A 57,671-nucleotide genomic window follows, 5' to 3' on the forward strand; every position below is an offset into this window, starting at 1 on the left:
ACCACTTCCACGGCTCCCTCGCCCTGGACCGTCACGCGGCCGTCATCGCCTCCCTGCGCTCCTTCGCCGCGGAACACCCCCTGCGCGAACGAACCCAGGCCCTCCTGATGCTGGCCCTCCACAGAGCAGGCCGCCAAGCAGACGCGTTCGCGGTGTACGAAGCCACCCGCCGGACCTTGGACACCGAACTGGGCGTCCCTCCGGGCCCCGAACTGACGGCCCTGCACAAGCGGTTGCTGACCCGCCCGGCGCAGGAACCTTCGGTTCAGGAGACCCCCTCCCACCACGCTGTGGGCAGTCGTCCGGCAGGGCGATCGGGGTCTCCCCTGGCCGAGCGGAGCCGAGACCTCGGGGAAGGGTGGGCACAGCGAACCCCCGCCGCCGGAACCCCCGTCACCGCCCCCACCCCGCCGCAGCCGGCCCCCGCACCCGACCCCGCGCAACGGGTCACCGCGCCCGCGCCCACCCCCGAGCGCCGAGCCACCCGCCTCTCTCAACTCACGCCCCCCATAAGCGACTTCACGGGCCGAGAGGCCTCCCTCAACGAACTGACCACCCTCCTGAAGGAGGCCGGAGACGCCCAGGCCATGGGCCTTGCAGTCCTCACCGGCCTGGGCGGCGCGGGCAAAACCGCCCTGGCCACAACCGCCGCCCACCGCACCCGCGCATCCTTCCCCGACGGCCAGCTCTACGCAGACCTCCGCGGCAACGACCCGGACCCCGCGGACAGCGCGGACGTCCTGACCCACCTCCTGCGAGCGCTGGGCGTACCCGAGGGTGCGATCCCCGACGACGCCGGCCACCGGGGAGCCCTCTACCGCTCCCAGCTCGCGGGCAAGCGCGTCCTCGTGCTCCTGGACAACGCCCACGACACCGCCCAGATCCGCCCCCTCCTCCCCGGCACCCCGGGGAGCGCGGTCCTCGTCACCAGCCGCACCCGCATCGTCGGCCTCCCCGGAGCCCGCCTCCTCGACGTGGAGGCGATGACCGAGCAGGACGCGCTGGCCATGCTGGAGACGATCGTGGGCGGCGAGCGCGTACGGGAGGAACCCGAAGCCGCCCGCCAACTCGTCGCGGCCTGCGGCCGGTTGCCGCTCGCCGTGCGCATCGCCGCCGCCCGCCTCACCGCCCGCTCCGACTGGGCCCTGGCCGACCTGACGGCCCGGCTGCGCGACGAGCGGCACCGCCTGGACGAGCTGGAGGCCGACGGCCTCGGCGTGGACGCCGCCTTCCGGCTCAGCTACGAAGGCCTCGCCGCGGACGCGGCCCGCGCCTTCCGTCTGGCGTCCGCCGCCGCTGTGCCCGTCTTCGGCCGGGCGACCGCGGCCGCCCTGCTCGGCGTCGACGAGTACACCGCCGAGGACGCCCTGGAGACGCTGGTCGACGCCGGTCTCATCGAGGCCTGCGGCGTGGACCGCTACCGCTTCCACGACCTCGTACGGATCTTCGCCCGCCGGGTCCTCGACGACTCGCCGGACGCGGCCGAGCGGCCCGCCGCCCAGCGCAGGCTGCTCTACCACGTCCTGGCCACCGTCCGCAACGCCATCCGCCGCCTTCGCCCGCTCAGCGGCGTACCCGATCTGCTGCACGCGCCGCAGGCGCCCGGGTACCGCCCGGCCGACGCCGAGGCGGCCCGCGCCTGGCTCCAGGAGTCGCACCAGCTGATCCGCGCCACCGCCGAGCAGGCGCTCGGCCAGGGACCCTGGGAGGACCTGGGCGCGGAGGCCGTGCGCCCCGCCGTCGACCTCCTCACCGGCTGGGCGCACCTGATCCTCGGCACCGCCCGGCGCCGCGAACTCCAGGGCCCGGCCGGCCTCGCCCTCGCCGTGGCGCACTGCCACGGCGACTCCCGCTCGGCGGGCCGCGCGCTGCGCCTGATCGCCGCCGTACCGCAGCAGGGCACCGACACCTACCCGCGCATCGAACGCACCCTGCGCCAGGCCCTGCGGTTCGCGGCGCGGACGGGCGACCCGCTCACCGAGTCGGAGGCGGCGCACGAACTCGCCATGATCCTGGCCGCGATGGGCCGGCCCGCCGAGGCGTTGCCCCTGTTCGAGCAGGCGTACGCGCGCTTCGTCGAGCTGGACAGCAGGGGCGACGCGGTGCGCGTCCTCGCCCATGTCGTACGCGCCCACATACTGCTCGGCCACAAGGAGCGCGCCGAGGCCGCGGCCGATGAAGTCCTGCGTGCGGCAAGGGAGTTGGGCGACCGGGGTACGCTCGGGCATGTGCTGTACCAGATCGGCTGCGCCCTGCTCGCGGGCGGCCGTCCGGTACGGGCAGCCGCCCATCTGCGGGAGTCGCGCCAGCACCACCAGTGGGTGGGCGACCTGCGCTGGGAGGCGCTGGCCTGGGCGCGGCTCGCGCACTGCGCGCTGGCCCGGGAGCGGCCCGGGGAGGCCGCGGCCTGTGCGACGCAGGCCCTGTCCATCGAGGGCGACCTCGGCGACCCGTTCTGCCGCGGCCTGGCGCTCGCGGCACGCGGCCGGGCGCTGCTCACGCTCGGCGAGACCCCGGCGCTGTCCGCGCTGGCCTCACTGCGCACCGCGCACCGGCTGCTCAGCGCGCGCGGCGCCGCGGAGGCCGACGAGCTGACCTCGCTGCCGCGGACGGTGCCCACGGTGCCGAGCCAGCCGACCGGCCCGCCGGGCAGTCCGGCGGGCGGGGCTCCGAGTGCAGCGAGCGCTGCCCTCTGCCAGGGTCTTTCGGGCAGGGGCTAGCCCGGCGCGCCCCCTAGCCTTCGATCATGACCATGTGGACGTCTCTGGACCCGGCCGCCGTAGCCGTCGATCCCGGCGGGCGGGCCACCGCACGGCTGCGGGTACGCAACACCGGGGACACGGTCGAGGAATACCGCCTCTCGGTGGTCGGCACCCCAGCGGGCTGGGCCCGCGTCGAACCCGACACCCTGCGCCTCTACCCCGGCAGCGAGGGCACCGCGGAGATCTCCTTCGCGCCGCCCCGCTCGCCGGACGCCCCGGCGGGCCCGGCCCCGTACGGCATCCGTGTGGAGCCCCGCGAGCACCCCGGCCTGCGGGACGTGCTCGAAGGGCAGGTCACGGTCGCGCCCTTCACGGAGGTACGCGCCGAACTGCTTCCGCCGAGCCTGGTGGGCCGGTTCCGCGGGCGGGCCTCGGTGGCTGTCGACAACCTCGGCAACACCCCGCTCACGGCGTCGCTGACCCTGCGCGACGAGACCAACCGGCTCACCTACGACATGGCGCCGAACTCGGTGCAGATCGCGCCGGGCCGGGCCGCGTTCGCCAAGCTCAACATCCGCCCGCAGCACGTCCGTTGGACCGGCAGGGCGGAGCAGCACCGCATCACGGTCGCGGTACGCCGCTCCGGCGACGACACCGGTCTCGAACTCATCGGCATCTTCGACCAGCGTCCGGTGCTGCCGCGCTGGCTGCTGGTCGCGGGCAGCGCGATGGTGACGGCGGCCGTCGCGTTCGTGGTGCTGTGGCTGGCCTTCCAGCCGAAGGTGACGACCGCGTCGGGCGAGCTGCAGGCCGGGTCCAGCGCACAGCCGGTGCCGCAGGGCGCCGAGTCCCCGCTGCCCTCGGCGCCTCCGTCAGCCCCGCCGCCGCCCCCGGCGAACGCGCCGAACCCGGCCGGTGACGGCTCGGGTGGTGGCACGGGAGGCGGTGGCGGTGGCGGAGGCGACAATCAGGCGCCCGACGGCGGCCCGCCGGTCGTCCCCCCGCCGCCCAACGCGCCGCCCGCGCCGAAGGCGAACGCCAAGTCCGGCCCGCCCTGGCAGATGGGCTACAAGCCGGACGACATCGTCACGTTCGCGCAGTACCGCCTGGCCACCCTCGGCAACAGCAACCCCTGCCAGCTGAAGCCCGGCTGGACCGCCGGGGTCATCGACAAACTCACCGACACCTCGCTGCGCTGCTATCAGGAGCACGTCATGCGGGACCAGAAGAGCAGCCGCGAGCTGATCAAGACGGACCCGTACGGCACCCTGGGCCGGGCCACGCTCGCCTCGCTGTGGGCGCAGGGCATCCGGCCGGACGATGTGAAGAGCGGTGCGAAGAACTACCAGGTGACGCAGCTCAACGCGGCGTTCTGGTGGGCCTCGCAGGCCGCCATCTCCAACGACGACCTCACGCGCGACCGCGGCTTCGCCGAGACCGGGATCGCCTACTTCAAGAGCGGTCAGAAGAGCAGCCAGCCGATGGTGTCGGACGGCGCGCTCAAGGACAAGATCGCCCAGTACCAGGGTCAGGTCGGCCTCCCGAAGACCGGCGTCGCCGACTCGGCGACGATCGGAAAACTGGTCGGCGGCTCGGTCAACCAACCCGGCAAGCCGGGCCGTTAGCGCGGGCGTTAGCGGACGTTAGGTGCTGCTGATCGGGGCCTGAGAGGCTGCTCGCATCCACAGACTCCCGGGCGGTTGTTCCCCCGCAACCGCCCGGGTTCCATTCCTCGGGCCGCCCCCCTGCCGGGGCCGCCCGACTAGGGAAGATGGCCGCTCGGGCAGCAGGTCCTGCCCCCGGAACTGCCCCTTCCGTCCCTGTACTTCGCCCCCCACCGGAATTAACTCGGGGGGTGAGTATGTGGACTGCCCTGGAGCCCCCCGCCACCACCGTTGCCCCCGGTGACAGCGCCGTCGTACGACTGCGGGTGCGCAATACGGGCGACACCGTCGAGGAGTACCGGTTCACGCCGGTCGGGGACGCCGCCGGCTGGGCGCACGTCGAGCCGGCCGCACTGCGCCTCTACCCGGGGGCGGAAGGGATCACCGAGATCACCTTCGCGCCGCCGCGCACCTCGGACGCCGTGGCGGGCCAGAGCGCCTTCGGCATCCGGGTCGAGCCGCGCGAGCACCCGGGCGAGGCCGATGTCGTCGAGGGACGGCTCACCATCACCCCGTTCGCCGAGATGCGCGCCGAGCTGGTCCCGCGCACCGTCAAGGGCCGGCGCAGGGCCAAGGGCCGGGTGGCCGTCGACAACCTGGGCAACCAGCCGCTGACCGCCTCCTTCTCCACCCGGGACAACGGCGACTCCGTCACCGTCGAGGCCAACCCCACCGCGGTCCAGGTCGACCCGGGCCGGGCCGGATTCGCCGAGCTGCAGCTCACCTCGGCGAACGTGAGCTGGTTCGGCGGGATCCGCCAGCACCAGTTCACCGTCTCGGTGCTGAGGTCGGGCGATCCCGCCCCGCAGGAGCTGCGCGGCACCTATGTACAGCCGTCGGTGTTCCCGCGCTGGGTGCTCGCGGTCGGGTCGGTCCTGGTGGCGGCGGCCGTCGCGTTCGCGCTGATCTGGTTCCAGCACGACGTGGGCGTCAAGAGCCAGGCCTCCGAGAAGGCGCCCTCGAAGGAGGAGCCGCTTCCGCAGGGCTCCAACACGCCGCTGCCCTCCGCCCCGCCGGCGCCCTCCAAGCAGCCGCCGCCGCCCTCCGTGCCGGCCCCGCCCCCGCCCGCCGGCGACCAGCCGAAGCCGAAGGACCCCGGTGGCGGCGGCAGCGGAGGCGGCGGTGGCGGCGGGGACCACGCTCCCAAGCCGCCCAAGTACGACCCGAACAAGCTGGTGCGGATCCAGTCCGGGCTCGGATACCTTCTCGTCTCGCCGACCGACCAGAAGCCGGAGGGCCGGTACGTCTACACGGCGCCGACGAGCTTGAACAAGCCCCCGTGGGACCAGTTCTGGCACGTACACCCGCTGCCCAACGACGAGTTCGCCTTCACCTCGTCGTCCGAGCCGTGGGCTGTCGCGGACAACACCCGGGAGGGGAACCAGATCCAGATGTGGGGCGCGTCGGGCGGCGAGGCGAGCCTGTCCAACGGGTCGATGACTGCCAACCAGAAGTGGTCGATCCAGCCGATCAGCGGCGGTGACGGTTTTGTGCGGCTTGTGAGCCGGGACGACAATTGGTGCCTGTCGGATCTGACGCCCAACGATCGGCAGCACCTCCAGGTGGCCGAGGTCCGCCCCTGCGGAGCCCTCCCGGCCGACCAGCAGCGCTGGAAGATCCTCCAGTAGCCCCGCCCGGACCAACACCGAGGCTCCGCCCCCAGACCCCATATCGCGCCTTAAGGGCGCTCGTCCTCAAACTCCCCCAAGGCCTTAAGGGCCAGGGGGGACCCCCATGACAGGCTGGAGATGCCTGTACCCGGTGCTGCCAGGGGCGCGGGGAACTGCGCGAGCAACCACCCACGGTCCGCAGGCTGACGGGCGTCGGCGGGGCTTCGGGGCGCAGCCCCAGGGGGTCGGCGTCAACCCTGCCAGGGGCGCGGGGAACTGCGCGAACAGCCCCCCGCCCCAGGGGACTACGGGGCCCAGGGCATGCCCGTACCCGGCACAAGGCGCCCAGACTTCACGTACTCCCGCCGCGCCCCCGCACGGACATCCTCCGCGGTCACCGGAGAACCCCGCCCCGCCGCGAGATACCCGGCCGTCACCGCAGCCGACCGAATCGAACCCCCGGCCAGCTCGAATTCCTTCGCGCATGCGTCTAGTTCGGCCCCCAGCCCCTCCTCCTGCGGAACCCCCGCCAGGGAACTCCGCCACAGCGCCGCGCGCAGTGCGACATCGGGGAAGGGGAAGTCGACCACCAGGTCGAGCCGTCGCGTGAACGCCTCGTCGATGTTCGCCCGCAGGTTGGTCGTGAGGACCGCGATCCCGTCGAACGCCTCAAGGCGCTGCAACAGGTACGCACTCTCCAGGTTCGCGTACCGGTCGTGCGAGCTCTTCACCTCCGACCGCTTTCCGAACACCGCGTCCGCCTCGTCGAAGAGCAGCACCGAGTCGGTCCGGTCCGCCTCGACGAAGATCTTCTCCAGGTTCTTCTCGGTCTCGCCCACGTACTTGTCGACCACCGAGGAGAGGTCCACCACGTACATGTCCAGGCCCAGCTCACCCGCCACGACCTCCGCGGCCAGTGTCTTGCCCGTGCCGGAGTCCCCCGCGAACAGCGCGACCACGCCCCGTCCGCGTCCGCCGCCCGTACGCAGCCGCCACTCGCCGAGTACCCGGTCCCGGTGCCTGGCCCGTCCCGCGAGCTCGTGCAGCATTCCGAGCGGCTCCTCGGGCAGGACGAGGTCCGCGAACCCGACGGCGGGCCGCACCCGGCGCGCATGCCGGTCGAGCAGCGGTGCCGAGAGCTGCCGGGCGCTCTTCTGTACGTGTCCGAGCCCCACCGGCACCCCTTCGAACCCGGCCAGGGCAAGCGCCCCCCGCGCGGCCCGCCGCACCTGCCCGGCGCCCAGCCGGTAGGGTCCGACGGCCTCCGCCAAGTCGCCCTGGTACGAAGGGAGTTCTTCGGCCCAGGCGGTCAGCGGGTCGGTCTCGGCGGACGTGTCCTCCAGGGCGAGGAGCGCCGCGCCGGGCGCCCAGGTGGGGTCGTAGGGGTCGGTCCCGGCGAACACCACGGTCACGTCCGGTACCGCCAACTCCCGCACCAGAGGGCCTGGTTCCGAGTCCGGCAGTTCTACGACGACGGCCGTGCCCGAGCCGCGCAGCCTCGCCTCACGCAGCAGTGCGCGGGCCGCCGCCCGGTCGGTCTGCTCGGGGCGGTGGCGCAGCACGGCCCGCCCGGCGCCGCGCAGGGCCGCCGTCACCGCGTCCGCCCCGCTGCCCGCCCTGCGCTCGCGCAGATGGACGGCGACCGGGCCCGGCGCGAGGGCGATCCGCGCCACGAGCCCCTCGTCCGGGGTACTCCCGCCCGGCTGGAGCAACTCGACACGCGCGCCCAGGAGTTGACCGTCCAGGGTGTCATCCCCGAGGAGGTGCGCCACCACCCGCTCCGGGACCCGCAGGGCACGCCCCGGCAGCGGCCGGTCCTCGTCCTCCAGGACCACCAGGCCGCCCGTGACCAGCGGCGCCGCCGGGTGGAGCCGGCCGCGCGCGTCGGGGTCGTACGGTCCGGTCCCGGCGAGTTCCAGGGCGAGCGCGACCGAGGCCCGGCGGCGGCCCACGTCGTCGTTGAGGTAGCCGTACAGCGGCTCGAAGCGCCGGTCCACGTCGGGAGCGAGCGCCGCGACGAGGAGCAGTTCGTCGACCGGACCCAGCCCGAAGTCGTGCGCCAGCGCGGTGAGCCGGTCGCCGGGCTCCGGTACGAACTCCCCGTCAACGGGAGGGAGTTCAGGTGCCACAGCCCCAGCCGCACTGGCCAGCCGAGCCGCCGTCTCCGCCGAGACGTACAGGCCGCGCAGCGGGTCCTGGGCCGTCGGATCGTCGGCGGAGCGGGCCGCGACCAGCGCCGCGACCGCGGTCCGCAGATGGTCGAGCCGGAGCAGCAGGGCGCGAGCGGCCACGTTCACCGAGCGCCGCCGTCCTGCGAGGCGCCCTCGCGCGCGCCGCCGTCCGACGCGCCGCCGTCCCGCGAGCCGGCATCCAGCACTCCCCCGCTCCGCGAGCCCCGCATGATGCGCGGCTTCGCGTCGTCCGGCACGCCGTCCCGGCCGCGTACCGTGATCACGCCCTCCGTGACCGGCGGCGCCACGTCGTACACCGGCGTGACCGGGAACGGCGTCGTGATCACCACGTCGAGCGAGGGCTTCAGCTCCCCGCCGAGCGCCGACCAGATGTCGGCCAGCGAGCGCGACTCGGCCGGCGGCACCCCGACCGTCAGCGGCAGGGACACGTTGTACGCGTCGAGCGCCTGCGGAACGTATTCCTCCGGCAGCATCTCGTGCGGCAGCAGGCACGCCAACGCGCCGGACAGCAGACGGTGTTCGTCCTCGGGGCGGCTGGTCCACGCCGTCAGGAGGTAGGAGAGGCGGTACCAGCGGGGCGGCTGGCGGCGGCGCAGGACGATGCCGTTGGCGTCCCGTTCCGCGTACGAGCCGCGCTCGCGGCGGGCCACGTCCTCGCGGATGTCGTACAGGTAGGCGTTGAGGGTGGGAGTGTTGCGCCGGGCCGCCCAGTCGCGGGTGGGCGCCTCGAAGACGACGTCCCCCGTTCCCTCGGGCAGCGCCCCGCCGCGCAGAATGCGCCGCAGCGCCTCGTCGATTTCGTGGATCATTGAGCCAATTTCCCGAGGTGTCGGATGCGGCCGGAGAGCAGGTGGCCTCCGGCGCCCATGGAGCGGTGAAGTCCAGTAGGGGCAGGTCGGTTGAGTGCCGTAGCAGCGGCTTGTCTGGCCTGTGGAATGCCGCTCGGTATCGACCCTGTCAGAGGCGCGGGCTGTGACATGGTGCGGCTCCGCCGCGATGGGGGTGCCCCCTGTTCGAGCGGAGCCGAGAACTTGGGGGAGCGACCAGCCGCAGACGGCCCGCAGTCGAAATACCGGCATTTCCCTTGCCCGCACCCCCCGCGGAGCCTAGATGTAACCCTCCCGCAGCGCATACGCCACCGCATGTGCGCGGTTGGTGAGCTGGAGGCGGGTCATCAGGGCGTGCAGGATGTTCTTGACGGTGCGTTCCGAGTACGCGAGCTTCTCGGAGATCTGCCGGGTGTCGAGGCCCTCGGCGACCAGGCGGAGGACGTCCACCTCGCGCGGCGCCATGCCGAAGAGCGGCGCGGTCGAGGAGGACCCGGCCGACGCGGACGTGGTCTCCGAGCGGCGCAGCCGGCCGACCTGCACGAGGAGTCTGCTGATCAGGTCCGGCGGCAGCTCGCCCTCGCCGCGCGCCGCGCTGTGCACGGCCTTCAACAGGCGCTGCTCGGTGGCCTGGTGGCGCCACAGGATGGCGCGCACCCCGTACTCGACCACGGTCAGCAGATCGGGCTCGCGCAGTTCACGGGCTATGAGCACGACGCGCTGCTCGCCGCCGCGCACGACGCGGCGCAGCTCCGCGGAGGCCGAGTCGTCGACCTGGTCGACGAGCATGACGGCGACCGCGGGGTCGGCCGGGCGGCCGTCCGTCTCGCGGGCCTCCCGGGTGTCGCGCAGGACTTCGACGGTGGGCTGGTGCTGCAGGTGGCTGATGACCCCGGCCCGGCTCAGCGGATCGGAGGCGTGAACGGTCACCGTGACACGATTCGCGAGCAATGGCATTTCCCTGTCCTTTCCCTCTCCCCGTGCGTACCGACCGGCTTACTCTGGGCGGGCCCGATCAACAGCGAATCAACAACCGTTGAATGGGCCACCAATCCGGCCGCGAAGGATCGAAGTCGTCAGGAAAAGAGGTGCGGGGCCCGGGATCAACGACCCCGGGCCCCGCACCTCGTACCGCGAAACCCCTTACGCGGGCTTCTCCTCCAGGCGCGGGAAGAGCACCGCACCCTTGGTGACCTTCGACCCGGCGGGCAGCAGGCCCCACGTGCCGGCATCCTGGACGCGCTGTTCGGCGAGCGAGCCGAGCGGGGCCTGGGCGCCGAGCGAGTCCCACAGCTTCTGCGAGGTGTCCGGCATCACGGAGTTGAGCAGGACGGCGACGCCGCGCAGGGATTCGGCGGCGGTGTACAGGATCGTCGCGAGGCGGGCCCTGCCCTCGGCAGAATCGTCCTTGGCGACCTTCCACGGCTCCTGCTCCGTGAGGTAGCCGTTGACCTGCTTGACGAAGTCGAAGACGGCCAGGATGCCGCCCTGGAAGTCGAGCTCGTCGCCGATGCGCCGGTCGGCCTCGGCGACGGCCTTCGCCAGACCGTCCTGGACGGCCTTCTCGGCGTCGCCGTCGGCGATGGCCGCGGGCAGCTCGCCGCCGAAGTACTTGCCGACCATTGCGGCCACCCGGGACGCCAGGTTGCCGTAGTCGTTGGCGAGTTCGGAGGTGTAGCGGGCGGTGAAGTCCTCCCAGGAGAACGAGCCGTCCTGGCCGAAGGCGATGGCCCGCAGGAAGTACCAGCGGTAGGCGTCGACGCCGAAGTGCGAGGTCAGGTCCTGCGGCTTGATGCCGGTCAGGTTGGACTTCGACATCTTCTCGCCGCCGACCATCAGCCAGCCGTTGGCCGCGACCTTCCCCGGTACCGGAAGCCCGTTGGCCATCAGCATCGCGGGCCAGATGATCGCGTGGAAGCGCAGGATGTCCTTGCCGACGAGGTGCACGTCGGCCGGGAAGATCTCCTCGAACCGGGCCTGGTCGGCGCCGTACCCGACGGCCGTCGCGTAGTTGAGCAGCGCGTCCACCCACACGTAGATCACGTGCTCGGTGTCCCACGGCACCGGCACGCCCCAGTCGAACGTCGACCGCGAGATCGACAGGTCCTGGAGGCCCTTCCGCACGAAGTTGAGCACCTCGTTGCGGGCCGACTCGGGCTGGATGAAGCCCGGGTTCGCCTCGTAGAACTCAAGGAGCTTCGGGCCGTACTCGCTCAGCTTGAAGAAGTAGTTCTCCTCCTTGAGGAGTTCCACCGGCTTCTTGTGGATGGCGCACAGCTCGGTGCCGTCCTCGGCCTTGATCAGGTCGCTGGGGAGCTTGTACTCCTCGCAGCCCACGCAGTACGGGCCCTCGTAGCCGCCCTTGTAGATCTCGCCCTTGTCGTACAGGTCCTGGACGAACTCCTGCACCCGGTCGGTGTGCCGCTTCTGGGTGGTGCGGATGAAGTCGTCGTTGGCGATGCCCAGGTGCTCCCACAGCGGCTGCCACGCCTCGTCGACGAGCTTGTCGCACCACTCCTGAGGCGTGACGCCGTTCGCCTCGGCCGTGCGCATGATCTTCTGGCCGTGCTCGTCCGTGCCCGTCAGGTACCAGACCTTCTCGCCGCGCTGGCGGTGCCAGCGGGTGAGCACGTCACCGGCGACGGTGGTGTAGGCGTGGCCCAGGTGCGGGGCATCGTTGACGTAGTAGATGGGCGTCGAAACGTAGTACGTCGGCGAAGGCATGCGCGGAATCCTATCGGCCGCCGTGGCCGCGCCCGCCCGGGATGTCCGGATGGCGGACGGCGGAGAGGTTTGCGAAACACCCGTTGCCGTAGCAAGGACGCATCCTGGGAGGAAGGGGGCACGTGCACACGAAGGACGAGAGCATGCGGGTACTGGTCGCCGAGGACGAGGAGGTCCTCGCCGAGCTCGTCGCCACCGGGCTGCGGCGAGCCGGCTTCGCCGTGGACACGGTCTACAGCGGGGACGCGGCGCTCGCGTACCTGGGGCTTCACGACTACGACGTGGTGGTGCTCGACCGGGACCTGCCGCGGGTGCACGGCGACGAGGTGGCCCGCCGTCTGGTCGCGGACGCCTCCCGCACCCGCATCCTCATGCTGACCGCCTCCGCGTCCATGGAGGACCGGGTCGAGGGCCTGGACCTGGGCGCGGACGACTATCTGGGCAAGCCCTTCGAGTTCCCCGAGCTGGTCTCGCGGGTCCGCGCGCTCAGGCGGCGCAGCGCCCGCCCGGTCCCGCCGGTCCTGGAGCGGCAGGGGCTGCGCCTGGACACCGTGCGGCGCACCGCGCACCGCGACGGCCAGGAGCTGGACCTCTCGCCCAAGGAGTTCGCGGTGCTCCAGATCCTCCTGGAGGCGGACGGCGCGACCGTCTCGGCCGAGGAGCTCTTGGAGCGTGCCTGGGACGCCAACGCGGACCCGTTCACGGGCGCCGTACGCGTCGCGATGAGCAAGCTGCGCGGAAAGCTCGGCGAGCCCGCGCTGATCCGTACCGTCCAGGGCGTGGGGTACGCGTTGTGAGGGGCCGGGCCCGGTGATCAGGACCCGTATAGCGCTGATCTTCGGCGGCGTCTTCCTGGTGCTCGGCGCGGCGCTGCTCGCGGTGGTGAACCTGCTCTCGCGGGCAGGCACCCAGGAAGAGGCGACCGCGATCGCGACCAGAGCCACCACCTTGCAGGTGCCCGGGATGCCCGCGTACCGGAGCCAGGGCACCCCGCTGGAACCGCTGACCGTCTACCGGATCAGCTCCGACGTCAGTGAGGCCGCCTCCAGCCAGACCGCCCTGTGGTCCACCCTCGCGCTGGTCGCGATCGCGCTGCTCGCGGTCGTGGTGGGCTGGTGGACGGCGGGCCGGCTGCTTCGCCCCGTACACGTCATGACGGCAAGGGCTCGCAAGCTGACCGCGAGCAACCTGCACGAGAGAGTCGGGGCAGCCGGGCCGGACGACGAGCTGAAGGAACTCGGCGACACGATCGACGACCTCCTCGGCCGCCTCGAAGCCGCTTTCGACAGCCAGCGCCGCTTCATCGCCAACGCCTCGCACGAACTGCGCACCCCGCTCGCCACCCAGCGCGCCGCGATCCAGATCGGCCTCGACGGCGAGCCGAGCCCCGCCGATCTGGAGGCCACCCGCAGCACCCTGCTCGACAACAACCGGCGCAGCGAGCAGCTCATCGAAGGGCTGCTGATGCTGGCCCGGAGCGAGCGGGGCCTGGGACAGCGCGAGGAGGTGGACCTCGCGGAGGTCGTACGGGAGGAGGCGGCGCGCTACGACACCGTGAAGGTGGACTCGGCTCCCGCTGTGGTGCGGGGCAACAGGGCGCTCCTTGCCCGCCTGACCGCGAACCTCCTCGCCAACGCGGTCACCTACAACGAACCGGGCGGGGCGGTGGAGGTCACGGTGTACGGCGGCCGTCTGGTCGTGGCCAACCCCACCGGCCCCGTGGTCGCCGAGGACGAGATCCCGGCCCTGTTCGAGCCCTTCCGGCGGGGCGAGGGCCGCGACCGGATGGGCCCGGGGGCGGGCCTGGGCCTGTCCATCGTCCGCTCGATCGCGCTGGCGCACGGGGGGACGGCCACGGCGGAGCCGGGCGCCGAGGGCGGCCTGACCGTGACGGTCTCCCTCCCGAAGGCACCCGGCCCGCGCATCAGGGGCTAGAGGCTAGGGGCGGAACGAGCTGAGCAGCCCCTGGTAGACCTCGGCGTCGCTGAGCTCACGGGGAGCGGGCCCGGCGTGGAAGAACCCGACGTGCTCGTGCTCGCCCTCCGCGCTCCGCAGAAAATCGAACGCCTTGGAGTCGTCCTCCCCGAAGGCGACGAACTGCCAGTACAGGGGCTTGCCGGCGACGTCGGCGAGGGCCTGGCGGGCGGGGAGCTTGGCGTCGGGGGCGCCGTCGGTCTGGAACACGACGAGTACGGGCCCCTCGTGCCCCGCCTTCTCGACGTGCTCGACGACCTCCTCGACACCCCGGTGATAGCTGGTCCGCCCGAGCCGCCCGAGCCCGGCGTGAGCCTCGTCGACGGCCCCGTCGTAGGAGTCGAGGGAGAGGTCGACGGACCCGTCGATATCGGTCGAGAAGAACACGGTGTGCACGGTGGCGTCCTCGTCGAGGTGCGCGGCGAGCGCGAGCACCTGCTCGGCGAGCCCCTGCGCGCTGCCGTCCTTGTAGTACGGCCGCATGGACCCGGACCGGTCGAGCACGAGGTACACCTTGGCGCGGGCGCCGCTGATCCCGGCCTTCTTGAGCGCGGCCCCGGCAGCCTTGTAGGCCCCGGAGAGCCCGGGCGCCCGGGACTTGACCTTGGCGGGGGAGAGGGCGGGCTTGGGGGCGGGAGCCTCGGCGGGGATGAGCGCGGGCTCGCCGTCGACCGGGGCAGGCTCGGCCTCGGCCCTCACGGGCTCGGGCTCGGAGAGGGGCTCAGCCTCTTGAGCGGGCTGGGACTCGGGCTCGGCTTCGGCCTTCACGGACTCGGGCTCGACGACGGGCTCGGCCTCTTGAGCGGGCCGGGTCTCGGGCTCGGGCTCGACGACGGGCTCGGCCGAAATGGGCTCGGGCTCCGGTTCGGCTTCGGCCTGAGCGGGCTCCGCCTCCGCCTTCGCGGGCTCGGGCTCGGTGACAGGCTCCGCCTGTACGGGCTCCGGCGTGGGCTCGGGGTCCGGCTCCGGCTCGGCGATGGGGGCGACTTCGGCCGCCACCTCCGCCGGAGCGGGCTCGGCTTCCAGCTGTACGGGCTCGGGCTCGGGGGCGATGGCCTCCGGCTCCTCGACCGGTACGGGCTCGACGACCGGCTCGGTCTCAGCCACCGGCTCCGGCTTAGCCTCCGTACGGGGCTGAGGCAGCTCGACGACGGCGTTCGAGGAGCCGGGGGAACCAGCCGTGTCGGACACGGACGCGGACTCGGACCCGGTGTCGGAATCGGACTCAGAGTCGGACTCGGACCCGGTGTCGGAATCGGAGTCGGACGAGGACGCAGGCGGGCGAGGCCCGTCGAAGGCGGCGGCGACGAGCTCCTCCGCCGGGGACAGGACGACTTCTTCCGCCGGGGCCGGAATGGAAGGCGCGGAAGCCTCGGTGGTGACCGGTGCCTCGACGGCCTCCGGGGTGCGTTCGGCCTGGGGCGGTACGGAAGCCGCCGTCGGCTCGGCGCGCTCCGCGCGATCGCGTCCGAACACCTTGCGCAGCAAGCTCCGAATGCCCATGGGCGAGGCCTTTCGCATGAGTTGGGTGCGATAAGTACCGCGCTGCGCCACAGGTCCGGGATCAGATCCCTGGCCAGCACGGACACGTAAGGTTAGCGACCCGGAGGACGGTTTCCCGGAAGGGGCTGGTTCCGCGTCCTGAAGGGGAGCGGGCCTGTGCCGTTGCCCGGCTCCGCCGCGTGGGCGCGGCCGGTGGCGCTGGTTGCCCCACAGGGGCGCGGGACTGTGACATTGCGGCTCCGCCGCGTGGGCGCGACCAGCCCCACCCCTCCCCACCGGGCCCGCACCCGAATGCGAGCCCCCTCAAGCCCCACCCTGCCCGCGCCAGCGGACGATCTGGGAAGCCGGATCCCCCGTATAGACCCAGGGCACCAAAGCGACCCGCTCCCCCAGCAACCCCACCAGCGCCGCCCCCTCACGCGTGAGTCCCGCACAACACGCCGCATGCGCAAGGTAGTTGAGCTCGGCGGCTTCGGAGGAGCGAATGGGCCCCGGGGGCCGCCCGCCCAGCCAGCGGTCATACGTACGCCGAAGCTCGGTCACGGCAAGCTCATGGGTCCAGTGCTGCCCGAACCCCCGGACAGGCCGCCCTTTCGCGGCATCGGAAACGTACCGGTACTCCTCCACCCGGGCGATCTGCACCAGCACAGGTAGCGGGGACCCCGCCGGGGCCGCCCCCGCCGCGTCCCGTGCGAAGTCGTACATCGAGCCGTGCGTCCCGTGCCAGCGCGCGGAGAAGTACCGCAGCATCTGGACGTGCCCTTCGAGGTGGTACGGGTCGCGCCGCCGCAACTCGTCCCACCACCCCCGCAGTTCACGCCGCGCGACCCCGCCCTCGTACAACCGCGCCACGGTGAGCAGCGAGGCCCAGGGGGTCGGGTCGGCGGGGCGGGCGTCGGCCGCGCCGAGGCAGGCCATGACGGCGACGTCGATGCGGTCGCGGTCGGTCCCGGCGCCGCGCCCGGCCGCGATGGCGCCGTTGAAGACGCGGGTCACCTCGGTGGCCGCCCGCAGCACCGCCGCGTCCGGGCTGTCGGGTTCGGCGGCCCGCCAGGCCTCGACGACGGTCGACCCGGCGGCGGCGTTGGCGAGCGCCCGGATCCGGTGCGTACGCAGCGCCCAGTCGTCGCCGGTGGCCCGCAGCAGATCGCGTACGCCCTGCCAGCGGCCGATGACGATGTCGTGCCGGGCGACGGTGAGCGCCCGGTCACCGAGGTCGGCGTCGAAGCGTATGGCTGTCTTCCGGTAGGCCCGGCGGCGCAGTGCTGCCATGCGCGTACCGCCTCTCAGAAGTCGGTGGGGTGCCCAGCCTGGACGTACCTGGGTGCCTTTGTCCGGGAGTTGGGGAACCCGGTACTCACTTCGAATGAACGGGTCGCATCCAGCCGGGCGGGGCGGTAGTACGTGCTGCCCCGCCGCCAGTACCAGAGCATGGGGACGAGCCCCGCGAGCAGGCTGCCGATGCCGATCGCGACGGCGGCGCCGCTGAGCCGGGTCAGCGAGGCGCCGAACACGCAGAACATGAAGACCGAGCCGAGCAGCGGCCAGGCCCCGCCGAGCAGGAAGGAGCTGACGGATTCGGTGAGCGTCCGGCGGTAGGCGACGACCGCGGCGAGGCCGGCGAGGCCGTAGTACAGGGTGGTCTGGAGGCCGATCGCGGCGAGCGCGTCGGACATGATGTCCTGCACGGAGCCGAGCGCGTTGGAGGCGACGAACAGGAGCAGCGCCACCGCGCCGACCACCACGACCGCCACCCAGGGCGTGTTCCACCGCCGGTGTACGGCCCCGAGCCCGCCCGGCATCGTACGGTCGCGGCCCATCGCGAAGAGGGAGCGGGTGACCTGGATGAGGGTGGTCTCCAGGGTGGCGATGGTGGAGAGGACCACGGCGAGCACCATGAGCCTGCCGCCGACGCCGGGCCAGACGCGTTCGCCGAGCAGGGCCAGGACGTTGGACTGCCCGGCCTCGATCTCGCCACTGGTGAGCAGCACGTTCACGGCGACGGTGAAGGCGACGAACAGGGCGAAGACGATACCGACCCCGACCAGGGCTGCGAGCCCGGCGGTGCGGCGGCTGTCGCGGGTCTCCTCGCTGAGGTTGCTGGTGACGTCCCAGCCCCAGTAGTAGAACGCGGCGATCAGGGTGCCCGCGGCGAACCCCGACACCCCGTCGAAGTGCCCGAACCCGAGCCACCCCCAGTCGAACGGTACGACCCCGCCGCCCTCCCCGACACGCACGAGCGCCCCGATGGAGAATCCCCCGAGAATCACCAACTCGGCGCCGGAGATGACGAGTTGGGCCCTGGCCGACAACCGGGCACCCCCCAGCACGACCCCCAGCATCAACAAGAACCACCCAGCACCCGTAGCAGTGGCAAGGGCGGTATTGCGCGCGAGGGCGGGGTCGAAGAGGCCGAGGGTCATCTGCCCGGCGGGCAGCGAGCCGGCCACCATGAACAGGGTGGCGGCGACGACGAGCGCCCACCCGCTGAGGAACCCGAGAAAGGGATGCAGGGTGCGCCCGACCCAGGAGTAGGCGGCCCCAGCGTTGACGTCGATCCGCCCGAGCCGCCCGAAGGCGAGCACGATGCCGAGCATGGGGATCGCGCAGTAGAGCAGCGCCGCCGGACTGGCGAGCCCGACCGCGCCCACGAGCACGGAGGTGGTGGCAGTCAGCGAATAGGCGGGCGCGCTGCCCGCGACCGCCATGACAACGGTGTCGAACGTGGACAGAACGTTGGGCTGAAGCCCTCTGCCACCGGTACTGCTGCTCATGGCCCGAACATCCTTTGACGGCACGACATATGGCGGTATGTCAAAGACCCCGGGCTTTGCAGTACGCCAACTGGCTGTGCAGCACTCCAGCATCCCGAAGCCGACCGCATCGTAGTCGCGGGAGTGGGCCCCTCGGCCATCCCGTCCGCGGCGAACGGACGTCCGCCGGACGGGCGCCCCGACGTTCATGATCACCAGGGCGTCACGCGGCCCTGCTGAGGCCGGTGAGAGGCCGTTAGGGAAGGCCCCGCTCCTCCAGCCACGCCCGGTACGGGGGTGAGTGGGAGGCCGCCTCCCAGTACGCCGACTCCAGGTCGGTGCCCACCCCGGCCAGTTCACCTCCGTATGCCCCACTGCGGACCGCCAGGAGCAGCCGTACTCCCAGCGGGTCGTCCCGCAGGGGGCGTATGGCCATGTCGGAGCGGGGGCGGGAGGTGGGCTGGCACAGGGTGACGACCTCGCCCGTCGCGACCAGGCCCGCCGCCGTCAGGTAATCGCCGTGCAGCACACGGGGGTTGAGGCCGGCCGCGTTGAGGACGCGGCGCAGGCCCTCCCATTCGCCGTCCACGCTGGGGTCGACCATCCACTGGTCGGCGGCCAGGTCGGCCAGATCCACGAGGGGCCGGTGCGCCGCCGGATGGTCGGCCGCCAGGCACACGAACTGCGGCTCGCGCTCCACGAGCGTGCGGATCTCAAGCCCCGGCGGGATCCGCAGCGGGCAGCCCTCCACTTCGTGTACGAACGCCACGTCCAGCTCGCCCGCCGCGACTTGGCGGAGCAGCGCGGTGGCCGAAACCGCCACCTGGAGTTCCGTCTCCGTGCCGGGCAGCCGCTCCCGCAGGCGGCGCAGCCAGCCGGGGATCGCGCGGCTCGCGGTGGAGCCGATCCGCAGCCGGTCGCCTTCGGCGGCGCGGGCGGCCGCGGCCCGGGTGTCGGCGACCAGCGCGCTCAGCGAGGCGAGCAGCGGACGGGCTCGGCCGACCACGCCCCGGCCCAGAACCGTGGGCACACAGCCGGTCCGCTCGCGCGAGAAGAGCCGTCCGCCCAACGTGTTCTCGATGCGCTTCAGTTGGGTCGTCAGGGCGGGCTGGCTCGTGCCGAGCGCCCGTGCGGCGGCGTGCAGACTGCCGGCGTCGGCGATGGCGCACAGCACCCGCAGATGTCTCACCTCCAGCTCCATGGGCTGAGGTTAGGGCACGCTAAGTGATCGCACCAGATGACCAAAACCGCACTGATACGCGGGAGTTATCGCAGATCGGCATCATTCCCGTACGCCACTGTGGCCTGCACAATCACCAATCACCGGAACGGCGCCACAGCGCGTCCCCCGGCCACCGATCAGCAGAGCCCCCACCCGCGGCCGGCCCACCCAGCCGGGCGCGGATCCCCGACGGATTGGTAAACCCCCCCATGAGACACTCCCGCACGTTCGCCGTGACCGCCGCGCTGGGCCTCGCCCTCGCGGGCTTCGGCGCGATCCCCGCGACCGCCGCCACCCCCACGGCCACCCCCGCCCCGGCCGCGCACTACACCTCCGCGGCCAAGCACTCCGCCGTCAACGACCGGGCGTTCTACGACGCGGTCATGAAGTCGGTCGCCAAGAAGCGCGCCGCCAACCCGCTCGCGGCCGCCGTGACCGTGACGTACAGCACCGCCAACGCCCCCAGCTTCACCTCCGAGATATCGCAGGCCGCGCAGATCTGGAACTCGTCGGTGCAGAACGTACGCCTCGCGGAGAGCAACGGCGGCGCCGACTTCGAGTACCGCGAGGGCGACGACCCGCAGAACGGTTCGTACGCCTCGACCGACGGGCACGGCAACGGCTACATCTTCCTGGACTACAGCCAGAACCAGCAGTACTACTCGGTGCGGGTCGTCGCGCACGAGACCGGGCACGTGCTCGGGCTGCCCGACCACTACTCGGGGCCGTGCAGTGAGCTGATGTCCGGCGGCGGGCCCGGCACGTCGTGCCGCAACGCGTACCCGAACAGCACGGAGAAGTCCCGGGTGAACAGCCTGTGGCGCAACGGGCTCACTTCGGCGGTCAAGCCGGCCGCGTAGTCCCTCTGGCAGCATGGGGGGATGCCCAGCGTCTCTCCCCGTCGTTCTTGCCCGTCCTGCGGCCGTGCCGTTGCCGTTGTGGCGGGCAAGTTCGTGCGCCACGATCCCCGTACGCGGGAGTCGTCCGGCGAGCTGACGCTCTGCCCCGGCTCCAAGCGCCGGGCCCCCGCGGACGCCTCCCAGCGAACCCTGGACGGGTTCGAACTCCCCCGGTTCCCGGGCCAGTTGCCTCTCTTCTGAGGCGTTGCCCCGCGGGGGCGTGCGGCTCCTTCGGCTGCGGGTCGGTGGGGGCTGCTCGCGCCCACGCGGCGGAGCCGCACAATGTCAGAGCCCCGCGCCCCTGGCAGGGTCAGGGGGTGGGGGACGCGATGGCTCGGGCGGCTCGGACTTCCTGGCGGAGCGGGGCCAGGACGGACTCCTCGTCACCCGGGAGGTCCGCCCGGACCTCCACCAGCGTCACGCTCGACCGCAACCCCTCCGCAAGCCCCCGCAGCTCGGACGCGATCTCCGTAACCTCGCCCGCCGCAGGCGAGGACGCCCCGTGGTTCACCCGCACCCGCGCCGCCGTCGTCGCGTCCACGATCCGCTCGACCGCGACGACAAGGGGCCACCACGCCGCCGCACGGGGGCCCGTCGGCGGGGGTTCCGTCAACGCCCGCTGGAATTCGCTCCGTACCGTCGAGAGGTCCCGGTACAGCCGGCGCCGGAGCCGGACCCGCTCCGTGCGGTCGTCCTCGGAGGAGAACGCGTACTCCACGTACTCCGCCGTCGCCGCCACCGCGTCCGCGAGCCGCGCCCCGATGCGGGTGTGCCAGCTCTCGGGCCACAGCAGATAGCCCGCGACCAGCGCGATCGCGCAGCCGATGAGGCTGTCCCACAGGCGGGGCATGACCAGGTTGAAGCCCTGGTGGTTGAGGACGTCCGAGAGGAGCAGGATCACCGGGGTGATGGCCGCGGTCTGGAAGGCGTACCCCTTCGCGGAGAACGCCGGGATCAGCGCCGCGAGCAGCATCATCACCGGGATGTCCCACCACCCGCGCGGCACCTCCGCGAGGACGGCCGCCGCGATGACGAGCCCGCCCGCCGTGCCGACCGCCCGCATCAGGGCCCGCGCGAAGACCGAGCCGAAGTCGGGCTTGAGGACGAAGACGATGGTCAGGGCCACCCAGTACGAGCGTTCCACCGGGACCACGGAGACCAGGGCCTGGGCCAGCCCGATGCACAGGGCGAGGCGGAGTCCGTAGCGCCAGGAGGCCCCGGAGAGCAGGACGTTGCGGGCCGCGCGGCGGAACCGGATGCGCAGGGCGGCCGGGCGGCCGAGGCGGTCGTCGATGTTGGAGTGGTCGACGTCGGGGTTGTGCACCACGGCGAAGGCGTGCCGCAGCGCGGTGTCCAGGGCCCGCTCGGCCGGGGTCGCGGGCGTGGGCAGGTCCGGGGCGACCGCGCCGGTGCGGCCCTCGGCCACCGCGTCCGCCAACTGCCGTACGGCGGTGGGGATCGCGGCATCCACGCCCCAGCCGCGCAGGTGCACGGCGGGCGCCGCCTCGACGATCGGGATGACGACGTTGAGCTGGGCGAGGAGGCGCACCAGTTCCTCGCGGCGGCCGTGTTCGCGGGCCCGGCGGGCGAGGATCAGGTCGTAGGCGGTGTCGAGGGCCTGGGTGACGGCCTGGCGTCTGGTGTCGTACGCGTCCGTCGTCGCGGCCTCGATCGCTTCGGCGACCGCGCGGTAGGTCCCGGCGACGGCGTCCCGCTCGGGTTCGGTACGTCGCAGGGGCCAGCCGAGCAGGCTCAGGAGCAGCACGAACAGGCCGCCGAGGCTGAGCAGCAGCGGCGCCTTCCACCAGGGTCCGGGCATGGGCAGGCCCGCGCCGACGACGGCGTTGAGGAGCAGCAGCAGTCCGGAGACCGAGGCGACCGCGCCGATCGTGGAGATCATTCCGGAGGCCAGCGCCACGAGGGTGAGCGCGGCGACCGCGAGCCAGCCGTGCCCGAAGACGAGGCTGCCGACGGTCACGCCGAGCGCGCCGAACAGCTGCGGCACGGCGATGTTGAAGATCCGCATCCGGTACGCGTCGGCGGTGTCGCCGATGACCCCGCTGAGCGCGCCCATCGAGGCGAGCGCGCCGTACGCGCTCTGCCCGGTCGCCATTCCCACGGCCAGCGGCGCGGACATCGCGATCGCGGCGCGGGCGACGGCCGGCCAGGGGATGGGGGTGGGGGCGGGACGCAGCCCCCCGATGAGCCATTCCGGCGGCGCGAGCCGCCCCTGCCGTACGCCGTCCCCCGCCCGCTTCTGATCAGCCATGACCACACGACACCGTAAAGAGATCACTTGGTGCAAACAGGGCGGCCAACGGAACCGTAAATGTTGTCCACAGCCTGTGGATAATTCTTTCGAATCCGACCATCCTGGTGTGCCGCCGCTTCCGGATCATCCCCGAAACCGTCGCCCGCCCGGGCTCCCTACGATGCTGACCCGCCGGGACGGGGCCCGCATGTCGGCGCCGCGGCCGTCCCGGCCGCGACGATGTGTCAGCCGCCGTACAGGCTGAGCCCCACGAGCAGCGCACGGTGGTCGGTGCCGCGCAGTTTCAGGAAGCGCGCGGACGTCGCCTTGAAGGAGTCGCCGTTCACCAGGACGTGGTCGATCTGGGTGCGCAGCGGGGTGGTGCGGTCGGCGGGCCAGGACCAGGTGCGCGACTGCCCGGTGAGCCGGGCGCTGTCGTGCAGGGCGCCCTCGTCGAGCACGGAGCGGAACAGGGCGTGGTCCTGGGTGGCGTTGAAGTCCCCGGCCAGGATGACGGGCTGCCCCTTCGTAGCCTTCGCGAACTCCCTTGTCCTGCCCAGCTCTTGATGCCATTTGCCGTCGTCGCCGGGCAGCGGCGGCGAGGGGTGCGCGAGCTGGAGCCGTACGTCGCGCCCGCCGATGGTGGCCACCGCGCCGGGCATCGCCATCACCGATTCGATGGGCTCGGCCGGCTTCAGCGGAAACCGGCTCAGGATCGCCGACCCGGCGGAACCGTCCTCGCGTACGACATCGCGGTACGGGTAGTCGGCCTTGGGCAGGTCCGCGGCCAGCGCGTCGGAGCAGCGGAAGCTGCACTCCTCGACGAACACGAGGTCGGGCTTCTCGCGCTTGACGGTGGCGATCAGATCGTCCGTCGCCCACCCGAACTCGGTGTTGGACGTGAGGACGGTGAACTCCGCCAGGACCGGGCCCTTCGGCCGGGTCGTGTCGGCGCCGTACGGCTGGGTGTACCAGCCGGTGACCGCGAGGACAGCGACGCCCCACACCATGCCGGTGCGCCACCGCCCCAGCGCCGCGAGCGCGAGCCCCGCGCCGCCCGGCACGAGCAGCCAGGGCAGGAAGGCGAGGGCCTGCGGCACGGGCGTGACCCCGTCCGAATCGGCGGCCCGGCACCCCACCACCACACTGACCCCGGCCAGCAGGAGCGCCCCGGCCAGCGCGGACACCACCCGCCAGGGATGCCGTCGCCGTACGTCGGATGCGGCCGGCAAGGCCGGTACGGTCCCCGTGCCCAAGGTGTCCAAGGCGGCCTGCCTCCCGCTAGCCGGTCACAGCGTTCGCATCCTCCCCCAAAGACGGCCCGGCGCCCGGCACGGTTGCTCAAGCCTTTGCCCGCGCGGCCACCCGGTCGAGGAGCCCGCCGAGGGCCGCGTCGAAGACGGAGGGCTGTTCGAGGCTGCGCAGGTGGGCGGCCGGGTGCCGGACGCGGTCAGGGCAGGTCTGGCGACCCCGCCCGTACCGGTCCTGGCCGGGGCCCCTCGGCGGCCGGCCGCCCTCGCTTCCACAGCCGGCCCGTGAGCCAGGCCCCGAGCGCGAGCGCGAGCCCGAACGCGAGGACGGCCCACGCCGCCGTGCTGAGGAAGTCGGTGAGCGCGTCGTAGACCGCCCCCGCCGCCGACGGATCGGAGTCCGCGGGGAGCCCGTCCAGCGTGAGCGACCTGCCGACGGCGACCAGGACGTGCAGGACCGCCGCGCCCACGGCAAGACCGATCCCCACCCCGATGAGGGCGCGGCGGCGGCGTACCGCGACGAGCACCGCCCCGCTCGCCGCCGCCAGGCAGACGACCGCGCCCCAGACGCCGACGCGCCGGAGCCACCGGAAGACGGTGCGGACCGGCCCGAGTCTCGTCGACTCGACGACGGTCAGGTCGGTGTGTTCCACGGGAATCCTGTTCGCGAACGGCACGCCCTGTGCCTCCAGTTCGGTCTTGATCTGCTGGATCGCCGGGGCCAGGTCGATGGTCACGTCGTTGCCGCCGCCGTTGTGGGTGAGGGCGGAGACGACGCTCGCGTGGGCGGCCCGGTTGGCGGTGTTCCACACGTCCTGGAAGGCGGACGTGGTGGTGAAGGACCGCACGGCCCCGCCGATCAGCGAGGCGACCGAGCCCTGGAGCGGCCCCACGTCGACGTTCTGCATGATCGCGTCGGTGACCTTGGCGGCCACCTCGCCGCGCACGGCTCGGTTCCCGGCGAGCGGTGCCATGGCGGCGACGTAGCGGTCGCTGCTGCCGATCTCCGTCTTCGCCCAGGCGGCGACCGCGCCCAGCGGGACGAGGACGGCCGCAAGCACGATCAGCACCGCCGACAGGAAGCTGCGCACCCGTCCACGAAATCCCGGGTTGCCCATCGGCGCGCGCGGGTGTGGGCTATATGGGGGACGCGTACACGTGCCCCGGGAAAGCGGAAGGAGTGCCGCCATGGCCGCACACGCTTCGGTACCCGCCACGAGCCACCGCAGGGCTCACCATCTGAGCAGGGCCGTCCTCGCGATCCCCGTCGTCCTGGGGGTGATGTACGGGTTGTACGTCTTCGCCAACCAGCGCGGCGGCGGTGCGATCACCGGCGGCCAGATCGTCCTCGGCGTCGTGTCGGGACTGGCCGTGATCGCCCTGGGCATCGGCCTCCTCAGCATCCAGTCCGCCCTGCCCCGCGAGCTCCGCGCGGCGGCGTACGGCACGCTGTTCGGCGCCGCGATGGGCTTCCTGTACAGCCTGTCCGACCACAGCGTGTTCAGGTCGTCCGGCATGGGGGCGATCTTCGGCGGGGCGATGTTCCTGGTGTCGTTCTACGTGTTCTACACACACGAGGACTGACCACCCAGCGGTCCTCTCTGGGCCCCGGGCCGCCTCCCCCGTACCCTGGAACGCACCAGTACGGGACAGGAGGCGACCGGTGGCCGACAGCGAGAAGAGCCAGGAGCGCAGCATCGCCCTGCGCGCGGGCTTCTACATCTTTGGCACCCATGTCTTCGCCGGCTTTGTGTGGCTGCTGTTCTACGTGGGCGGCCACGCCCACAAGTAGTGCCGGTTCTGTGTGTGGGAACCACGCCCACGCAATGCCACCGGGCTCATTCGGTGCCCGCACCCGTGTCCTCCCGCCCGCATGAGGAGCGCCTCCACAGGGCACCAACCAGTAGTCCCTGTCGGGGAGTTCGAGATTCCGAATCTGCTGTTAACCTCCCGGCTGCTCGCATGCTGGGCCCGAGCCGGGCGGCGTCTCTATCCTCGCGCGGCATGCACGCGCGGCTTCGCGTACCCCGCATGCATCCCACGCATGAGGCGGAGTACTTGTGGCAGAGAACAGGCACGGCCGACGGAGCACGCTGCTGCGGCGGGTGTTGACCACGGCGCTGACGTCCGCACTCGCGCTCGGCGCCCTCGGTACGACGGGCGCCGGGGCCGGCCCCGGACCCCACCCGGCCATCGAGACCGACCAGTGGGGCGCCCCGTACGCGCTCACCGACGGCACCACGATCCAGACGCTGATCGACACCAGAACGACCAAGGACGGCACGGTGGTTGCCCTGTGGTCCAGACTCGCGGCCAACCGCTCGCAGCGTGATCTCCTGGCGGCGGTGCGGCCGGCGGGGACCACCAAGTGGGGGCCCGTGCGCACCCTGGCGAGCTCCACGTACGACACGTCCTCGCCCGTCGACGCGCATCTCCTCGCGGCGCCGGACGGCTCGGTCACCGTCGCCTGGGTCGACGTGGCCGCCACCGGTGCCGTGCTGCGCACCTCGGCGCTGCCCGCCGGTGCCACGTCCTGGTCGTCCCCGGTGCAGATAGCCGCGGCCGACCGCATCCAGGACATCCAGCTCGCCGGCACCCCCTCGGGCCGCACCGTCGTGGTGTGGGCACACAGTGTCGACCCGCAGTACGAGGTGTACGCGGCCGAGCGCACCGGGGCGGGCGGCACCTGGTCGGCGCCGGACCGGCTCGACACCACGGGCGCCGGGGCACAGGACGCGTACCCGCAGGTCGCGGTGGCCGCGGACGGCTCGGTGAACGTCGTGTGGACCGAGTACGGGTCCGCGGGCGCGGCCTTCAAATCGGCCGAGCAGGGTGCGTCGACCGCCGCCTGGAGCGCCCCGCACGACACCTTCCCCACCCCGGTCCCGGCCGCCGAGGCCCGCCTGGCGACGGGCCCGGGCGGAACCCTCGCGCTGACGTGGCTCGCGGGTGGCGCCCTCAACTACGCGCAGAGACCGGCCGCGACCGGCACCTGGGGCCCGGTCGAGAGCGCCGCGAGCACGGACAGCTTCGGCGACGCCGTGCCGACCCCGCTGACCGGCCCGGGCGGTGACGTCACCCTCGTCTGGTCCGACTACCAGTCCGGTACGGACGGCTTCTACATCCGCACCTCGACCCGGGCCGCCGCCACCGGCACCTGGTCGCCGGTGCAGACCCTGTCGACGCAGTACGCGGGCATGACGCACTTCGGCGCGGACATCGCGGCCGACGGCACCGTGCACGCCGGGTGGAGCCAGCCCGCCGACGACGGCAACTCCGACCGCTTCGTCGTGGCCACCCGCATGGCCGGAGCCTGGAGCACGCCCAAGGAGCTCAGCGCCAACACGTCCGGGTACGCGCGCGGCGGCATATCCGTGGGCGGCCCGGACAACCGCCCGACCGCCCTGTGGGAAGACCCCACCGGCATCTCCACCACCCGCCTGATGACCGCCACGACCGCCCCGGGCCCCGCCACCTGGCGCGACTACAACGGCGACGGCAGAGGCGACCTCCTGGCCCTCACCCCCGGCGGCACCCTCACCATCCGCACCGGCAACGGCAGCGGCGACGTCACCCCCGGCCCCTCCGCGCCGGGCTGGCCCACCACCTCCCGCTATGTCCCGGCGGGCGACCTCACCAACGACGGCAACAACGAACTCCTCGTACGCGACGCCTCCGGGCAGCTCACCCGCTACGACGGCGCCGCGAACAAGCCCTTCGCCCCGAGCGGCCCGCACCTCGCGCTCGGCGCGGGCTGGAACGCGTACGACCAGCTCACCGTCCCGGGCGACCTGACCGGCGACGGCCGCCCCGACCTCCTGGCGCGCACTCCCTCGGGCGACCTGTACATGTACGCCGACAACGGCGCGGGTGCCTTCAAGGACCCCGTCAAGATCGGCTTCGGCTGGGGGATCTACAACACGGTCATCGGCGCGGGTGACCTGGGCGGCGACGGCTTCGGCGACCTGCTCGCGCGGGATGCGTCCGGGGTGCTGTGGCGCTACGACGGCAACGGCAGGGGCACCTTCGGCGACCGGGTCCGCATGGGCGCGGGCTGGGGCATCTACAACGCGCTCGCCGGGGTCGGCGACATCACGGGCGACGGGAAGCCGGACCTGGTGGCCCGCGACACCGACGGCGTCCTGTGGCGCTACCCCGGAAACGGCGCCGGTGCGTACACCGACCGCGTACGGGTGGGCGGCGGCTGGCAGACGTATCTGAACCTGTACTGACCCCGGGCTCCGCGCGGCGCGTGCCGAAAGACCCTGGGCGCGCGCCGTGGGGCCGGGCTATGGTGAACCCATGTCGTCCGCATCGCAGTGCCGTACTCACCTCTGCTGGTGGCGCTCCTCCTAGGAGCGGCCACGACTCACACGCGCGACATCGTCAGCGGGCCGTTCATCACTGGACGGCCCTTTGTGTTGCCCTCGCTGGATCCCGCAGTGGGCGCCGTCCAGGCCCGCCCCACCCCACTGCCCACGAGGAGCCCACCATGAACACCGTCATCACCGCCCAGGACCGCATCCTGACCGGCGACCGCCCCACCGGACCCCTGCACCTGGGCCACTACTTCGGCACGCTCCACAACCGGGTCCGCCTGCAGAACGAGGGCGTGGACCTGTTCCTGGTCATCCCGGACTACCAGGTGCTGACCGACAGGGACGTGGCGGAGCGGCTGGCCGAGAACGTGGAGGACGTGGTCCTGGACTACCTCGGAGCGGGCGTGGACCCGACGCGCTCGACCATCTTCACCCACAGCGCGATCCCCGCCCTCAACCAACTCCTGCTCCCCTTCCTGAGCCTGGTCTCGGTGGCCGAACTCAGCCGCAACCCCACCGTCAAGGACGAGATCGCGCACTCCCGTCAGGCGGCCGTCTCGGGCCTGATGTACACCTACCCCGCCCATCAGGCCGCCGACATCCTGTTCTGCAAGGCGAACCTGGTCCCGGTCGGCAAGGATCAGGTCCCGCACCTGGAACTGACCCGCACGATCGCGCGCCGCTTCAACGAGCGGTACGGCCCGGTCTTCCCCGAACCGCGCACCCTGCTCTCCGAGGCGCCGCTGCTGCTGGGAACGGACGGCACGAAAATGAGCAAGAGCCGGTCCAACTCCATTGCCCTGAAAGCGAGTTCGGACGAAACGGCCCGCCTGATCCGGGGTGCGAAAACGGATGCGATCCGCACGATCTCGTACGACCCGGAGCACCGCCCCGAAGTGAGCAACCTGGTCCTGCTCGCCGCCCTCTGCCAGGGCCGCGACCCGCACGAGGTGGCCTCCGAGCTCGGAGACGGCGGCTCGGCCGCTCTGAAGGCGACGGTGACGGACGCGGTCAACACCCACTTCGCCCCGCTGAGGGCCCGGCGCGCCGAGTACGCGCAGGACATGGACTACGTCCGGAAGCTGATCGCCGAGGGCAACGAGCGGGCGAACGAGATCGCCGAGACCACCCTGGACGAGGTGAGGGAGGCGATGGGAACGTTCCGCCGCCCACGCCTCGCAACGCCGGCCGGCATCTAAGGGGTACGCGGCTACGCCGGAGAGTGCAGCCACCCCTCGACCCGGGCCGTCTCCGACGCCGTCCGCAGCAGATGGGCGACGGCCGGCCGACGACCCCGGCCCCGGGTCAGGAGGTGGAGCTCGATGGTGGCCGAAGGGTGCAGGGGGCGCCACACCAGCGTGGCCGGAAGCCCGTCCACCGCCGACTCCCCCAGGACGGAGACCGCCTCACCCCGTGCCACCGGGGTGTGCGCCGCGTCGAACGACAGCTGCCTCAAAAGGAGTTGAGGCTCAGACCCCGCCCCCTCGAAAATCCCCAGAATCGCATCGAAGTGCCCCGGGTTCGCCTCACGCGGGTGGACGAGGAGCCGCTCTCCCGCGAGCTCGGACACCGAAACCGAATCCCGCGCGGCCAGCGCATGGGAGGCCGGCAGCAGCACCCCCTGCGGTTCGAGGCGTACGACCGTGCGGACCAGCTCCGGGGCCGGGGGCGGGCAGCGGACCAGGCCCGCGTCCAGCGTGCCGTCGATCACCCCGGACACGATGTCGGCGGTGGGCAGGAGCCGGGTGGTCACCGCGAGGTGAGGGTGCGCCGAGGCGAGGGCCGCGAGCAGGGTGGGCGCGGTCCCGTACCCCGTACTCGTGCTGTACCCCATCGTCAGCGCGTCCCGCTCGGACTCGGCGAAGCCGCGCACGTCCCGCCACAGCCGGTCCGCCGACTCGCAGAGCTCCGCCCCGCGCTCCATCAGCAGGCGTCCCGCTTCCGTCGGTTCGACGGAGTGCGTCGTGCGGTCCAGGAGCCGTACCCCGAGCTCCTGTTCCAGCTGGCGGATCTGGCGGCTGAGCGCGGGCTGGGCGATGTGCAGACGTTCGGCGGCGCGCGTGAAGTTCCGCTCCTCGGCGACGGCCAGGAAGTAGCGCAGGCGACGGAGTTCGGACATGCCGAGCAGCTTACGACCGTGCGTGAGCAGCCGATATGCCGGTACGGCATCGGGCGGTCCCGAACAGGTCTTTCCCTCCGCGCACGCCCCCTTCCTAGTGTTCAGGTGTCGGAACGAGACACCCCGGACAGCCCCCGGACACCCCGGGGTACCCCGACGAAACCCACTCCAAGGAGCAGGAAATGACCGCCTCGACCACCACTCCCGCGAACACCGCCGCCGCCCCCACCAGCACCACCGAGGCCAGCCGCGCCGTGATCCTCGACTACATGGACACCCTCACCACCGGCGACTTCCACGCCCTGCGCCGGTTCTTCGCGCCGGACGCGACCTGGACGCTCGCCGGTGACCTGCCCCTCTCGCGGACCTGGGTCGGCCCCGGCGCGATCCTCGACGAGTTCGTCCCGGCGATGGTCGAGCACTTCGTACCCGGAACGATGGAGCTCGCATTCGAGGGCGTCATCGCCGACGGCGAGCGGGTCTTCGCCGAGTGGAACACCCGGGCGGTCGCGAAGTCGGGCCTGCCCTACGACCAGCACTGCCTGGCCGTCTTCACCGTCCGGGACGGGCGGATCGCCGAGGTGCGCGAGTACTTCGACACCTTGCACGCCAAGAACGTCGTCTTCGTCTGAGCCCCGCCCACCCTGAACCCGAGTCCCCGGGCCCCGAGAGGAAAACGTCATGAAGGCCCTACTGCCCGGCTCCCCCGACGACACCGACAAGCCCGTCGTCCTCGGCGAGGCACCCGAACCCGCCCCCGCCGACGGCGAGTTGGTCGTCTCCGTCGAGGCATATTCGGTCAACCGGGGCGAGACCTTCCAGCTCGACGGGCAGCTCGACCGTACGTGGCCGGGCTGGCGGCCCGGCAAGGACGTGGCCGGTACGGTCGTACGCCCCGCCGCCGACGGGAGCGGCCCCGCCGTGGGCACCCGGGTGGTGGCGCACCCGCCCGCGTTCGGATGGGCCGAGCGGGTCGCGGTGGCGAGCGCGAGTGTCGCCCGACTCCCCGACAGCGTCGACGCCGTGACCGCCGCAGCTCTGCCGCTCGCGGGCATCACCGCACTGAGGCTGCTCCGCGCGGCAGGCCCCGTCGCCGGCCGCCGCATCCTGATCACCGGCGCGAGCGGCGGAGTCGGCCACTATGTGACCGAGCTCGCCGCATCGTCCGGCGCGGCCGTCACCGCCGTCGCCGCGACCCCCGAACGAGGCGCCCGCCTGGTCGAGTTGGGCGCGACCGAGCTGGTCACGTCCGTGGCCGACGCCGAGGGCCCGTACGACATCGTCCTCGAATCGGTCGGCGGTGACTCCCTCCCCGCCGCGCTCGCCCGCCTCGCCCCCGGCGGACTGCTCGTCTGGTTCGGCCAGGCCAGCCGCACCCCTGTGACCCTGAACTTCTTCGACTTCTTCAAGGGGCCCGACCAGGCCCGCATCGTTCACTTCGACTACACCTCCTCCGACACGTCGTACGGATCCGACCTCGCCGCGCTCGTCCGGCTCGTCGAAGCCGGGCGGCTGCACCCCGAGATCGGCTCCGTCCGCGACTGGTCCCGCACGGCCGAGGTCATCGCCGACCTGCGGGCCCGCAAGGTGCGCGGAAATGCCGTACTCACCTTGTCCTGAACGGTATTCGAGCCGCCGCCGGAACGGCTCCCCCGCGCGGGGGAGCCGGATGGTTCGCTCGGGGGATGGAACGGGCCGTGCCGTGCGAGAGCCTGAAAGGGCACGGGGGAGCGGACGGGGGAGTGGCGGCGGCAGTGGCCCACAGGGCCCGGCTCGCCGCCACTCGCACCCCACACTCCAACAGGGGCTTGAAGTAGGCGAGTTGAGGGATCGCGCTCACGCGGCTGTCCGGGATGGCATGCTCGGCTGAGCCGCTCGGTCGGCTAAGCCGCGGGGCCGCGAGGCGAGTCGGAGACAGCGTGATGGTGGTCCCATTGGGCGTAGTGGCCGGTGAGGCAGGCCACCTGGAGGCAGGCGTCGGCCAGACCGGGGGCTGCGTACCGCCAGATCTCGGCGGTGACGCCCTCGGTCGCCCCGGTGCCCCAGATCCCCGCGAGCAGCCGCGCGGCGCTCTCGCGGTCGCGGTCGCTGACGCCGATGCGGCCGGCGGCTCCGAGTTCGTTGATGGCGTCGTCGGCGCGCTGGGTGAGCTCGGGGGTCAGGATCGCCTGGAGGTCCTGGGTGAGGCCGCCGAGCACGGCGGTGAACACGAGCAGCATGCGCCGTGACTGGGCCGGGTGCCGCTCGAAGTCGGAGCAGGCCTGGTCGACGAAGTCGGACAGCATGTTGAGGCGTTGGGCAAGGAGGTCGACGGGGAACGGGGCGTTGCCCTCCGGGGGCGGTGTGCCGTCGTTCGGGATGGGCGATGGGTCGGACATGAGGGTCTCCGCCTGTGTGGTGCGCCCTGTGGGCGGGGCTCCCGGTCTGGCGGCCGGCTTTGTGCTTGCCCCACCCATGGTGGCCATCCCTCAGGGGTGCGCTGAAGGCCAGAAGGCCGACAACGGCCGTCGCTGCCGGGAAGGCACTGGCCATCCGCTGTTGCCTCCAGGCTATGCCTCGGGCTGGGGCTCATGGTTGGCCTGGAGCAGGGGAATCTGAAAACGCAGCAGAATGCCGTCGATTTGACTGTGGTGGACCTCAACTGCGTCCGCGTGGATGGCCAGTTGTTTGTGGATCATGGATTGTTCCGAGTGGTGGTCGGAGCGTTCTGAACCGAGACGCCCGTTGATCCGTGCGTACTGGCCGGCGTGGGTGAACGCCTGGTCGGTGATGTCGACCCGGCAGCGGATGCCGGACACGCTGAGCACCACCCGGAACGCTGGTGCGTGGCTGTGCATGACGAGATAGCCCCCGGCGACCTGCACGTTCGACCTCATGGCTCCGGCGGCGCTCGGCCCGAGGCCGAGCCCCATCACCATGGCACCCGCCAGCCTGCCCGCCAGCAGGGTGCTGATCTGTTCTCGGGGCAGCGTCAACGCCCATGAGAAGTCCACGGTCTCCCACCGTGCCTATCGGTGCACCACAGGAGGTGCGCCTTTCTCAGCATGACGCACCGCACATCCCCACGGCATCGACGGGGGGGGGAGTAATTCACCTCATGCAGTTGGGCCGCTTTGAAAGGCGCTTTCCTAGACTGGGCCTTCCCGGACCGGGCGCGACGGCCCCGGCCCCGACAGACAGGGTGGCGATGGCCGAACAGGGCAGGCGGGGCCGGCGTGCTCAGTGGTTGCTGCTTCCGATGGCCGCGCTGGTCGGCTGGGGATGCGTACACGCCGGGCTGCTGGGCTCGGATTCGGGGAGCCCGGCCCACGCACCGGCGCCGGTGGCGTCCTCGCCGGCGAAGCCGTCGGCCACCCCGTCGTCGCCGAGCGGCTCGTACGACCCCGCCGACTACGCGCCCCAGGTCCGTACGTACGCGAAGAAGGCCGGGATCAGCGCGCAGCTCCTGATGGCGATCCTCTACAACGAGGACTACAAGCCGCACGACGCGGCCTTCGAGCGGAGCTGGCAGAAGTACAAGCCGGACGCGGCGTTCGGCATCGCGAACATGCACCGGGCCGCGTTCGACCAGACCAAGCAGGGGCGGGACTTCGCGTCCCGCAAGTGGGAGGAGCTGCCGGACGACCGGGCGCTCGCGGTGGAGGCCGCGGCCTGGTACCTGCACGACATGTCCGCGCAGCTCCCCTCGCACTGGGCGGGTTCGTACACGCGGGAGGAGCTGATGGCGCTCGGGTACAACGCGGGCGGCGGCAACATGGCGGCGTTCGCGCGGGGCGCGAAGACGGGGAGCCAGGCGTCGGACTACCTGACGCGGCTGCGGGACAACTGGAAGAAGGCCGGTCAGGCGGTCGGGTAGGGCGCGGCGCGGTCCCGGCCGCCGCGCCCCCCGGCTTCACTCCGCCTTCAACTCCGGTGGATACAGGAAGTAGTTGGCGGCCGAGGCCGCCTGGGCGCCCTCGTGGACGGCGGCGGTCACCTGATGCGAGTGCAACGCGGTGAGGTCGCCCGCCGCGTACACCCCGGGCACCGACGTCTTCTGCTCGGTGTCGACGGCGACGTAGCCGGACTCGGCGAGGGCGACGCCGAGCCCGCGGGCGAGGCCCGTCTCGGGCGTCGCGCCCTGGATGGAGAACAGCGCGTCCAGCGGAATGCGGCGGCCGCCCCGGGTGCGGACCGCCGTCAACTGGCCGTCCTTGCCCTCGGGTTCGGCGATCCGGTCGTGGACCACCTCGATGCCCGCCGTGGCCAGGCGGCCCCGAAACAGGGCGCTGATCTCGTCCCGGGCGCTGTTGGTCAGCAGCCGCACCCGGTCGGTGAGGCTGTGCAGCTGCATCGCTTCCCCGGCCGCCGCGTCGGTGTGCCCGACGACCAGGACGGACCGTCCCCGGTTCTCGTAGCCGTCGCAGGTGATGCACCAGAACATGGACCGGCCGACGTACGACTCCCAGTGCGGGAAGTGCGGGAAGTGGTCCAGGACCCCGGTGGCGAGGACCAGGGTGCGGGCCTGCCAGACGAGGTCCTGGGCATGCAGGGTGAAGCCGCGCTCCGCGTCGCCCTCGACGTGGGTGATCCGGTGGTGCGCGATGCGGGCATTGCGGTAGCGGGCCAGCTGCTCGGTGCCGAGTCTGCGCAGGTCGACGGTGGGAATCCCGTCCGGGAAGCCCAGGTAGTTGTGGTTGACCTGGTGGTGGGTCGAGCGGCCGTGGCCGGTGTCGAAGACCAGCACCTCGCGGTTGTAGCGCGCGAGGTAGAGGGCCGCGGACAGGCCCGCCGGGCCACCGCCCACGACGGCCGCGTCGACCGTCTCCGCCGCGCTCATCCCCGGCTCCGCTTGAGTTCGTAGAAGCCGGGGGTGGCCGCCATCAGGGCGAGTCCGTCCCAGAGCCGTGCCGCGTCCTCGCCGCGGGGGACCGGTGTGACCACCGGCCCGAAGAAGGCGACCCGGCCGGTGCGGGCCGGGCCGTCCAGGGCGAGGACGGGGGTGCCGACATCGTCCCCGGCGAGCGCGATCGCCGCCTTGTGGGACAGGAGCAGCGCCCCCTCGTGGGTGCGGGAGGTCAGGGCGTCGGCGAGGTGGGCCGGCAGACCGGTCTCGCGCAGCGCGTCCTCGACGGTGGCCCGGTCCTGCGGCATGCCCCGCTCGTGGAAGCGCTCGCCGAGCGCGGTGTAGAGCGCGCCGAGCACGTCGTCGCCGTGCTCGGCGCGGGCCGCCGCGCACACCCGGGCGGGCCCGCGCGCCTCGGCCAGCATCTGCCGGTGGCTGTGCGGCAGCCGGGGGTCGTCCTGGAGGACGGCCAGGCTCATCACGTGCCAGCGTGCGGTGACCGGGCGCAGCTGCCGCACTTCGAGCAGCCAGCGCGAGGTCTGCCAGGACCAGGGGCAGATCGGGTCGAACCAGAAGTCGACGACGGCCGGGCCGCTCATGCCGCCGCCCCCAGTCCCACGCCGCGTACCAGAGCGAGCAGCACATCGCCCAGCTGCCGCACGGCCGCCGGGTCCGGTCCCTCCGCGTTGAGACGGAGCACCGGCTCGGTGTTGGAGGCCCGGACGTTGAACCAACTGCCGTCTCCCAGGCGGACGGTGAGCCCGTCAAGGCGGTCGATCTCCGTGCCGGGGCCCGAGTAGGCGGCCTCGACGGCGGACAGCGCTGCTTCCGGATCGGCGACCTCGATGTTGATCTCGCCGGACGCCGCGTACCGCGTGTACCGGGCCATCAGCTCGGACAGCGGCCGGTCCTGGCCGCCGAGGGCGGCGAGCACGTGCAGCGCGGCGAGCATTCCGGTGTCCGCGAACCAGAAGTCCCGGAAGTAGTAGTGGCCGGAGTGCTCGCCGCCGAACACCGCGCCGTGCTCGGCCATCAGCGCCTTGACGAAGGAGTGGCCGACCCGCGAGCGGACCGGGACGCCGCCCGCCTCGGCGACCAGCTCGGGCACGGCCTGCGAGGTGATCAGGTTGTGGACGACCGAGGCGCCCGGGTCGCGGGCGAGCTCACGGGTCGCGATGAGGGCGGTGACCTGGGAGGGGGTGATCGACTCGCCACGCTCGTCGACCACGAAGCAGCGGTCCGCGTCACCGTCGAAGGCGAGCCCCAGGTCCGCGCCCTCAAGGCGCACCCGTGCCTTCAGGTCGGCGACGTTGGCGGGCTTCATCGGGTCGGCCTCGTGGTTCGGGAAGGTGCCGTCGAGCTCGAAGTAGAGCGGTACGACGTCTAGCCACGGGTGGTCGAGGACCTCGGGGACGGTGAGCCCGGCCATGCCGTTCCCCGCGTCCACCACGACCTTCAGGGGGCGTATGCCGCCGAGGTCGACGAGCGAGCGCAGGTGGGCCGCGTACCGGGCGAGCAGGTCGACCCGCAGGACGCTGCCGCGCGGCCCGTCGGCGGGCGCGGGCGCCGACGCGAGCGCGGCTCGGATCCGCTCCAGGCCGGTGCCGTCGCCGATCGGCACGGCACCCGCCTTGCACAGCTTGATCCCGTTGTAGCGGGCCGGGTTGTGACTGGCGGTGAACATCGCGCCGGGCACGTCCAGGGTGCCCGAGACGTAGTACAGGTAGTCGGTGGAGCCGAGGCCCGCGTCGAGGACCTGCGCTCCTCGGGAGACCACGCCTTCGGCGAAGGCCTCGGCGAGCGCCGGTGAGGAGCCGCGCATGTCGCGGGCGACGGCGATCCGGTCGGCGCCGGTCAGCGCCACGAAGGCGGCGCCGATGGTGCGCGCGGCCGCCTCGTCGAACTCGTCGGGGACCACGCCCCGGATGTCGTAGGCCTTCACCAGGTGCTGGTGGCGGTGTGCGTCACGTGGATTGCTCATGCTTCCCATTCGTCCTTGGGGTTCCCGTTCGTCTTCGAAGGCCGGGCGGGGTTCGGACACGCAGACCCTCAGCCCACCGGGCGCTGCCACGTGGCGAGCCTGCGGACCGCGGCCAGCGGGATGGCGAGCCACTCGGGCCGGTTGCGTGCCTCGTACAGGGCCTCGTACACGGCCTTGTCGGCCTCGAAGGCGCGCAGCAGCACCGGCCGCACCCGCGGGTCGGCGCCGCCCGCCTCGGCGTAACCGGTGCAGAAGGCCCGCCGGTTGTGCACCGCCCAGGCCGAGGCGCGGTGGGCCAGCCGGATGCCGCGCGGGTCCCGCGGCGGCTGCTCGCCGGGCGGGGCGCCGAGCACCTCGGCCAGCGCGTGGTGGGCGGCGTAGTCGAAGGAACGCAGCATGGCCGCGACGTCGCGCAGCGCGGGCTGCGCCCGCCGCCGCTCCTGCGGCGGCCGTCCCGGCTCGCCCTCGAAGTCGATGAGCACCCAGCCGCCTTCACCGCGCAGCACCTGCCCGAGGTGGAGGTCGCCGTGGACCCGCTGGACGTCGATGCCCCTGCCCGCGACCTCGGCGAGGTCCCGGTACATGGCGCGCAGCCGGCGCTCGAACGGCAGCAGCGCGGGCACCTCGGCGAGTGCCGCCTCCAGCCGCAGTCCGAGTACGTCGGCGAGCTGCCCGGCACCTGCGGCGGTGAGGGTCTCGGTGCCGAGCCGGTCGGCCAGCGCGGCGTGCACCTCGGCGGTGGCCCGGCCGAGCGCGCGGGACTCCTCGGTGAACCCGGCGAGCGGGGAGACCGTGTCGCACTCCCCGGTGAGGCAGGCCTCGGCCTCCTCGACGGCGAGGGCCCAGCCGTCGCCGCGGGACGGCACGAACTCCTGGAGGATGCCGAGGGTGAACTCGTCGCCGAGGGCGCCGGGTGCGGTGCGCAGCCAGCCGAGCGGTGCGGCGCTCGGTACGTTCCCGGCGCGCCGCAGGGCGCCCAGGAGCTCCAGTTCGGGGCTCGGCCCGGGTACCAGGTGGCGCAGCACCTTGAAGATCATGCGGTCGCCGAAGGCGATGGAGGTGTTGGACTGCTCCGCGCCGAGCAGCCGGGCGGGCAGGTGGGCCGGGATGTCGGCGCCGGGCATCCGGTGGAACTCCACGACGCCGTCGCCCCGTTCGGCTCCGAACAGTTCGACGAGGCGGTCCATCAGCTCGGGGTCGGCGGTCGCGTCGTACAGGACACGCCCGCCGGGGGCGGTGCCGGGGCCGATCGCGGCGGCGGCGAGGTGGCCGGGCAGTTCGGCGCGTACGCCGACGAGGAGCTGGTACCAGTCGTCCGGGCCGGTCCGTACGACCGTGTGCACGAGTGCGGGCTCGCCGGGCCGGAGCACGTCGACGAGGACCGGTTCGGCCTCGACGAGGGCGCGGTCCTTGCCGGCGAACCAGCGCTGGGCGCGGATCCAGCCGGGCAGCAGCCGGCGCAGGTCCGCCGCGATCCGCTCGCTCTCGGTCAACTCGGTTGTGTGGCGCGGTGGTTGGGCGATCATGCCGCGCTCTTCTCCATGGTCCGGCGGTCGGGCAGGGCCCGTACCGGCTGCGGGGCGGCGAGCACCCGGATGGCGTGGGCGACCGACACCATCGTCATGTGGTGGTGCCAGCCGCGGAAGGAGCGGCCCTCGAAGTCGCGCAGCCCCAGCGGGTCGCCGACCTCGGCGAGGTCGCGCTCGACCCGGTGGCCGAGCATCGCGGTGCGGTAGACGGTGCCCAGCTGCGACTGGGGCATGTTGGTCAGCCAGAACTCGTCCGGCCCGGGCCGTCCGGTCGTCGTCCACGCGCCGAGCAGGATCAACTCCTGGCATTCTGCGGGCACTTGACGGTTGCGCAACCGGACCCGGGTGGCGCCCACCGAGGTGGCGCGCAGGGTGTCGGTGGTGTGGTCGAGCCATTCGATTGGCATCCGGTGCCTGCTCAGCGCGCCGGCGAGGCCGGCTTGTGCGGCGCGGTGCGGGCCCAGGTCCAGCGCGGTGTGCGGGGCGGCGGGGCCGACGCGGATCACGAACGGCATCTGACGCTTCATCAACTCGGCGCAGGCCGGGTACGGATCGGTCTCGCGCAGGTCCATCACCACCGGGCGGCTGTGCAGACTCCACTCGTCGGCCATGTCGGCGAGCGATCCGATCGCGCACTGCTCCGGCGGGCAGGCGTCCACGCCGTCGGGGATGGCGGCCCGCTCGCGCATGCCGGGCTCTTCGGTCCAGCACTCGGGCAGCACGAGACGCCAGTCGACGGGGCAGCTCATCCGGTCGGACGCCAGCCAGACCCCCATTGCCTGCTGGCAGTTGACGACCCGTCGGTACTGGGAGACGAACTGCCGCTCGACGCCCACCGAGTGACGCCCCTCCTTGGTGATGACCAGCGGCTGCACCACCCAGGCGCGCGGCTGCGCCTGCGCCTGGAAGAGGCGGGCCAGTTCCCTGCGCACCGGCATCGCGTCCCACGGGGACTTGCTGATGAACTGGTACAGGCTCTGCTCGATGCTGCCGCGGCCGTTGCCGGCGAGCGCCCGCATGGTCTTCTTCCCGTCGACCGAGAGCAGGCCGCGGACGTACAGGTCGCCCCAGCGGCGCTGGTCGGCGCGCGGAATGGAGGCGAGCGTCCTGGCGAGGAACTCGGTGACGGTGTCCGGTGAGATCTCGTCGGGCAGTTCCTGCTCAGGCACGGCGGCTACCACGGCTCTTACCCAGCCCTCTCTGCATGGGGGATGCGGGGATCGCCGAGGCCACGGCCGGAGGTGGAGCAGGCTCCACAGCCTCGGAGCGGAGACCGGGGCCGGCGGCAGCGGCGGCGGTGCCGCCGGGCCTGGCCGGCCCCGGTTCCTGGCCCGTCGGCTCGGGGGATTGGCCGACAGGCAGTGGGGACGGGGCGGAACGGTCGGGGTCCGCCCGCGTCGTATCGGAGGACCGGGGCGCCGGGGCGCCGCGGCCGGGGTGGGGTCAGGCGACCCGGTGCTCCAGCACCCGGTCGGGGGCGAGGCGGCCGAGCAGGGCCGGCCAGTCGTCCGGGGCGTCGCCCGGCTCGCTGTAGATCTCGAAGGTGCGGCCCGCGGTCTGCGGGGCGCGCAGCGCCTGGACGCAGGCCTCGGCGACCGAGGCGCGGGAGACCCAGCCGTAGCCGCGGTCGTTCTGCTCCAGACGGACCCGGTTGCCCACCGACCGGTCGTCGGTGAGCCAGCTCGGACGGATCACGGTGTACGGGAGACCCGACTCCCGTACCGCGTCCTCGCCGCGCAGCCGCCAGTCGAGCAGCCTGCCGTAGGAGTTCATCGGGTGCTCGCGGCGGGTCACGAAGATCTGGCTGATCAGCACGAAGTGCGGGCGTTCGCCCCGCTCCGCGGCGGCCGCCAGGGCGTTGCGGACTCCGTCGTGGACGGTGGACTCGGGCGCGTCGGGACCGGAGTCCGCGGTGCCCGGCTCCACGCCGAAGACGATGCCCGCGCAGCCGCGCAGCGCGTCCGTGAGGGTGCCGGTGTACCGCACGTCGGCCCGGTGCACCTCCACGCCCGGGGGCAGTGGGGCGGAGCCGTGTTCCGGCCTGCGGCTGATCACCCTGACCCGGGCGCCCAGTTCGTGCAGCCGCCGGGTGATCAGGCCACCGGTCCGGCCCGCACCTCCGATCACCGCGATGGGACCGTGGGGGGCAATGGGGCCGTGCATGCTTCTCCTCTCCCGTGGCCGGGCGGTCGTCGGACCGTCATGCCCAGCGCAGAATGTCGTCGGAGTTGCGCAGCTCTGTTCGGGCGGGCACCCCGGTGAGGGCGGGCACCCTGAGGCGCGGATAGACGGTGATGCCGCTGAACCGCAGACCGGGCCAGAGCACGGCTCCGTCGCCGATGGCCGCGTGGTTCTCAAGGCGGGTGGGCCGGCCGCGGTCGGAGTGGACCTCCGCCATGGGGCCGACGTAGCTGTCCGAGACATCGGCGTACGCGCCGATCACCGCGGACTCGCCGACGGCGGACCGCACGAGGGTGGCGCCCTCGCGGATCTCGGCTCCGTCGCCGATGTCCGCGTGCTCCAGGCGCACCCCGTACCCGATCTCCACGTCGCGGCCGATCCGGACGCCGGGGCCGATCACCACCGTCCCCTCGTCGAGCTTCCGGGCGAGCGTGGTGCCGGTCAGGTCGTCCTTGGTGCCCAGACTGCTGGGGTGGATCCAGCGCCGGGTGCCGGACCCCTCCTGATCGGGGGCCGCCATGAGCCGGTTCATCTGCTCGTACGCGCCGTTGAGCACGAGCTGGACGGTGTCCAGGTAGTCGGGCACGTTGCCGAGGTCGCCGAGCCGGCCGATGGCGTGTGCCGCCACCGGATGTCCGCGTTCGACCAGCCAGGGCAGCAGGTCGCCGCCCCAGTCGAGCCGTTGGTGGGACTGCCGGAACAGTTCCGGCTCCCGGGCGAGCAGCCGCAGCCGCCCGCAGTCCACCAGGTACATGCCCGCGTTGGTGGGCAGGGTGGCCGCGGGATCGCCGGCCGTCGACGGGAACAGGTCGTGCAGTTCCGTGGTGTGCGGCTTCTCGACGAAGCCCTGGACCAGGCCGTCGGCTCCGGTACGCATGACGCCGTACTTGGCCGCGATCTCCTGCGCGGTGCGGGCCACCGAGGCGACCGTCACCAGGGCGTCCCGCGCCTCGTGTGCCGCCGTCATCGCGCCGAGGTCGAATTCGAAGAGCGAGTCGACGGGAAGCACCAGCGCACGGCACTGCAGATCCCACTGTTCGAGATTGTGCAGGGTGGCTCCGGCGGAGCCGACGTTGTAGCGGTCGAAGCGCGAACGTGAATAGCTGATCTCGACGCCGTAGCGTTCTCCGTGGCCGAGCAGCAGCTTGATCTGGTCGCGGTTCTCCAGGCCGTGCGTCACCACGTAGAAGCGGCGGATTCCCTGTTCCCGGCAGGCTTCAAGCACCCATTCGATGAGGCTGCGTCCTACGAAGGGGATCAGGGCCTTGCTGCGAATGTAGTCCGCCGACTTGAGGGTGATGGGCTTGGCCCGCTCTCCCCTGCCTCCGGCGAGGATGATGCCGACTGTTTCCCGGTCCTTATTCATTACGTCCCCGTCCAGCCCTTGCGGGATCAGGTCCAGTTGGAGTCGTCCTCGTTGTCCACGCCGGCCTTCGTGGCGGCGTGAATTGCCGTCCAGTTCGAGTCGTCCGGTGTCGCGCTGCCGCTTTGCCCCGCGGTGGCGGCAACGGCGGTGCCGGCCGGGATCTGTACGCCGAAGCCAATAGCGATGGCCAGCGCGAGACCGGTGGAAACTCTCTTAACCAGCGTTTGGTTGAAATCCATGATTGCCTCCCCTATGGCTGAAAGGCCTACTAGGCCTTCCGTCACCGGAAGCATGCCGCAAAAAACTCGGCCGTTCGGTTTTCGCTAGCATCGTGATCGCGCAATGCAGAAACAAGAAGGGGGGACGCATGTGTAGAAATCCAGACATCAAGCCACAATCGAATGTGATCCGGCCCTGTGACTGGGGGTTGGAGCGGTACCGCGAGGCGCTGGCCAAGGGGCCGATTGATGGCGAAATACCCGAATGCCTGCTGGAGCTGGGGCTGCTGCGGCCGTTGGCCGAAACACCCACCCTGTGGGCGGCGATCCCGCCGGACATCGCCACCAGCGAGCTGGTGCGCCCCATGGAGCGGGCCGTCCTGGTCCAGCAGCACACCATCGCGGCCATCCAGGAGGCCGTCTCCCACGCCGAGGACGTCTATCGCGAGGAGCACCGGGAGTCGGCGACCCCGCTCCGGCTCCTGCACGGCGCCGACGTCATCCGCGCCGCGCTGCTCCAGGCCAGGGACGACTGCGTGTCGGAGATGCTGACCGCGCAGCCGGGCGGCTCGCGCGATCCGGAAGCGCTCGCGCGCACCCTCCCGCAGGAGGTCGCGATGTCCCGGCGCGGTGTCAAGCAGCGCACCCTCTACCAGCACACCGTGCGTGCCCACGGCCCCACGCTCGCCTACATCGAGCAGGTCACCTCACAGGGCGCCGAGGTGCGCACCCTCAACGAACTCTTCGACCGGCTGATCGTCTTCGACCGCCGCCTCGCGCTGATCCCCGACCCCCGGCACGACCTCAGCACCACGGCGCTGCTGATCGAGCACCCGGCGGTGGTCCAGTACCTGGTCAAGGTGTTCGACCACGCCTGGGCGCGCGCCGAGCCGGTCAGCATGACCGCCGAGCAGGTGCGTCCCCGGCTGATGACCGACGAGACCCGGCGCACGGTGCTCCGGCTCATGATCGAGGGCCACACGGACGCGGTCATCGGCACCCGCATCGGCATCAGTACCCGCACCGTCTCCACCCACATCAAGAAGGCGTCGGAGCTGCTCGGCGGCCGCAGCCGCGCCCATCTCGCCTATCTCCTGGCCCAGTCGGAGATCCTGGAGGACGGCCCGGCGCGACCCGCCAAAACCTCCTGAGACGCCCGCCCCGCGGTCCGCCGACCGCGCCGTCGGCCGTGCGGCCCCGCCAGGCCCGCGCCGACCGCACCCCTCAGCCGCGCGGCCCCGCCAGGCCCGCCGCCCCGAGCACGGCGCGCACCTGTGCCGCCCCGGCCCTCCCGCCGCGGCCGAGCGGCACCCCCACCACCTCGCATCCCGGCAGCAGCGCCGCCAGTTCCTGGGCGAGGCCGCCATCGGGCGCGTACCCGCCGACGACCACCAGACGCCGGTGCCGGGCGCCGATGCGCTCCGCCGCGGCGGCCAGCGGGGTCCCGCTCAGATACACCAGATGCGCGTGCCCGAGGGCGGGTGCGGCGCGGCGGGCGGCCAGCGCGAGCGCGGTGCCGGTCTCGCCGGCCGACACCAGGCACGGCGTGCCCGGGGCGCCCTCGGACTCCCAGTTGACCACCGGGAGCCGGGGCCCGTCCCAGCCCAGCGAGGCGTACCGGGTGCCGCGGCCGATCCGGATGTAGTGCGGCCGTCCTAACTGGGCCGCGACGCGCACCACCGCACGGGTCTCGGCCTCGCCGTACGGGGAGGCGAGGATGAGGCCGGGGATGCGGCGCAGTGCGGCGAAGTTGAGCGGGGCGCCCTCGTACGGGGCGATCACGGTGGCCCCGGCGGACAGGTAGCCGGTGGTCAGCTCCACGTTCTCGGTCGCCCGGTGCGGCGCGAAGGTGCTGACGAACGGCCGGAACCCGGCGACCGCGAGCCCCGCGGCCATGCCCACCATCGCGACCTCGACGGTTCCGAGCCGGAAGAAGCGGTCGGGGCGGGCGGCTTCGAAGGGGTGGTCGTCCGGGCCGCCGGGGCCGGCCTCCAGGCAGACGACCCGCTCATCGTGAGCGGCGACCCTGGTCAGCTCGTCGCGGTAGGCGTCGAGCCCGGACAGCGGCAGCGTGCGCCCCGCCCACCGGCCGGCCGCCGGACCGCCGCCCCCCGGCGCCGTCGCGTCCACCGTGTCACTCGTCATCACTGGAAAGCCCCCGTGCCGGTCGTGTCGGAGCTCCGGCGGCTCCACCCTGCCGTTTCGGTCAGTCTCAGGGAAGGTGCCGGGGCGACTACGTAATGCATCCGAGCGGTGACCGGACCACCTTTTACCGCTCTTGAACTGGGGTTTTACATAGCAAGATGTGGTTGACGCGGCTGGTGCGCGGACCCTAGGTTCCCAGGCGGCCGAGCGATTCAGGCCATCGTGGGGGTGGGGGGAGCGCATGCAGGGCACCAGTGAAAACGTTGCATATCACAGCCTTTTTCGGCTTCTCGAACTTCTCGCCGGTCAGGCGCCCGCGCGCGGCTTCGACGAACCGGTCGCACGAGCGCGGGCCGAGGGCGTCGACCCCGGTCGGCTCGCCCTCCTGAAGCGGGCCCGGACGCTCGCGCTCGACGTGAACGAGCTGTTCGTCCGCGGCCGGCAGCGCGAGGCGGGCCTGTCCGCCCTGGTGGACACGGCGAAGGAGCTGGCCCTCGCGCACGACCTGGAGGCGCTGCTCAAGGTCGTCGCCCGGCGGGCCCGGCTGCTGCTCGGCCTCGACGTGAGCTGGGTGAGCGTGCGCGAATCGGCCCATGGATGGCTCGCCGTGTGTGCGTCGGACGGCCACTCGGCACCGCACGCCTATGCGCACCCGGTGCGAGAAGGCGCCGGCAACGCGGCGATCGCCCGGGGCGGCCCGTTCTGGACGCCCGACTACCTCGATGACGACCGGTTCCCCCATGTCGAAGCCGGCGACGACATGGTGCGCACCGAGGGGCTGCGCGCCGTGCTGGCCGTACCGCTGTACTGCGACGAAGGCGAGACCGCGCTCGGGGTGCTGTACGTCGCCCACCGCGCGGTGCGCAACTTCAGCCCCTGCGAGATCAACCTCGTGGTGTCGCTCGCCGACCTGGCGGCGGTGGCCATCGGCCGGGCGCACCAGCTGGACCGGGCCCACGACGAGATCAGCGAGCTGGAGTTCGGCACCTGGCGGGCGATGGACTTCGGCTCGGCCGCGCACCGGATGCTGGACGCCCAGAACAGACTGACCGAACTGGCCCTGCGCGGCGGCCCGCCGCAGGAGCTGGCCGAGCGGGCCGTGGCCGAGCTGGGCGGGGGGCTGCTGATCCGGGACGCGTCGGGCACGGCGCTGGCGTCGGCCGGTGACTTCCCCGACGTGGCCGAGGCAGAGCTGGAGCGCGGGGCGTTCGACGCGCACGCCGCCCGCGCCCCGGTCGCCTCCGCCGGGCTCTGGTTCGCGCCGGCGACGGCGGGCGACGAGCTCCTCGGCACGCTGGTCCTGGCACCGGGCGGGCCGGCGGCGGACGGGCAGCCGCCGATGATGCGGGCGGTCGCGCAGGCCGTCTCGGTGCTGCTGCGGATGCGCGACAGCACGGTGCTCGCCGAACAGAGGATGCGCGACGAACTGTTCCGCGAGCTGCTCGGCGGATCCGTGCTCTCCGCGGACCGGATCGGCGACCGGGCCCGGTGGCTGGGCATCGACCTCTCCCTCCCCCATGTCGTGGTGGTGATCCGCTCCGAGGGCGACGGGGCGCGGGAGCAGGCCGCGCGCTGGGCGGCGGCCCATGTGCGGCGGCGCGCGGGGCTGCGCCTGCCCGAAGGGGACGGCGTGGTGCTGCTGCTGCCCGGAAGCGACCCGGCGGCGGCCGCCCGGGACGTGCGCGACCAGCTGACGGCGGTGCTCGGGCGGCCGGTCTCGGTCGGTGCCGCCGGCCCGGCCGAGGGGCCGTCGGGAGTGGCCCCGGCCCACCGGGAGGCGCGGCGCTGCCTGGACGCGGTGGTCGCGCTCGGCGACGCCGGCGGCACCGCCTCGCCGCGGGAACTGGGCTTCCTCGGGCTGCTCCTCGCCGAACAGCCGGACGCGGCGGCGTTCATCGCGTCCACCGTCGGGCCGCTGCTCGACTACGACGCCCACCAGGCGACCGCGCTCGTCGCCACCCTGGAGGCGTACTTCGGCTCGGGCGGCAGCCCCACGCGGGCCGCGGAGATCCTGCACGTCCACCCGAACACCGTCTCGCGGCGTCTTGAGCGGATCACCGAGCTGCTCGGGCCGCGCTGGCAGGAGCCGGGGCGGGCGGTCGACGTCCAGTTGGCGCTGCGGCTGCACCGGGCCCGGCACGCGATCCGCAACCGGGACACCTCCGCGGCCGCGACGGGCCGGTCCCGGCCCTTGGCTGATGAACCGTCAGCTCGTAATCGGTAGCGTCGGGGCGGGGCCCCGCGGCCGTGCCTTCTCCGCTCCCGCTGCCGCACGGCCGGGGCCCCTTCCACCGCCCGCGCCGTACGGCCGCGGCCCCCTTCCGCCGGCCTGAGCGGGCAGGGCGCCGCCGCTGCCCGAGGCGTACGGGGGCGGCCGTGCCAGCCACCGACCTCAGGAAGTGCCGATGAATCCGCAGCCCACCCCTGCCCCGCTCCCGGTCCCGCCTGCCGGGCGCCTCCGCGTCGACCTGCTGACCAAGGAGTATCCGCCGGAGGTCTACGGCGGCGCGGGCGTCCATGTCGCCGAGCTCTCCCGGGAGTTGCGGAAGCTGACCGAGCTGCGGGTCCAGTGCTTCGGGAAGCCGCGCGGCGTCGACGGCGTGCTCGCCCACGCCGAGCCGGAACTCGGCGACGGGGCCAACCCGGTCCTCGCCACCCTCGCGGTCAACGTGACGATGGCCGCCGCCGCGGCCGGGACCGACCTCGTGCACAGCCACACCTGGTACGCCAACGGAGCCGGCCGCCTCGCCAAGGAGCTGTACGGCATCCCGCACGTGGTGACCACGCACAGCCTGGAGCCGCTGCGCCCGTGGAAGGCCGAGCAACTGGGCGGCGGATACGCCCTGTCCTGCCTGGTGGAGCGCTCCGCCCTGGAGTCGGCCGACGCGCTGATCGCCGTCTCCCGGGGAATGCGCGACGACATCCTGCGGGTCTACCCGGACATCGACCCCGACCGGGTGCACGTCGTGCACAACGGCATCGACACCGACGTCCACCGCCCCGACCACGGCACCGAGGCCCTGGAGCGCCACGGGATCGACCCGGACCGCCCGATCGTGCTGTTCGTCGGACGGGTCACCCGGCAGAAGGGCCTGCCGCAACTGCTGCGCGCCGCCTTCGCGTTCGCCCCCGAGGCCCAGCTCGTGCTGTGCTGCGGACAGCCCGACACGCCGCAGATCGCGGCCGAGACCGCCGCCCTCGTCGACGAGCTCGGCCGGGTCAGGGACGGTGTCGTACGCATCGACGGGATGCTCGACGCGGTGTCGCTGCGCCAACTGCTCACCCACGCCACGGTGTTCGTCTGCCCGTCCCTGTACGAGCCGATGGGCATCGTCAACCTGGAGGCGATGGCCTGCCGCACGGCCGTCGTGGCGACCGCGACCGGCGGCATCCCCGAGGTGGTCGCCGACGGCGAGACCGGTCTGCTGGTGCCGATCGAGCAGGAGCGGGACGGCACCGGAACCCCCCTCGACCCCGAGCGGTTCGCCGCGGACCTCGCCGCCGCCGTCAACCGGCTGCTCGCCGACCCGGCCCTCGCCGCCCGCCTGGGCGACGCGGGCCGGGTCCGGGCCGAGCGGCACTTCGGCTGGGAGCAGGCGGCCCGCCGCACCCGGGCGGTCTACGAACGCGCCCTCGGCCGGGCCTGAACCGGCCCGGTGGTCGGCTCACTCGGGGCGCAGCCAGACCGCGCCCAGGGGCGGCAGCACCACCGTGGCGCTCGCCGGGAGGCCGTGCAGCGGCTCCCGGTCCGCCACGAGCGGTCCGGAGTTGACCGTTCCGCTGCCGCCGTACGCGGCGGAGTCGGTGTTGAGGACCTCCCGCCACCGGCCCCCGGCGGGCAGCGCGAGGCGGAAGCCGTGCCGGGGGACGGGCTGGAAGTTGTAGACGCAGACCAGAAGTTCGCCCGCGGAGCCGTACCGTACGAACGAGTACACGTTGTCCTCGGCGGCGTCCGCGTCGATCCACCGGAAGCCCTCGGGGTCCGCGTCCGCGCTCCACAGCGCCGGCTCGGCCGTGTAGCGGTGGTTCAGGTCCCGCACCAGGTCGCGTACGCCCGCGTGCGGGGCCTGCCCAAGGAGCGACCAGTCCGGGCCCCGCTCGTGAGACCACTCGGTGTCCTGCGCGAACTCCTGGCCCATGAACAGGAGTTGCTTGCCGGGGAAGGCCCACATGAAGGCCAGGAAGGCCCGCAGGTTGGCGAACTGCTGCCAGCGGTCGCCGGGCATCTTGGCGAGCAGCGAACCCTTGCCGTGCACGACCTCGTCGTGACTGATCGGCAGGGTGTAGTGCTCGCTGTACGCGTACATCATCGGGAACGTCATCCGGTGGTGGTGGTACTGCCGGTGCACCGGGTCCTCGGCCATGTAGGACAGCGCGTCGTGCATCCAGCCCATGTTCCACTTGAGGCCGAAGCCGAGGCCGCCGTGGTCGGTGCGCCGGGTCACCCCCTCCCATGCCGTGGACTCCTCGGCGATGGTGACGACCCCCGGGCAGCGCCGGGCCACGGTCGCGTTCATCTCCTGGAGGAACTCCACGGCCTCCAGGTGTTCGCGTCCGCCGTACGCGTTGGGCAGCCACTCCCCGGCTTCGCGCGAGTAGTCCAGGTAGAGCATGGAGGCGACGGCGTCCACGCGCACCCCGTCGACGTGGAACTCCTCGCACCAGTAACTGGCGTTCGCCACCAGGAAGTTGCGGACCTCGGGGCGGCCGTAGTCGAAGACCAGCGTGCCCCAGTCGGGGTGCTCGCCGCGCCGCGGGTCGCCGTGCTCGTACAGGGGAGTGCCGTCGAAGCGGGCCAGCGCCCAGTCGTCGCGCGGGAAGTGCGCGGGCACCCAGTCCACGATGACGCCGAGGCCCGCCCGGTGCAGGGCGTCGACGAGGTACCGGAAGTCGTCGGGCGTGCCGAACTTCGCCATCGGCGCGAAGTAGGACGTGACCTGGTAGCCCCAGGAACCCCCGAAGGGGTGCTCGGCGACCGGCAGGAACTCGACGTGGGTGAACCCGAGCGCCTTGAGGTAGCCGGGAAGTTCGCGGGCGAGGTCGCGGTAGCCGAGACCGGGCCGCCAGGAGCCGAGGTGCATCTCGTACACGCTCATCGCGGCCCGCTCGGCGGGCACCTCGCCGCGCCGGGCGAGCCAGGCCGCGTCGCCCCACGGGTGGGCGGAGGTGTACACCACGGACGCGGTGCCGGGGGCGGACTCGGCGGCCGAGGCCATTGGGTCGGCCTTCTGGATCCAGTGACCTTCCCGGGTCAGGATCTCGTACTTGTAGCGGATGCCGTCGCCGGCGCCGGGCACGAACAGCTCCCACACCCCGCTCGCGCCGAGCGAGCGCATCGGGTGGGCGGCGCCGTCCCAGTGGTTGAGGTCCCCGACCAGGCGCACCGCGCGCGCGTTCGGCGCCCACACCGCGAAGGACGTCCCCGCGACCGGGCCGCCGCCCGCGTCGTGGGTGCGCGTGGTGGCGCCGAGCACCCGCCACAGCTCCTCGTGCCGGCCCTCCCTGATCAGGTGCAGGTCGAGGTCGCCGAGAGCGGGCGGGAACCGGTAGGGGTCGTCGTAGCCGAACACGGTCGCGCCGTAGTGCGCCTCGACCCGGTAGTCGAGGAACCCGGTGCCGGGCAGCAGCCCGGTGAACACCCCGCCCTCCTGGTGGTCGAGTTCGGCGAGCTGCGTCCCGTCGGGGGCGGTGATCGTGACGGTGTCGGCGAACGGCCGCAGCACCCGGACCGCTGTCCCGTGCGGCCCCGGGTGCGCGCCGAGCAGCGCGTGCGGGTCGCTGACCTCGCCCGTGGTCAGGCGCTTGAGGTCGGTGCGGGCCAGCTGTGCGGTGCGGTGCGTTGCGGTGGTCACGACTGCGGGTTCCCGTCCGTGAAGAGGTGGGCGACCTGCTGCTGCGGGTCGAGGCGTACGTAGTTGTCGCGGCCCCACTCGAAGGTCCGGCCGGTCAGCGCGTCGCGGACCGCGAAGGTGTCCGAGCGCTCCAGGCCCAGCGCGGGCAGGTCCAGCGAGACGGTCGCCTCGCGGACGCTGTGCGGGTCGAGGTTGAGCACCACGAGCACCCAGTCGTCCCCGGAGGAGTCGGCGGTGCCGTCGGCCCGCTTGGAGAAGCAGACCACCGCGTCGTCGTCGGTGCGGTGGAAGCGCAGGTTGCGCAGCTGGTGCAGGGCCGGGTGGGCGCGCCGCAGCCGGTTCAGCGTGCGGATCAGCGGCACCAGGGTGTCCTCGGCGGCGGACCAGTCCCGGGGCCGGTACTGGAACTTCTCCGAGTCCAGGTACTCCTCGCTGGCCGGCCCGGCCGCCACGTTCTCGTACAGCTCGAAGCCGGCGTAGACGCCCCAGCTGGGGCCGGCGGTCGCGGCGAGCACCGCGCGTACCGCGAAGGCGGGGCGGCCGCCGTACTGGAGGTAGGCGTTGAGGATGTCGGGGGTGTTCACGAACAGGTTGGGGCGCAGATGGGCCGCGCTCTCCTCACCGCCGAGCCCGGCCAGCTCCGAGAGGTAGGACTCCACCTCGTCCTTGGAGTTGCGCCAGGTGAAGTACGTGTACGACTGGTGGAATCCGGTCCTGGCCAGCGCGTGCAGCATCGCCGGGCGGGTGAACGCCTCGGCGAGGAACAGGACGTCGGGATCGCTCTCGTGGACCGCCTCGATCAGCCGCTCCCAGAACGCCACCGGCTTGGTGTGCGGATTGTCCACGCGGAAGATCCGCACCCCGTGCGCCATCCAGTGCCGCAGGACGCGCAGGCACTCGTGGTGCAGCCCGTCCGGGTCGGTGTCGAAGTCGACGGGATAGATGTCCTGGTACTTCTTCGGCGGGTTCTCGGCGTACGCGATCGAGCCGTCCGGCCGGTGCCGGAACCACTCGGGGTGCTCCGTGACCCAGGGGTGGTCGGGCGAGCACTGGAGCGCGAAGTCGAGCGCGACCTCCATGCCGAGGCCGGCGGCGACCGCCACGAAGTGGTCGAAGTCGTCGAGGGTGCCGAGGTCGGGGTGGACCGCGTCGTGGCCCCCGGCCGCCGAGCCGATCGCCCACGGCGAGCCCGGATCGTGCGGGCCCGCGACGAGCCCGTTGTTGGGGCCCTTGCGGTGGGTGGTGCCGATGGGGTGGATCGGCGGCAGGTACACCACGTCGAAACCCATGTCGGCGACCGCGGGAAGGCGCTCGGCGGCGGTGCGCAGGGTGCCGCTGACCGGCGCCGGGAACATCCCGTCGGCGTCCGGCACCGAGGAGACGACGGCGCCCTCGGAGCGGGGGAACAGTTCGTACCAGGCCCCGTACAGGGCGCGCTCGCGGTCGACCCGCAGCGGATGCTCGACGGACGCGGTCAGCAGGTCGCGCACCGGGCGCGCGGTGAGCAGCGCGGTCACGAGGGGGCGGTGCGCCGCGGCGAGCCGGTCCTCGGCGGTGAGCGAGGCGTCGCGCAGGGTGCGGGCGGCCGCGACCAGCGGGGTGCCCTCGCGGGTGTCGAAGGCGTCGGCGGCCCGCTCCAGGAGCAACGCGCCTTCTTCCAGGACGAGTTCGACGTCGATCCCGGCCGGGATCTTGATCTCGGCGGCGTGCCGCCAGGTCGCGACCGGATCGGTCCACGCCTCCACGCGGTACGTCCAGTCGCCCTCGCGGCCGGCGCTGACCGTGGCCGCGTACCGGTCGGTGCCGGGGGCGACGAGGCGCATCGGCGTCCACTCGCCGGGGTTGCCGTCCGGGTCGGTCAGGACGACGTTGGCGGCGACGGCGTCGTGGCCTTCGCGGAAGACGGTCGCCGAGACCTCGAACTGCTCGCCCGGGACCGCGCGGGCGGGACGCCGGCCGTCGTCGACCCGGGGGCGCACGTCGACCACCGGTATCCGGCCCACGGTGGGCGCGAACTTCCGGGCCCCGGCCGGCTTCGCGGCCGGGGCGGGCCGCTGGGCAGGGGCGGCCGGGGCGGCGGCCGCCGCGGGTCGCGCCGGAGCCCTGCCGTTCTTCGGCATGGTCGTGCCTTTCATCGTGTGTGTGCCTCCTCGCACCGGGGTGCGGTCGCTGAAGGGGTGCGGGTGACGGCGTGCGGTCATCGGCGGATGGCGGTGGTGCCGTTGCTGACCTCGGAGATGATCCGGCGGTAGCCCGCGACCAGCGGATGGTGCGGATAGGCCGTGCTGAACAGCCGCTCACCGGCGAGGGACGCCATCTCCGGTGCGTACGGCAGGACGGCGGCCACTTTGGTGGCGTACGCGCTCTCCACCTCGGCGCGCAGCCGCTCGCCCACGCCGCCGTCCGGGGCGAGGTTGACGGCGACGCTCATCCGCACGCAGCCGAGGCGCCCGGCGAGCGCCATCGTCTCGCCCGCGCCCGCGAGGTCGAGGCGGTCCGCCCGGGTCATGATGACCAGGACGTCCGCGCTGGCCATCGCCGTGACCGTCTCGTTGTTGAACCCGGCGTGGGTGTCGAGGAGCAGCACGTCCAGGGCGAGCGAGTCGATGAGCCGGTCGAAGCCCTCCCGCAGCAGGCCCACGTCGTAGCCCCGGCCCATGATCTCGTTGACGCCGGCCGCGCGGTTCCTGGCCGGCACCAGGAAGAGGCCGCCGTGGCCCGCGTCGGTGTCCGCCGGGTAGGCGGCGTCCTCGATCTCGCAGCGGCCCACCAGGTAGTCGGTGAGCGAACGGCGGACCGGTGCCATCGCGTCGCTGAACATCACGTCGAGGGAAGGCGTCTGGATGTCCGTGTCCACCAGGGCGACCCGGCGGCCGGCGGAGGCCAGGAGCAGTGCCAGGTTCGCGGCCGTGCTGGACTTCCCGGTGCCCCCTCGGTAGGAGTGCACGGTGATGATCTGTGACATGGTTTTCCACCCGGTAGTTCTGTGAGTCGCGGCAGACAGGTCCGTTGCTCGGGTCAGCCCGTTCCCCCGCCCCCCGGACGCCGCCAGTGGACGGCCATCATCGTGATGTCGTCGGACTGCTCGGCGGGTCCCACGAACTCGCCGAGCGCCCCGTCCATGTGGTCGAGCAGCTCCTCGCCGGTGAGCGCCGCCTCGGTGAGGTGTCCGAGCATCCGGTCGTCGCCGAAGAACTCGCCGGTCGCCGAGCGCGCCTCGGTGACCCCGTCGGTGTAGATGAAGAGGGTGTCGCCGGGGCGGAACTGGGTGTAGCCGAGCGAGAAGGTGACGTCGGGGATGACGCCGACGGCCGGCCCGGTCGGGTCGAGCAGCACCGGGTCCGCGCCGTCGCCGCTGACCAGGACGGGCGGGTTGTGGCCGCCGTTGATGTAGACGAGGTTGCCGGTGACCGGGTCGAGCACGCCGAAGAACATCGTCGCGAAGTAGCCCTGCCGGATGTGGTTGCGGGTGAGGTAGTTGTTGGTGCCGACGACGGCGTTGAGCAGCGGGGTGGCGCCGACGACGGGGATGGCCCGGCTCTGTTCCTGCCAGGCGGTCTCCTCGCCAAGCAGGTCGGCGGCGATCAGGTTCTGCAGCCCGCTCTGCTCGGCGGTGTGCCGCAGCAGGCTGCGGATGAGGGCCATGAACAGCGCGGCGCCGACGCCCTTGTCGCAGACGTCCGCGACGACCAGGGCCAGGCGCCGCTTGTTGACGAGTTCGAAGACGTCGTAGAAGTCGCCCGCCACGGTCCGCGCGGGCCGGAACCTGACGTCGATCTCCCAGCCGTCGGGGCTGGGCAGCGAGTCCGGCAGGAAGCCCATCTGGATTTCCCGCCCGATCTCCAACTCCCTTTCATAGCTGAGCAGTTCGGCGTGCGCGGCGACGTCCTGCACGGTACGGCTGAGCTCCGCGTGCTCGTGGCAGTTGCGCAGCCGGGCCCGGATCAGCTCGGGATAGAAGGGCGGTACGAGGTAGTCGGAGCCCGCGTGCACATGGCTGCCGAGCAGATGCAGCTCGTGCTCGGCGAAGGCGACGACGGTGGGGTGGTGGCCCTCGTCGTCGAGCCGCCGGGCCACCGCCCGCACGGTGTGCGGGGAGAGGCCGGCGTGCGCGAGCAGCACCTCGGCGTCCGGGACCTGGCCGTGCTGGGCACCGAGCACCTCTCCCGGGGTGTGCACCCGTACGCGCGCGCCCACCGCCTGGAGCGCCTTGAGGAGTTCGGGGGGCGCGGTGCGCCCCTCGTCCAGTACCAGCACGTTCGTCTGTGACATCTCGTCCCATCTATCCGATCCGCGGCCTGTCCACCGCGAGGGTGCTCACGTTGCGGCCCGCCACCAGCCGGTAGTCGAAGGAGTCCACCGCGGTGAACGCGAGATAGACCCCGAGCCCTCCGATCTGCCGCTCGGCGAGCGGCACGTCGAGGGCGGGCGGTCGCATGCCCTGCCGTGGGTCGAAGGCCGGCGCGTCGTCCTGGAAGCGCACCCACACCTGGCCCGGGGTGATGCCCCCGGCCACCAGGATCTCGCCGGGCACCCCGCGATAGCCGTGCATCACGATGTTGGTGGCCAGCTCGTCCGCGGCGAGCCGCAGCCGGTACACCGAGTCGTCCGGGAGCCCGGAGCCGGCGGCGAGGGCGAGCACGAACTCCGCCACCCGGTCGAGCTGTTCGAGCGCGGCGGGGATGCGCAGCGTGGCCGGGGGCCGGACGGGGCCCGTGGTTTCAGGCATTACGGCACCGAAGTCCAGCGCCATCTCTGACCGCCTCCTCTTCAGGCGTCGACCAGGTCGATGCTGTGGTCGAACCCGGCCAGCCGGATGGTGCGGGCGACGGATTCGGCGGCGCCGACGACGGCGATGCGGATGCCGTCGCCCATGTGCTGGCGGGCGAAGACCAGGGAGCGCAGGCCCGCGCTGGACAGGTAGGTGAGCTGTTCGGCGCGGATCACCAGCTCGACGGAGCCCGCCTCGGCGGCGTCGGTGATGGTCTCGTGGAACCGGGGGGCGGTTCCGGCGTCGAGTTCGCCCTTGAGCTCGATGGTGGCGACGCGGTCGTTGATCCGCAGCCTGGCGTCGAACGTCACGGTGGCTCCTTAGGAGGGTTGGTGGGTGCGGGCGGCACGGTCGCGCCCGACGAGAATGACCACGGAGTGCGGGCCCAGGTGGTAGCGGCCTGGGTGGTGCAGCGGCAGCTCGGCGCCCAGCGGGTGGGCCGCGGCCGCGGAGGTGTCGGCGAACAGGTGCCAGGCCTGGCCGCCGGGCAGCTGGGGCAGCTCCAGGTCGTGGGCCTCCCAGTGCGCGTTGACGCCGACGTAGACGTGGTCGTCGGCGACGGTGCCGCCCTTGGCGTGCCGTCCGCAGCGCAGCATGCCGAGGATCCGGCTGTGGCCGGACCAGTCGGGCTGCCATGCGCGCACCCCGTGCCAGCTGACCTCGGGCAGGCCGCTGCCCACCCGGTCGGTGCCGTGCGGGTGCTCGGCGCCGCGCAGCACGGGGTGCGCGTGCCGGAACCCGGTCAGCGCCCTGACGAAGGCGAGGAGTTCGGCGTTGGCCTCGACGAGGCCCCAGTCGAACCAGGACAGCTCGTTGTCCTGGCAGTACGTGTTGTTGTTGCCCAGCTGGGTGCGGCCCACCTCGTCACCGGCCAGGATCATCGGTACGCCCTGGCTGGTGAGCAGCAGCGCCATCATGTTCTTCATCTGGCGCAGCCGCAGGTCGCGTACGTGTGCCGAGGCGCTGGGGCCCTCCTCGCCGCAGTTCCAGCTGTGGTTGTCGTCGGCCCCGTCGCCGTTGTTCTCGCCGTTGGCCTCGTTGTGCTTGTCGTTGTACGAGACGAGGTCGGCCAGCGTGAACCCGTCGTGCGCGGTGATGAAGTTGACGGAGGCGGTCGCGGTGCGGCCCTGGTAGAGGTCGGGGGAGCCGGCCATGCGGGTGGCGAGCTCGCCGACGAGGCCGGGCTCGCCCTTGACGAAGCGGCGCACCACGTCGCGGTACTTGCCGTTCCACTCCGACCAGCGGCCGTAGTTGGGGAAGTGCCCCACCTGGTAGAGCCCGGCGGCGTCCCACGCCTCGGCGATCAGTTTGGTGTGCCGGAGCACCGGGTCGTACGCGAGCTGTTCGAGCAGGGGCGGGTTCGGCAGTGGGGTGCCGTCCTGGGCGCGGTCGAGGATGGCCGCCAGGTCGAAGCGGAAGCCGTCGATGTGGAACTCGGACACCCAGTAGCGCAGACAGGACAGCACGAAGTCGCGCACCACGGGGTGGTTGCAGTTGACCGTGTTGCCGGTGCCGCTGAAGTTGTAGTACTCGCCGTCCGGCGTGAGCATGTAGTACGTGGCGTTGTCGAGGCCGCGGAACGAGATGGTGGGGCCCTGCTCGTTGCCCTCGGCGGTGTGGTTGAACACCACGTCGAGCATCACCTCGATGCCCGCCCGGTGCAGCTCCTTGACCAGCGACTTGAATTCGTCGGCCTGCATGCCGAAGCGTCCGGTGGCCGCGTAGCCGGCCTTGGGCGCGAAGAAGGAGACGGTGTTGTAGCCCCAGTAGTTGTGCAGCCGGTCCCCCGTCACGGGATTGGTGCGGGGGTTGTCGAGTTCGTCGAACTCGAAGACGGGCAGCAACTCGACGCAGTTGACGCCCAGTTCCTTCAGATAGGGGATCTTCTCGCGCAGTCCGGCGTAGGTGCCGGGGGCGTCGACGCCGGACGAGGGGTGCCGGGTGAAGCCGCGTACGTGCGTCTCGTAGATGACCAGGTCCTCGCCGGGGATGCCGAGCGGCAGGTCGTCGCCCCAGTCGAAGTCCTCGTCCGCGACCTGGGCGCGGTACTGGTAGACGTCGTTCCAGTCGGGTTCGGCGCCCCACACGTCGCGGCCCGACAGGCGCCGGGCGTACGGGTCGCTGAGGACCCGGCGCCGGTCGAAGCGGTCGCCGGCCGCCGGGTCGAAGGGCCCGTCGGCGCGGAATCCGTACTCCAGGTTCTCCGGGTCGAGCCCGAAGACCGTCATCGCGTACACGCTGCCGATGCGGAACTCCGGCGGGAACTCCAGCTCCGCCAGGGGCGTCGGGGCACCCTTGTCGAAGAGCACCAGGCTCATCGAGGTGGCACGGTCGGAGTACACGGAGAAGTTGATGCCGCCCGGCACCGGGGCGGCGCCGTAGGGGAAGGGCCGCCCGGCCCTCACCCGGTGGGCGCCGATCCGGCGGGTGGGGAACGAATCGACGCGTCCGCGCGTGTCCTGGGTGGTCATCGCGCGGCGCGTTCCAGCTCGACGTCGAGATCGTCGGCGATCTTGAAGAAGTCGAGGAAGCCGGTGGCGTTCATGACGAACCGGACCTCGTCGGAAAGGCCGATCAGCACGATCTCGGCCGCGACCTGCTGGGCGCGCCGGTGCACGATCAGCAGGGTGCGCAGGCCGGCGCTGGAGATGTAGGTGACTCCGGTGAGGTCCACCAGGACTTCGGCGAACTCGTCGATGAACGGCAGGAGTTGAGCCTGGAGGCCGCCGGACGTGGTGGAGTTGATCTCTCCGTCCAGGGAGATCACGGTGGCTCTGCCGACCGTGCGGGTGGT

At 72.5% G+C, this 57,671-nt stretch carries 48 protein-coding genes (2 of these 48 only partly in view); 17 read left to right on the forward strand and 31 right to left on the reverse strand.

The window, feature by feature from the left end; translation table 11 throughout:
- From ACSHXC_RS20220 to ACSHXC_RS20230, 3 genes are all read left to right on the forward strand, one after another.
- Positions 1-2,720 carry the 3' portion of an AfsR/SARP family transcriptional regulator gene (locus ACSHXC_RS20220; protein WP_438292892.1) on the forward strand. 511 nt of this gene lie to the left of the window's left edge, so only the last 2,720 of its 3,231 coding nucleotides appear in the window; the start codon falls outside the window, past its left edge; it ends in the stop codon at positions 2,718-2,720.
- A gap of 26 nt (positions 2,721-2,746) precedes the next feature.
- Complete coding sequence (locus ACSHXC_RS20225; RefSeq protein WP_438292893.1) at positions 2,747-4,327, forward strand: peptidoglycan-binding protein; 1,581 nt, start codon at positions 2,747-2,749, stop codon at positions 4,325-4,327.
- A 230-nt stretch (positions 4,328-4,557) separates the two neighbouring features.
- On the forward strand, positions 4,558-5,994 hold the full coding sequence (locus ACSHXC_RS20230) for a hypothetical protein (RefSeq protein ID WP_438292894.1): 1,437 nt from the start codon (positions 4,558-4,560) through the stop codon (positions 5,992-5,994).
- 287 nt (positions 5,995-6,281) lie between these two features.
- On the opposite strand, the gene ACSHXC_RS20235 is transcribed toward ACSHXC_RS20230, so the two are convergent.
- The 4 genes from ACSHXC_RS20235 to metG form a co-directional block, all read right to left on the reverse strand.
- Positions 6,282-8,273, reverse strand: a complete 1,992-nt coding sequence (locus ACSHXC_RS20235; RefSeq protein ID WP_438292895.1) for an ATP-binding protein — start codon at positions 8,271-8,273, stop codon at positions 6,282-6,284.
- Positions 8,270-8,977 carry a DUF4255 domain-containing protein gene (locus ACSHXC_RS20240; RefSeq protein WP_438292896.1) on the reverse strand — a complete coding sequence of 236 codons (708 nt, stop codon included), beginning with the start codon at positions 8,975-8,977 and terminating at the stop codon, positions 8,270-8,272. Before ACSHXC_RS20240 ends, ACSHXC_RS20235 begins: the two co-directional genes overlap by 4 nt.
- A 297-nt stretch (positions 8,978-9,274) precedes the next feature.
- Positions 9,275-9,952: a helix-turn-helix transcriptional regulator gene (locus ACSHXC_RS20245; protein ID WP_438292897.1), complete on the reverse strand. Its 678-nt coding sequence runs from the start codon at positions 9,950-9,952 to the stop codon at positions 9,275-9,277.
- A 186-nt stretch (positions 9,953-10,138) separates the two neighbouring features.
- Positions 10,139-11,719 (reverse strand): methionine--tRNA ligase, encoded by a 1,581-nt coding sequence (gene metG / locus ACSHXC_RS20250; protein ID WP_438292898.1) that lies wholly within the window; start codon positions 11,717-11,719, stop codon positions 10,139-10,141.
- Between the two features lie 143 nt (positions 11,720-11,862).
- On the opposite strand from metG, the gene ACSHXC_RS20255 reads away from it, so the two are divergent.
- Both ACSHXC_RS20255 and ACSHXC_RS20260 read left to right on the forward strand, forming a co-directional pair.
- Complete coding sequence (locus ACSHXC_RS20255) at positions 11,863-12,516, forward strand: response regulator transcription factor (protein ID WP_438296710.1); 654 nt, start codon at positions 11,863-11,865, stop codon at positions 12,514-12,516.
- A gap of 13 nt (positions 12,517-12,529) precedes the next feature.
- On the forward strand, positions 12,530-13,654 hold the full coding sequence (locus ACSHXC_RS20260) for a sensor histidine kinase (protein WP_438292899.1): 1,125 nt from the start codon (positions 12,530-12,532) through the stop codon (positions 13,652-13,654).
- A gap of 3 nt (positions 13,655-13,657) precedes the next feature.
- Here ACSHXC_RS20260 and ACSHXC_RS20265 read toward each other — a convergent pair whose 3' ends face one another.
- The 4 genes from ACSHXC_RS20265 to ACSHXC_RS20280 form a co-directional block, all read right to left on the reverse strand.
- Positions 13,658-15,196 (reverse strand): VWA domain-containing protein, encoded by a 1,539-nt coding sequence (locus ACSHXC_RS20265; RefSeq protein ID WP_438292900.1) that lies wholly within the window; start codon positions 15,194-15,196, stop codon positions 13,658-13,660.
- A gap of 303 nt (positions 15,197-15,499) precedes the next feature.
- The gene (locus ACSHXC_RS20270; protein ID WP_438292901.1) at positions 15,500-16,468 is read right to left on the reverse strand and encodes a hypothetical protein; all 969 of its coding nucleotides are present in this window, start codon (positions 16,466-16,468) and stop codon (positions 15,500-15,502) included.
- Between the two features lie 14 nt (positions 16,469-16,482).
- Positions 16,483-17,970 (reverse strand): APC family permease, encoded by a 1,488-nt coding sequence (locus tag ACSHXC_RS20275; protein WP_438292902.1) that lies wholly within the window; start codon positions 17,968-17,970, stop codon positions 16,483-16,485.
- A gap of 235 nt (positions 17,971-18,205) precedes the next feature.
- Positions 18,206-19,150: a LysR family transcriptional regulator gene (locus ACSHXC_RS20280; RefSeq protein ID WP_438292903.1), complete on the reverse strand. Its 945-nt coding sequence runs from the start codon at positions 19,148-19,150 to the stop codon at positions 18,206-18,208.
- Between the two features lie 230 nt (positions 19,151-19,380).
- Between ACSHXC_RS20280 and snpA the strand changes: the two genes are divergently transcribed.
- Both snpA and ACSHXC_RS20290 read left to right on the forward strand, forming a co-directional pair.
- Positions 19,381-20,031 (forward strand): snapalysin, encoded by a 651-nt coding sequence (gene snpA / locus ACSHXC_RS20285; protein ID WP_438292904.1) that lies wholly within the window; start codon positions 19,381-19,383, stop codon positions 20,029-20,031.
- A gap of 78 nt (positions 20,032-20,109) precedes the next feature.
- Positions 20,110-20,271 (forward strand): hypothetical protein, encoded by a 162-nt coding sequence (locus tag ACSHXC_RS20290; RefSeq protein WP_438292906.1) that lies wholly within the window; start codon positions 20,110-20,112, stop codon positions 20,269-20,271.
- Between the two features lie 109 nt (positions 20,272-20,380).
- On the opposite strand, the gene ACSHXC_RS20295 is transcribed toward ACSHXC_RS20290, so the two are convergent.
- The 3 genes from ACSHXC_RS20295 to ACSHXC_RS20305 form a co-directional block, all read right to left on the reverse strand.
- A complete protein-coding gene (locus ACSHXC_RS20295) occupies positions 20,381-22,339 on the reverse strand; it encodes an FUSC family protein (RefSeq protein WP_438292907.1) in 1,959 nt (652 codons plus the stop codon).
- 227 nt (positions 22,340-22,566) lie between these two features.
- Positions 22,567-23,553, reverse strand: coding sequence for an endonuclease/exonuclease/phosphatase family protein (locus tag ACSHXC_RS20300; RefSeq protein WP_438292909.1), 987 nt, complete (start codon positions 23,551-23,553; stop codon positions 22,567-22,569).
- A gap of 218 nt (positions 23,554-23,771) precedes the next feature.
- Positions 23,772-24,662: a hypothetical protein gene (locus tag ACSHXC_RS20305; protein WP_438292910.1), complete on the reverse strand. Its 891-nt coding sequence runs from the start codon at positions 24,660-24,662 to the stop codon at positions 23,772-23,774.
- Positions 24,663-24,759: 97 nt separating this feature from the next.
- On the opposite strand from ACSHXC_RS20305, the gene ACSHXC_RS20310 reads away from it, so the two are divergent.
- From ACSHXC_RS20310 to trpS, 4 genes are all read left to right on the forward strand, one after another.
- Positions 24,760-25,155, forward strand: coding sequence for a hypothetical protein (locus ACSHXC_RS20310; protein ID WP_438292911.1), 396 nt, complete (start codon positions 24,760-24,762; stop codon positions 25,153-25,155).
- Between the two features lie 79 nt (positions 25,156-25,234).
- A complete protein-coding gene (locus ACSHXC_RS20315; RefSeq protein WP_226598910.1) occupies positions 25,235-25,363 on the forward strand; it encodes a DUF6126 family protein in 129 nt (42 codons plus the stop codon).
- Between the two features lie 268 nt (positions 25,364-25,631).
- Entirely contained in the window at positions 25,632-27,803 is a 2,172-nt protein-coding gene (locus ACSHXC_RS20320; protein WP_438292913.1) for an FG-GAP repeat domain-containing protein, read from the forward strand.
- Positions 27,804-28,063: 260 nt separating this feature from the next.
- Positions 28,064-29,089 (forward strand): tryptophan--tRNA ligase, encoded by a 1,026-nt coding sequence (gene trpS, locus ACSHXC_RS20325; RefSeq protein ID WP_438292914.1) that lies wholly within the window; start codon positions 28,064-28,066, stop codon positions 29,087-29,089.
- 11 nt (positions 29,090-29,100) lie between these two features.
- Here the strand turns inward: trpS and ACSHXC_RS20330 are convergent, their stop codons facing one another.
- On the reverse strand, positions 29,101-30,009 hold the full coding sequence (locus tag ACSHXC_RS20330) for a LysR family transcriptional regulator (RefSeq protein ID WP_438292916.1): 909 nt from the start codon (positions 30,007-30,009) through the stop codon (positions 29,101-29,103).
- 182 nt (positions 30,010-30,191) lie between these two features.
- Here ACSHXC_RS20330 and ACSHXC_RS20335 point away from each other — a divergent pair, with 182 nt between their 5' ends.
- Together ACSHXC_RS20335 and ACSHXC_RS20340 are read left to right on the forward strand one after the other, a co-directional pair.
- Positions 30,192-30,641 (forward strand): nuclear transport factor 2 family protein, encoded by a 450-nt coding sequence (locus ACSHXC_RS20335; RefSeq protein ID WP_438292917.1) that lies wholly within the window; start codon positions 30,192-30,194, stop codon positions 30,639-30,641.
- A 49-nt stretch (positions 30,642-30,690) separates the two neighbouring features.
- Positions 30,691-31,629 (forward strand): zinc-binding dehydrogenase, encoded by a 939-nt coding sequence (locus tag ACSHXC_RS20340; protein WP_438292919.1) that lies wholly within the window; start codon positions 30,691-30,693, stop codon positions 31,627-31,629.
- A 263-nt stretch (positions 31,630-31,892) separates the two neighbouring features.
- On the opposite strand, the gene ACSHXC_RS20345 is transcribed toward ACSHXC_RS20340, so the two are convergent.
- Both ACSHXC_RS20345 and ACSHXC_RS20350 read right to left on the reverse strand, forming a co-directional pair.
- Positions 31,893-32,387, reverse strand: a complete 495-nt coding sequence (locus tag ACSHXC_RS20345) for a hypothetical protein (protein ID WP_438292921.1) — start codon at positions 32,385-32,387, stop codon at positions 31,893-31,895.
- A gap of 171 nt (positions 32,388-32,558) precedes the next feature.
- On the reverse strand, positions 32,559-33,002 hold the full coding sequence (locus ACSHXC_RS20350; RefSeq protein ID WP_438292922.1) for a hypothetical protein: 444 nt from the start codon (positions 33,000-33,002) through the stop codon (positions 32,559-32,561).
- Between the two features lie 245 nt (positions 33,003-33,247).
- On the opposite strand from ACSHXC_RS20350, the gene ACSHXC_RS20355 reads away from it, so the two are divergent.
- On the forward strand, positions 33,248-33,865 hold the full coding sequence (locus ACSHXC_RS20355) for a transglycosylase SLT domain-containing protein (RefSeq protein ID WP_438296712.1): 618 nt from the start codon (positions 33,248-33,250) through the stop codon (positions 33,863-33,865).
- A 36-nt stretch (positions 33,866-33,901) separates the two neighbouring features.
- Here the strand turns inward: ACSHXC_RS20355 and ACSHXC_RS20360 are convergent, their stop codons facing one another.
- The 8 genes from ACSHXC_RS20360 to ACSHXC_RS20395 form a co-directional block, all read right to left on the reverse strand.
- Positions 33,902-34,828 (reverse strand): NAD(P)/FAD-dependent oxidoreductase, encoded by a 927-nt coding sequence (locus tag ACSHXC_RS20360; protein ID WP_438292923.1) that lies wholly within the window; start codon positions 34,826-34,828, stop codon positions 33,902-33,904.
- A complete protein-coding gene (locus ACSHXC_RS20365; RefSeq protein WP_438292924.1) occupies positions 34,825-35,433 on the reverse strand; it encodes a mycothiol-dependent nitroreductase Rv2466c family protein in 609 nt (202 codons plus the stop codon). Before ACSHXC_RS20365 ends, ACSHXC_RS20360 begins: the two co-directional genes overlap by 4 nt.
- Complete coding sequence (locus ACSHXC_RS20370) at positions 35,430-36,815, reverse strand: phosphomannomutase/phosphoglucomutase (RefSeq protein WP_438292925.1); 1,386 nt, start codon at positions 36,813-36,815, stop codon at positions 35,430-35,432. Before ACSHXC_RS20370 ends, ACSHXC_RS20365 begins: the two co-directional genes overlap by 4 nt.
- Before the next feature lie 68 nt (positions 36,816-36,883).
- Positions 36,884-38,341, reverse strand: coding sequence for a maltokinase N-terminal cap-like domain-containing protein (locus tag ACSHXC_RS20375; RefSeq protein ID WP_438292926.1), 1,458 nt, complete (start codon positions 38,339-38,341; stop codon positions 36,884-36,886).
- Positions 38,338-39,498, reverse strand: a complete 1,161-nt coding sequence (locus ACSHXC_RS20380; protein ID WP_438296714.1) for an IS701 family transposase — start codon at positions 39,496-39,498, stop codon at positions 38,338-38,340. Before ACSHXC_RS20380 ends, ACSHXC_RS20375 begins: the two co-directional genes overlap by 4 nt.
- 289 nt (positions 39,499-39,787) lie before the next feature.
- Positions 39,788-40,507: an SDR family oxidoreductase gene (locus ACSHXC_RS20385; RefSeq protein ID WP_438292927.1), complete on the reverse strand. Its 720-nt coding sequence runs from the start codon at positions 40,505-40,507 to the stop codon at positions 39,788-39,790.
- Positions 40,508-40,544: 37 nt separating this feature from the next.
- A complete protein-coding gene (locus ACSHXC_RS20390; protein ID WP_438292929.1) occupies positions 40,545-41,891 on the reverse strand; it encodes a sugar phosphate nucleotidyltransferase in 1,347 nt (448 codons plus the stop codon).
- A 26-nt stretch (positions 41,892-41,917) separates the two neighbouring features.
- The gene (locus ACSHXC_RS20395; RefSeq protein WP_438292930.1) at positions 41,918-42,130 is read right to left on the reverse strand and encodes a hypothetical protein; all 213 of its coding nucleotides are present in this window, start codon (positions 42,128-42,130) and stop codon (positions 41,918-41,920) included.
- 164 nt (positions 42,131-42,294) lie between these two features.
- On the opposite strand from ACSHXC_RS20395, the gene ACSHXC_RS20400 reads away from it, so the two are divergent.
- Positions 42,295-43,260, forward strand: coding sequence for a LuxR C-terminal-related transcriptional regulator (locus ACSHXC_RS20400; protein WP_438292931.1), 966 nt, complete (start codon positions 42,295-42,297; stop codon positions 43,258-43,260).
- A gap of 73 nt (positions 43,261-43,333) precedes the next feature.
- Here ACSHXC_RS20400 and ACSHXC_RS20405 read toward each other — a convergent pair whose 3' ends face one another.
- Positions 43,334-44,254 (reverse strand): transketolase, encoded by a 921-nt coding sequence (locus tag ACSHXC_RS20405; protein ID WP_438292932.1) that lies wholly within the window; start codon positions 44,252-44,254, stop codon positions 43,334-43,336.
- Positions 44,255-44,495: 241 nt separating this feature from the next.
- Between ACSHXC_RS20405 and ACSHXC_RS20410 the strand changes: the two genes are divergently transcribed.
- Positions 44,496-46,478, forward strand: a complete 1,983-nt coding sequence (locus ACSHXC_RS20410; RefSeq protein ID WP_438292934.1) for a helix-turn-helix domain-containing protein — start codon at positions 44,496-44,498, stop codon at positions 46,476-46,478.
- A 181-nt stretch (positions 46,479-46,659) separates the two neighbouring features.
- Positions 46,660-47,901, forward strand: coding sequence for a glycogen synthase (gene glgA, locus ACSHXC_RS20415; RefSeq protein ID WP_438292936.1), 1,242 nt, complete (start codon positions 46,660-46,662; stop codon positions 47,899-47,901).
- Between the two features lie 18 nt (positions 47,902-47,919).
- On the opposite strand, the gene glgB is transcribed toward glgA, so the two are convergent.
- The 8 genes from glgB to ACSHXC_RS20455 all read right to left on the reverse strand — a co-directional run.
- Complete coding sequence (gene glgB / locus ACSHXC_RS20420) at positions 47,920-50,106, reverse strand: 1,4-alpha-glucan branching protein GlgB (protein WP_438292937.1); 2,187 nt, start codon at positions 50,104-50,106, stop codon at positions 47,920-47,922.
- Positions 50,103-52,241, reverse strand: coding sequence for a maltotransferase domain-containing protein (locus ACSHXC_RS20425; RefSeq protein WP_438292938.1), 2,139 nt, complete (start codon positions 52,239-52,241; stop codon positions 50,103-50,105). Before ACSHXC_RS20425 ends, glgB begins: the two co-directional genes overlap by 4 nt.
- 62 nt (positions 52,242-52,303) lie before the next feature.
- Positions 52,304-53,071: an AAA family ATPase gene (locus ACSHXC_RS20430; RefSeq protein WP_438292939.1), complete on the reverse strand. Its 768-nt coding sequence runs from the start codon at positions 53,069-53,071 to the stop codon at positions 52,304-52,306.
- 53 nt (positions 53,072-53,124) lie between these two features.
- Positions 53,125-54,378, reverse strand: coding sequence for a PP2C family protein-serine/threonine phosphatase (locus ACSHXC_RS20435; RefSeq protein WP_438292940.1), 1,254 nt, complete (start codon positions 54,376-54,378; stop codon positions 53,125-53,127).
- A gap of 10 nt (positions 54,379-54,388) precedes the next feature.
- Entirely contained in the window at positions 54,389-54,835 is a 447-nt protein-coding gene (locus tag ACSHXC_RS20440; protein WP_438292941.1) for an ATP-binding protein, read from the reverse strand.
- 41 nt (positions 54,836-54,876) lie between these two features.
- Positions 54,877-55,188 carry an anti-sigma factor antagonist gene (locus ACSHXC_RS20445; protein WP_438292943.1) on the reverse strand — a complete coding sequence of 104 codons (312 nt, stop codon included), beginning with the start codon at positions 55,186-55,188 and terminating at the stop codon, positions 54,877-54,879.
- A gap of 9 nt (positions 55,189-55,197) precedes the next feature.
- Positions 55,198-57,348 carry a glycogen debranching protein GlgX gene (glgX, locus tag ACSHXC_RS20450; protein WP_438292944.1) on the reverse strand — a complete coding sequence of 717 codons (2,151 nt, stop codon included), beginning with the start codon at positions 57,346-57,348 and terminating at the stop codon, positions 55,198-55,200.
- Positions 57,345-57,671 carry the 3' portion of an STAS domain-containing protein gene (locus tag ACSHXC_RS20455; RefSeq protein WP_438292945.1) on the reverse strand. 15 nt of this gene lie beyond the right edge of the window, so 327 of the gene's 342 nt are visible here — the last part of the coding sequence; its start codon lies off the right edge, out of view; it ends in the stop codon at positions 57,345-57,347. The genes glgX and ACSHXC_RS20455 overlap by 4 nt, the downstream gene beginning before the upstream one ends.

Origin of the sequence: Streptomyces sp. HUAS TT7, assembly GCF_051550175.1 — a bacterium.
GTDB lineage: Bacteria > Actinomycetota > Actinomycetes > Streptomycetales > Streptomycetaceae > Streptomyces.

Coding starts and splice junctions, on each gene's coding strand:
- ACSHXC_RS20225 (WP_438292893.1), top strand. CDS start 2,747: ATGACCATGTGGACGTCTCTGGACCCGGCCGCCGTAGCCGTCGATCCC.
- ACSHXC_RS20240 (WP_438292896.1), bottom strand. CDS start 8,977: ATGATCCACGAAATCGACGAGGCGCTGCGGCGCATTCTGCGCGGCGGG.
- ACSHXC_RS20245 (WP_438292897.1), bottom strand. CDS start 9,952: ATGCCATTGCTCGCGAATCGTGTCACGGTGACCGTTCACGCCTCCGAT.
- metG (WP_438292898.1), bottom strand. CDS start 11,719: ATGCCTTCGCCGACGTACTACGTTTCGACGCCCATCTACTACGTCAAC.
- ACSHXC_RS20255 (WP_438296710.1), top strand. CDS start 11,863: ATGCGGGTACTGGTCGCCGAGGACGAGGAGGTCCTCGCCGAGCTCGTC.
- ACSHXC_RS20265 (WP_438292900.1), bottom strand. CDS start 15,196: ATGGGCATTCGGAGCTTGCTGCGCAAGGTGTTCGGACGCGATCGCGCG.
- ACSHXC_RS20270 (WP_438292901.1), bottom strand. CDS start 16,468: ATGGCAGCACTGCGCCGCCGGGCCTACCGGAAGACAGCCATACGCTTC.
- ACSHXC_RS20275 (WP_438292902.1), bottom strand. CDS start 17,970: ATGAGCAGCAGTACCGGTGGCAGAGGGCTTCAGCCCAACGTTCTGTCC.
- ACSHXC_RS20280 (WP_438292903.1), bottom strand. CDS start 19,150: ATGGAGCTGGAGGTGAGACATCTGCGGGTGCTGTGCGCCATCGCCGAC.
- snpA (WP_438292904.1), top strand. CDS start 19,381: ATGAGACACTCCCGCACGTTCGCCGTGACCGCCGCGCTGGGCCTCGCC.
- ACSHXC_RS20295 (WP_438292907.1), bottom strand. CDS start 22,339: ATGGCTGATCAGAAGCGGGCGGGGGACGGCGTACGGCAGGGGCGGCTC.
- ACSHXC_RS20310 (WP_438292911.1), top strand. CDS start 24,760: ATGGCCGCACACGCTTCGGTACCCGCCACGAGCCACCGCAGGGCTCAC.
- trpS (WP_438292914.1), top strand. CDS start 28,064: ATGAACACCGTCATCACCGCCCAGGACCGCATCCTGACCGGCGACCGC.
- ACSHXC_RS20330 (WP_438292916.1), bottom strand. CDS start 30,009: ATGTCCGAACTCCGTCGCCTGCGCTACTTCCTGGCCGTCGCCGAGGAG.
- ACSHXC_RS20335 (WP_438292917.1), top strand. CDS start 30,192: ATGACCGCCTCGACCACCACTCCCGCGAACACCGCCGCCGCCCCCACC.
- ACSHXC_RS20340 (WP_438292919.1), top strand. CDS start 30,691: ATGAAGGCCCTACTGCCCGGCTCCCCCGACGACACCGACAAGCCCGTC.
- ACSHXC_RS20345 (WP_438292921.1), bottom strand. CDS start 32,387: ATGTCCGACCCATCGCCCATCCCGAACGACGGCACACCGCCCCCGGAG.
- ACSHXC_RS20355 (WP_438296712.1), top strand. CDS start 33,248: ATGGCCGCGCTGGTCGGCTGGGGATGCGTACACGCCGGGCTGCTGGGC.
- ACSHXC_RS20360 (WP_438292923.1), bottom strand. CDS start 34,828: ATGAGCGCGGCGGAGACGGTCGACGCGGCCGTCGTGGGCGGTGGCCCG.
- ACSHXC_RS20365 (WP_438292924.1), bottom strand. CDS start 35,433: ATGAGCGGCCCGGCCGTCGTCGACTTCTGGTTCGACCCGATCTGCCCC.
- ACSHXC_RS20370 (WP_438292925.1), bottom strand. CDS start 36,815: ATGAGCAATCCACGTGACGCACACCGCCACCAGCACCTGGTGAAGGCC.
- ACSHXC_RS20375 (WP_438292926.1), bottom strand. CDS start 38,341: ATGATCGCCCAACCACCGCGCCACACAACCGAGTTGACCGAGAGCGAG.
- ACSHXC_RS20385 (WP_438292927.1), bottom strand. CDS start 40,507: ATGCACGGCCCCATTGCCCCCCACGGTCCCATCGCGGTGATCGGAGGT.
- ACSHXC_RS20390 (WP_438292929.1), bottom strand. CDS start 41,891: ATGAATAAGGACCGGGAAACAGTCGGCATCATCCTCGCCGGAGGCAGG.
- ACSHXC_RS20395 (WP_438292930.1), bottom strand. CDS start 42,130: ATGGATTTCAACCAAACGCTGGTTAAGAGAGTTTCCACCGGTCTCGCG.
- ACSHXC_RS20405 (WP_438292932.1), bottom strand. CDS start 44,254: ATGACGAGTGACACGGTGGACGCGACGGCGCCGGGGGGCGGCGGTCCG.
- ACSHXC_RS20410 (WP_438292934.1), top strand. CDS start 44,496: ATGCAGGGCACCAGTGAAAACGTTGCATATCACAGCCTTTTTCGGCTT.
- glgA (WP_438292936.1), top strand. CDS start 46,660: ATGAATCCGCAGCCCACCCCTGCCCCGCTCCCGGTCCCGCCTGCCGGG.
- ACSHXC_RS20425 (WP_438292938.1), bottom strand. CDS start 52,241: ATGAAAGGCACGACCATGCCGAAGAACGGCAGGGCTCCGGCGCGACCC.
- ACSHXC_RS20430 (WP_438292939.1), bottom strand. CDS start 53,071: ATGTCACAGATCATCACCGTGCACTCCTACCGAGGGGGCACCGGGAAG.
- ACSHXC_RS20435 (WP_438292940.1), bottom strand. CDS start 54,378: ATGTCACAGACGAACGTGCTGGTACTGGACGAGGGGCGCACCGCGCCC.
- ACSHXC_RS20440 (WP_438292941.1), bottom strand. CDS start 54,835: ATGCCTGAAACCACGGGCCCCGTCCGGCCCCCGGCCACGCTGCGCATC.
- glgX (WP_438292944.1), bottom strand. CDS start 57,348: ATGACCACCCAGGACACGCGCGGACGCGTCGATTCGTTCCCCACCCGC.